45 protein-coding genes, 2 rRNA genes and 1 pseudogene (1 of these 48 running past the window's edge) are annotated in these 51,207 nt (G+C 72.0%); 13 read left to right on the forward strand and 35 right to left on the reverse strand.

The annotated features are described in order from the left end of the window. Positions 1-865, reverse strand: partial view of an MFS transporter gene (locus tag ACFZBT_RS32730; protein WP_391111350.1) — the 5' portion only. Its footprint begins 746 nt before the window's first position; 865 of the gene's 1,611 nt are visible here — the first part of the coding sequence; its start codon is at positions 863-865; the stop codon falls past the left edge of the window. 277 nt (positions 866-1,142) lie between these two features. On the opposite strand from ACFZBT_RS32730, the gene ACFZBT_RS32735 reads away from it, so the two are divergent. Next, positions 1,143-2,354, forward strand: coding sequence for a glycosyltransferase family 39 protein (locus ACFZBT_RS32735; protein ID WP_391111353.1), 1,212 nt, complete (start codon positions 1,143-1,145; stop codon positions 2,352-2,354). A gap of 227 nt (positions 2,355-2,581) precedes the next feature. Continuing rightward, positions 2,582-3,565, forward strand: a complete 984-nt coding sequence (locus ACFZBT_RS32740) for a phosphatase PAP2 family protein (RefSeq protein ID WP_391111356.1) — start codon at positions 2,582-2,584, stop codon at positions 3,563-3,565. Between the two features lie 52 nt (positions 3,566-3,617). On the opposite strand, the gene ACFZBT_RS32745 is transcribed toward ACFZBT_RS32740, so the two are convergent. Further along, positions 3,618-3,833, reverse strand: coding sequence for an I78 family peptidase inhibitor (locus ACFZBT_RS32745; protein ID WP_391111359.1), 216 nt, complete (start codon positions 3,831-3,833; stop codon positions 3,618-3,620). A 406-nt stretch (positions 3,834-4,239) separates the two neighbouring features. Here ACFZBT_RS32745 and ctaD point away from each other — a divergent pair. Beyond that, positions 4,240-5,766: pseudogene (gene ctaD, locus ACFZBT_RS32750) on the forward strand (cytochrome c oxidase subunit I); the annotation flags it as partial. A gap of 43 nt (positions 5,767-5,809) precedes the next feature. Here the strand turns inward: ctaD and ACFZBT_RS32755 are convergent. The 3 genes from ACFZBT_RS32755 to ACFZBT_RS32765 are packed head-to-tail and all read right to left on the reverse strand — an operon-like array spanning position 5,810 to position 8,732. Continuing rightward, complete coding sequence (locus ACFZBT_RS32755) at positions 5,810-6,850, reverse strand: WYL domain-containing protein (RefSeq protein ID WP_391111362.1); 1,041 nt, start codon at positions 6,848-6,850, stop codon at positions 5,810-5,812. A 57-nt stretch (positions 6,851-6,907) separates the two neighbouring features. Beyond that, a complete protein-coding gene (locus ACFZBT_RS32760; protein ID WP_391111365.1) occupies positions 6,908-8,194 on the reverse strand; it encodes an ABC transporter substrate-binding protein in 1,287 nt (428 codons plus the stop codon). Beyond that, positions 8,169-8,732: a hypothetical protein gene (locus ACFZBT_RS32765; protein WP_391111368.1), complete on the reverse strand. Its 564-nt coding sequence runs from the start codon at positions 8,730-8,732 to the stop codon at positions 8,169-8,171. The genes ACFZBT_RS32760 and ACFZBT_RS32765 overlap by 26 nt, the downstream gene beginning before the upstream one ends. A 140-nt stretch (positions 8,733-8,872) precedes the next feature. Between ACFZBT_RS32765 and ACFZBT_RS32770 the strand changes: the two genes are divergently transcribed. From ACFZBT_RS32770 to ACFZBT_RS32780, 3 genes are read left to right on the forward strand one after another with little or no spacing between them, the layout of a single operon-like run. Beyond that, complete coding sequence (locus tag ACFZBT_RS32770; protein ID WP_391111371.1) at positions 8,873-9,349, forward strand: hypothetical protein; 477 nt, start codon at positions 8,873-8,875, stop codon at positions 9,347-9,349. Then, the gene (locus tag ACFZBT_RS32775; protein ID WP_391111374.1) at positions 9,349-12,231 is read left to right on the forward strand and encodes an ATP-binding cassette domain-containing protein; all 2,883 of its coding nucleotides are present in this window, start codon (positions 9,349-9,351) and stop codon (positions 12,229-12,231) included. Before ACFZBT_RS32770 ends, ACFZBT_RS32775 begins: the two co-directional genes overlap by 1 nt. Continuing rightward, the gene (locus tag ACFZBT_RS32780; RefSeq protein ID WP_391111377.1) at positions 12,228-12,869 is read left to right on the forward strand and encodes an ATP-binding cassette domain-containing protein; all 642 of its coding nucleotides are present in this window, start codon (positions 12,228-12,230) and stop codon (positions 12,867-12,869) included. Before ACFZBT_RS32775 ends, ACFZBT_RS32780 begins: the two co-directional genes overlap by 4 nt. 84 nt (positions 12,870-12,953) lie before the next feature. Here ACFZBT_RS32780 and ACFZBT_RS32785 read toward each other — a convergent pair whose 3' ends face one another. Further along, positions 12,954-13,592: a transglycosylase family protein gene (locus ACFZBT_RS32785; RefSeq protein ID WP_391111379.1), complete on the reverse strand. Its 639-nt coding sequence runs from the start codon at positions 13,590-13,592 to the stop codon at positions 12,954-12,956. A 542-nt stretch (positions 13,593-14,134) separates the two neighbouring features. Here ACFZBT_RS32785 and ACFZBT_RS32790 point away from each other — a divergent pair. Both ACFZBT_RS32790 and ACFZBT_RS32795 read left to right on the forward strand, forming a co-directional pair. After that, complete coding sequence (locus ACFZBT_RS32790; protein WP_391111381.1) at positions 14,135-14,917, forward strand: hypothetical protein; 783 nt, start codon at positions 14,135-14,137, stop codon at positions 14,915-14,917. Positions 14,918-15,003: 86 nt separating this feature from the next. Next, the gene (locus ACFZBT_RS32795) at positions 15,004-15,390 is read left to right on the forward strand and encodes a hypothetical protein (protein ID WP_391111384.1); all 387 of its coding nucleotides are present in this window, start codon (positions 15,004-15,006) and stop codon (positions 15,388-15,390) included. A 70-nt stretch (positions 15,391-15,460) separates the two neighbouring features. On the opposite strand, the gene der is transcribed toward ACFZBT_RS32795, so the two are convergent. The 5 genes from der to aroH form a co-directional block, all read right to left on the reverse strand. After that, entirely contained in the window at positions 15,461-16,954 is a 1,494-nt protein-coding gene (gene der / locus ACFZBT_RS32800; RefSeq protein WP_391111386.1) for a ribosome biogenesis GTPase Der, read from the reverse strand. Positions 16,955-17,034: 80 nt separating this feature from the next. Beyond that, positions 17,035-17,682 carry a 1-acyl-sn-glycerol-3-phosphate acyltransferase gene (locus tag ACFZBT_RS32805; protein WP_391111388.1) on the reverse strand — a complete coding sequence of 216 codons (648 nt, stop codon included), beginning with the start codon at positions 17,680-17,682 and terminating at the stop codon, positions 17,035-17,037. After that, positions 17,679-18,341, reverse strand: a complete 663-nt coding sequence (gene cmk, locus ACFZBT_RS32810; protein ID WP_391111391.1) for a (d)CMP kinase — start codon at positions 18,339-18,341, stop codon at positions 17,679-17,681. Before cmk ends, ACFZBT_RS32805 begins: the two co-directional genes overlap by 4 nt. A gap of 134 nt (positions 18,342-18,475) precedes the next feature. Beyond that, positions 18,476-19,561: a prephenate dehydrogenase gene (locus ACFZBT_RS32815; protein WP_391111394.1), complete on the reverse strand. Its 1,086-nt coding sequence runs from the start codon at positions 19,559-19,561 to the stop codon at positions 18,476-18,478. Further along, a complete protein-coding gene (aroH, locus tag ACFZBT_RS32820; RefSeq protein ID WP_215122378.1) occupies positions 19,558-19,920 on the reverse strand; it encodes a chorismate mutase in 363 nt (120 codons plus the stop codon). Before aroH ends, ACFZBT_RS32815 begins: the two co-directional genes overlap by 4 nt. 180 nt (positions 19,921-20,100) lie before the next feature. Here aroH and ACFZBT_RS32825 point away from each other — a divergent pair, with 180 nt between their 5' ends. Further along, positions 20,101-20,544: a Rieske 2Fe-2S domain-containing protein gene (locus ACFZBT_RS32825; protein WP_391111397.1), complete on the forward strand. Its 444-nt coding sequence runs from the start codon at positions 20,101-20,103 to the stop codon at positions 20,542-20,544. A gap of 3 nt (positions 20,545-20,547) precedes the next feature. Here ACFZBT_RS32825 and ACFZBT_RS32830 read toward each other — a convergent pair whose 3' ends face one another. The 10 genes from ACFZBT_RS32830 to ACFZBT_RS32875 all read right to left on the reverse strand — a co-directional run bounded on the left by ACFZBT_RS32830 (position 20,548) and on the right by ACFZBT_RS32875 (position 32,661). Next, the gene (locus ACFZBT_RS32830; RefSeq protein ID WP_391111400.1) at positions 20,548-21,567 is read right to left on the reverse strand and encodes an ADP-ribosylglycohydrolase family protein; all 1,020 of its coding nucleotides are present in this window, start codon (positions 21,565-21,567) and stop codon (positions 20,548-20,550) included. 89 nt (positions 21,568-21,656) lie between these two features. After that, positions 21,657-22,775, reverse strand: coding sequence for a pseudouridine synthase (locus tag ACFZBT_RS32835; protein WP_391111403.1), 1,119 nt, complete (start codon positions 22,773-22,775; stop codon positions 21,657-21,659). Then, positions 22,775-23,461 carry an SMC-Scp complex subunit ScpB gene (scpB, locus tag ACFZBT_RS32840; protein WP_391111406.1) on the reverse strand — a complete coding sequence of 229 codons (687 nt, stop codon included), beginning with the start codon at positions 23,459-23,461 and terminating at the stop codon, positions 22,775-22,777. Before scpB ends, ACFZBT_RS32835 begins: the two co-directional genes overlap by 1 nt. Then, on the reverse strand, positions 23,458-24,585 hold the full coding sequence (locus ACFZBT_RS32845; RefSeq protein ID WP_391111409.1) for a segregation/condensation protein A: 1,128 nt from the start codon (positions 24,583-24,585) through the stop codon (positions 23,458-23,460). Before ACFZBT_RS32845 ends, scpB begins: the two co-directional genes overlap by 4 nt. Positions 24,586-24,603: 18 nt before the next feature. Then, entirely contained in the window at positions 24,604-25,188 is a 585-nt protein-coding gene (locus ACFZBT_RS32850; RefSeq protein WP_391111411.1) for a hypothetical protein, read from the reverse strand. Next, positions 25,173-26,300 (reverse strand): ParA family protein, encoded by a 1,128-nt coding sequence (locus tag ACFZBT_RS32855; RefSeq protein WP_215122371.1) that lies wholly within the window; start codon positions 26,298-26,300, stop codon positions 25,173-25,175. Before ACFZBT_RS32855 ends, ACFZBT_RS32850 begins: the two co-directional genes overlap by 16 nt. A 421-nt stretch (positions 26,301-26,721) precedes the next feature. After that, a complete protein-coding gene (gene ald, locus ACFZBT_RS32860; protein WP_391111414.1) occupies positions 26,722-27,846 on the reverse strand; it encodes an alanine dehydrogenase in 1,125 nt (374 codons plus the stop codon). Between the two features lie 136 nt (positions 27,847-27,982). Then, positions 27,983-30,022, reverse strand: a complete 2,040-nt coding sequence (locus tag ACFZBT_RS32865) for a tetratricopeptide repeat protein (RefSeq protein WP_391111416.1) — start codon at positions 30,020-30,022, stop codon at positions 27,983-27,985. A 269-nt stretch (positions 30,023-30,291) separates the two neighbouring features. Next, positions 30,292-30,918 (reverse strand): NUDIX domain-containing protein, encoded by a 627-nt coding sequence (locus tag ACFZBT_RS32870; RefSeq protein ID WP_391111419.1) that lies wholly within the window; start codon positions 30,916-30,918, stop codon positions 30,292-30,294. A gap of 96 nt (positions 30,919-31,014) precedes the next feature. Further along, on the reverse strand, positions 31,015-32,661 hold the full coding sequence (locus tag ACFZBT_RS32875; RefSeq protein WP_391111422.1) for a CTP synthase: 1,647 nt from the start codon (positions 32,659-32,661) through the stop codon (positions 31,015-31,017). Between the two features lie 473 nt (positions 32,662-33,134). Here ACFZBT_RS32875 and ACFZBT_RS32880 point away from each other — a divergent pair, with 473 nt between their 5' ends. Continuing rightward, positions 33,135-34,937 carry a glycoside hydrolase family 15 protein gene (locus ACFZBT_RS32880; protein WP_391111425.1) on the forward strand — a complete coding sequence of 601 codons (1,803 nt, stop codon included), beginning with the start codon at positions 33,135-33,137 and terminating at the stop codon, positions 34,935-34,937. Between the two features lie 63 nt (positions 34,938-35,000). On the opposite strand, the gene ACFZBT_RS32885 is transcribed toward ACFZBT_RS32880, so the two are convergent. Then, positions 35,001-35,957, reverse strand: a complete 957-nt coding sequence (locus ACFZBT_RS32885) for an LLM class F420-dependent oxidoreductase (RefSeq protein WP_391111428.1) — start codon at positions 35,955-35,957, stop codon at positions 35,001-35,003. Between the two features lie 104 nt (positions 35,958-36,061). Here ACFZBT_RS32885 and ACFZBT_RS32890 point away from each other — a divergent pair, with 104 nt between their 5' ends. Continuing rightward, positions 36,062-37,717 (forward strand): PucR family transcriptional regulator ligand-binding domain-containing protein, encoded by a 1,656-nt coding sequence (locus ACFZBT_RS32890; RefSeq protein ID WP_391111431.1) that lies wholly within the window; start codon positions 36,062-36,064, stop codon positions 37,715-37,717. Positions 37,718-37,719: 2 nt separating this feature from the next. Here ACFZBT_RS32890 and ACFZBT_RS32895 read toward each other — a convergent pair whose 3' ends face one another. From ACFZBT_RS32895 to ACFZBT_RS32915, 5 genes are all read right to left on the reverse strand, one after another. After that, positions 37,720-38,865, reverse strand: a complete 1,146-nt coding sequence (locus tag ACFZBT_RS32895; RefSeq protein ID WP_391111434.1) for a glycosyltransferase — start codon at positions 38,863-38,865, stop codon at positions 37,720-37,722. A 260-nt stretch (positions 38,866-39,125) separates the two neighbouring features. After that, the gene (gene recN / locus ACFZBT_RS32900) at positions 39,126-40,844 is read right to left on the reverse strand and encodes a DNA repair protein RecN (RefSeq protein ID WP_391111464.1); all 1,719 of its coding nucleotides are present in this window, start codon (positions 40,842-40,844) and stop codon (positions 39,126-39,128) included. Positions 40,845-41,017: 173 nt separating this feature from the next. After that, positions 41,018-41,923, reverse strand: a complete 906-nt coding sequence (locus tag ACFZBT_RS32905; protein WP_391111437.1) for an NAD kinase — start codon at positions 41,921-41,923, stop codon at positions 41,018-41,020. Next, complete coding sequence (locus ACFZBT_RS32910; RefSeq protein ID WP_391111439.1) at positions 41,920-42,735, reverse strand: TlyA family rRNA (cytidine-2'-O)-methyltransferase; 816 nt, start codon at positions 42,733-42,735, stop codon at positions 41,920-41,922. Before ACFZBT_RS32910 ends, ACFZBT_RS32905 begins: the two co-directional genes overlap by 4 nt. A 7-nt stretch (positions 42,736-42,742) precedes the next feature. Then, a complete protein-coding gene (locus ACFZBT_RS32915) occupies positions 42,743-43,021 on the reverse strand; it encodes a hypothetical protein (RefSeq protein ID WP_391111442.1) in 279 nt (92 codons plus the stop codon). A 41-nt stretch (positions 43,022-43,062) separates the two neighbouring features. Between ACFZBT_RS32915 and ACFZBT_RS32920 the strand changes: the two genes are divergently transcribed. Beyond that, positions 43,063-43,410, forward strand: a complete 348-nt coding sequence (locus tag ACFZBT_RS32920) for a sterol-binding protein (RefSeq protein WP_328337666.1) — start codon at positions 43,063-43,065, stop codon at positions 43,408-43,410. Here the strand turns inward: ACFZBT_RS32920 and ACFZBT_RS32925 are convergent. The 4 genes from ACFZBT_RS32925 to ACFZBT_RS32940 all read right to left on the reverse strand — a co-directional run bounded on the left by ACFZBT_RS32925 (position 43,394) and on the right by ACFZBT_RS32940 (position 47,474). Continuing rightward, a complete protein-coding gene (locus ACFZBT_RS32925; RefSeq protein ID WP_391111445.1) occupies positions 43,394-44,254 on the reverse strand; it encodes an ATP-binding cassette domain-containing protein in 861 nt (286 codons plus the stop codon). The two genes, ACFZBT_RS32920 and ACFZBT_RS32925, sit on opposite strands and share 17 nt — an antisense overlap. Then, the gene (locus ACFZBT_RS32930) at positions 44,251-45,291 is read right to left on the reverse strand and encodes an iron chelate uptake ABC transporter family permease subunit (protein ID WP_391111448.1); all 1,041 of its coding nucleotides are present in this window, start codon (positions 45,289-45,291) and stop codon (positions 44,251-44,253) included. Before ACFZBT_RS32930 ends, ACFZBT_RS32925 begins: the two co-directional genes overlap by 4 nt. Further along, positions 45,288-46,331: an iron chelate uptake ABC transporter family permease subunit gene (locus ACFZBT_RS32935; protein WP_391111450.1), complete on the reverse strand. Its 1,044-nt coding sequence runs from the start codon at positions 46,329-46,331 to the stop codon at positions 45,288-45,290. Before ACFZBT_RS32935 ends, ACFZBT_RS32930 begins: the two co-directional genes overlap by 4 nt. Before the next feature lie 111 nt (positions 46,332-46,442). Next, positions 46,443-47,474, reverse strand: a complete 1,032-nt coding sequence (locus ACFZBT_RS32940) for an HAD hydrolase-like protein (RefSeq protein WP_391111452.1) — start codon at positions 47,472-47,474, stop codon at positions 46,443-46,445. Positions 47,475-47,547: 73 nt separating this feature from the next. Between ACFZBT_RS32940 and ACFZBT_RS32945 the strand changes: the two genes are divergently transcribed. After that, entirely contained in the window at positions 47,548-48,840 is a 1,293-nt protein-coding gene (locus ACFZBT_RS32945; protein WP_391111455.1) for a DUF1015 family protein, read from the forward strand. A 73-nt stretch (positions 48,841-48,913) separates the two neighbouring features. Here ACFZBT_RS32945 and ACFZBT_RS32950 read toward each other — a convergent pair whose 3' ends face one another. The 4 genes from ACFZBT_RS32950 to ACFZBT_RS32965 all read right to left on the reverse strand — a co-directional run. Beyond that, positions 48,914-49,648 (reverse strand): hypothetical protein, encoded by a 735-nt coding sequence (locus tag ACFZBT_RS32950; protein WP_391111467.1) that lies wholly within the window; start codon positions 49,646-49,648, stop codon positions 48,914-48,916. Then, positions 49,540-50,697 (reverse strand): hypothetical protein, encoded by a 1,158-nt coding sequence (locus ACFZBT_RS32955; RefSeq protein ID WP_391111470.1) that lies wholly within the window; start codon positions 50,695-50,697, stop codon positions 49,540-49,542. The genes ACFZBT_RS32950 and ACFZBT_RS32955 overlap by 109 nt, the downstream gene beginning before the upstream one ends. A gap of 214 nt (positions 50,698-50,911) precedes the next feature. Beyond that, positions 50,912-51,028 (reverse strand): 5S ribosomal RNA (gene rrf, locus ACFZBT_RS32960). A gap of 105 nt (positions 51,029-51,133) precedes the next feature. Then, positions 51,134-51,207 (reverse strand): 23S ribosomal RNA (locus ACFZBT_RS32965); the annotation flags it as partial.

A 51,207-nucleotide genomic window follows, 5' to 3' on the forward strand; every position in this document is an offset into this window, starting at 1 on the left:
GCACGATGCAGCCGACGGACGTACTGAACGCCGGCCGCGCGAACATCTTGAGGTCGACCAGCGGATACGTCCGCCGCCGCTGCCGCCGTACGAAGCCCAGCAGCAGCACCGCACCCAGGACCAGCGGCAGCACGGTGAACATGCTCCACACCGGCTCCCCGCCCCCGAGCCGCTTGACGCCCAGCACCATGCCGAACAGCCCGGCCGCCGCCATCAGGGCGCCGATGACGTCCCAGGGGCCGTTGCCGTCGCCCTTCGACTCGGGCAGCAGCAGCCGCCCCACCGGAAGACTGACCAGCATCAACGGAATGTTGACGAGGAAGACCGAACCCCACCAGAAGTGCTCCAGCAGGAAGCCGCCGAGCAGCGGCCCGACCGCCGCGCCCACCGCGGCCACGGCGCTCCAGATGCCGATCGCGAGCGCCCGCTCGCGCCGGTCCGGGAAGACCTGGCGCAGGATCGACAGGGTCGCGGGCATGATCATCGCGCCGCCCACGCCGAGCAGCGCCCGCGCCACGATCAGTACCTGGGCGTTGTCCGCCAGGGCGGCCATACCGGAGGCCACGCCGAACAGCGCGTACCCGAGGAGCAGGACCCTTCGGCGTCCGACGCGGTCGCCCAGCGTGCCGAAGAGGATCAGCAGCGAGGCGCAGACGAGCGGGTAGACGTCGACGATCCAGAGCAGCTCGATCCCGCCGGGCCTCAGGTCCTCGGTGACGGCGGGGACCGCCACGTGCAGCACGGTGGCGTCGACGGCGACCAGCAGCAGGCTGACGCAGAGGACGACGAGAACCACCCAGCGGTTGGCACCGGCCCCGGCCGCCCGACGGCGCAGCGCAGCAGCGGCCGTGGTCGTCCCGGACATGTACGTACCTCCCAGATGTTCCCTCGCGATCGGCGGGCTCACGGGGTGGGGGACGCCCCCGCGACTCGGCCGGAGAGGAGCGGTGGTGGTCTCCGGCCCGCGCAAACGAAAAGCGAGTGACACGTCAGCGTACGCGAGTCCCCGCCGGAGCCTAGTGGCGGACCTCTCACAGTTCCGGCGGAACGATGTGGCGTACGCCACTCCCCCGCCGCTCCCCTCTGCGTCGACCACGCCCCAGCCGGCCGCCCGGTTCCGCCCCGGGTCGATAATCGGGCGCGTGACCGATCTCGAGACGCGCGTGGCCCCGTCCCGCGCCGGGGCGCTGCGCCGGGCGGCCCCGGCGCTGCTGGGGTACGCGGCCGTGCGCGCCCTGGGCCTCGTCGCCCTGGCCGTGTGGAGCGCGGCCCGCGACAAGAACGCGTACACGCTGCTGACCGCTCGCTGGGACTCGCTCTGGTACACCAGGGTCGCCGAGCTCGGCTACGGCTACGAGGTGCGCCTGGCGAACGGGGACGTGCACTCCAATCTCGCGTTCTTCCCGCTGCTGCCCTGGCTGGAGCGGCTGGTGACGGCGGTGTCCCCGCTGTCGTACGCGGACGGGGGTTTCCTGGTCAGCCTGTTCGCCTCCCTCGCCGCGGCCTGGGGGATCTTCGCGGTGGCCGACCATGTGTACGGCCGCCGGGCCGGGGTGTGCGCGGTGCTGCTGTGGGCCGTCCTCCCGGTCGGGATCGTGCAGTCGATGGCGTACAGCGAGTCCCTGTTCACGGCGCTCGCCGCGTGGGCGCTGTACGCGGTCCTGACCGGCCGCTGGCCGATGGCGGGCGCGCTGGCCCTGCTGGCGGGGCTGACCCGCCCGGTGGGGATGGCGGTGGTGGCGGCGGTGTGGGTGGCGGCTATCGCCTCTTTCGTGCGGGACCGACGCGGGCGCGAGCCGGACGGCGCACGGATCACGCCAAGCACCCCCGCATCCGCCCCTCTCCCCTCGTCCGCCGACGCCTCTCGTGTCCTCGGCATGCTGCTGGCTCCCCTCGGCACCGCCGGCTACGTGTTGTGGGTCGGCCACCACACCGGCAAGGGGCCGCTCGGTTATCTCGACGTGCAGGCGGGGTGGCGCAACGGCTTCGACGGCGGTTACGCCTTCGCCCGGTTCGTCGGCGACAAGTTCACGTCGTTTCCCTCGGCCCTGGCCGGCGTCGGGCTGATCGTCGGGGTCGCGTCAGTCGTCTGGCTGTATGTGATCGGGGTACGTCAGCGCCAGCCGCTCCCGCTGCTGGTCTACACGGGGGTCGTCACCGCGCTCGCGCTGTGCGCGTCGAGCTACTTCGGCTCGAAACCGCGCCTGCTGGTGCCCGCCTTCCCGCTGCTGCTGCCCCTCGCTCTGGCCATGTCCAGAGCGCGTATCCGCAGCTCAGCGGCGGTGTTGGGGTCCGTGGCCATGACCTCGGCGGTGTACGGGGCGTTCTGGCTGAACGGCTCCGGTCCGCCCTGACCCGCTGTGAGCGCCGGGGGAATTCCGCACCATGCCACGGTGAACGAATTCAAAAGCGCAATAAAACCCCCATCCGAAATGATCAAAGGAATTGAAGGCCGCAGCGGCCGACGATTGCAGATTCGGTGGAAATAAACCTCCTCCTGAGAGGAATCCCACATCACATCGTCATCACAAAGCCGTTGATTCGCCCGGGATCAGAGCTCACTCGCTGTAACGTCGATTGGGTGCGTACCGAACCGAAGCTCACCCGTCTGGACCGGGTGTTCGCCCGGCTGGATCGTGAGCCGGAACGACCCGCCCACATCGATGTGCCGAAGATGAGCAGGCACCGCATCGTGCTCGTCGCCGCCACCGCGGCGTTCTACGGCGCGATCGTGTGGGCCGTGGTGATCACGTCCTGGCTGGTCCGACTCGACTGGCAGGTCATGTTCTTCCGGCCGTACCAGCAGTGGTCGGAGATCCACTGGTTCGTCGACTACTACGTGGTGCTCGGCCAGCGCGGCCCGACCGCGGTGATGGTCGCGGCCTGGCTGGGCTGGCGCTCGTGGCGGCAGCACACCCTGCGTCCGCTGCTCGCCCTCGGCGTCTCACTGCTGCTGCTGAACATCACGGTCGGCGCCGCCAAGTACGGCATGGGCCGCCTGGGACCGCACTACGCGACCGTGATCGGCTCCAACGAGATGTGGCGCGGCGGCGATATATTTCCGAGCGGTCACACCGCCAACGCCGTGGTGACCTGGGGAATCCTGGCCTACCTGGCTTCCAGCGGGAGAGCGCAGCGCTGGCTGTCGGCGGTGTCCGCCGTGACCTCGCTCGGCGTCGGACTGGCCACCGTCTACCTCGGTACGCACTGGCTGAGCGATGTGCTCCTGGGCTGGGTCGCCGGCCTGCTGATCATGCTCGCCCTGCCGTGGTTCGAGCCGCTGATCGCCCGGGCCGAGGCCAGGATCTTCGAGCTGCGCGACCGCTGGCGGTCCCGCCGGAGCAGTACGGCTTCCGTCCCGGTCAGCGCACCGCCCGTGGCGGTAACGCCGCTGCCCGCCGACCGGGACGACGTGGCGGCCCGTTCCCCCCGGGCCCCGGCCTATCTGGCCCCTGGGCCGCACACGACCCGCTCGGAGCGCACCCCGGTCACCCCGGCCGGCAGCCGCCGCCCGCCGCACCCGGAGCGGCTCCCGCGCGGGTCGACCTCCTCGGCCCACCCCTGACGGGCACACGAAGGCCCCGGTTCCGGAGCGGAACCGGGGCCTTCGCCCTGTCTCAGCCCTTCCAGGCGCGTGCCACGCGGCCGCCCTTCACCTCGAAGTTCAGCCGTCCCACGCGGTACTCCATCGTGATGATCGCCCCCGGCGGCAACGAGCGCACCGTCTGCCAGCCGCGCTCACGCGCGAGGTGTTCGGCCCGGTCGGCCGCCAGGCCGACATAGGTGTCCGGGCTGTCGTCGGGTTCCGCGGAAGGTGTCGGAATCGGTGCCATGCCGCCACGCTACCCCTGGCGGCTGTCCGGCCCCGGTCACACTTCTGTCACAAGATCACGACAGCTGTTTCCGGCGATGTCCGTCACCCGGACGAGCGGTTCCCCAGGCCTTCCGTAGGCCTTCCGCAGGCATTCGATCGCAATTCCCGCGTGTCACATGAGCTCCTGGAAAAGCCCGACGGAAAGTTCCGGGAGAAGTACCCGCCGGAGCTCCATTCCATTCCGGCGCCACTTCCGGTCCGGCCGGTCCGGCACCGCACAGGAAATGCGTGGATCGGGCACGGAGAGGCCGATACGCCCCTGTCGGAGCGCTTGGTGACCCGAGCATCATGGCGTGGGCTCGCGGGCACCTGCGGCGCGGGCTTCGGCGGGCCCGGTGCGCGATGAGCGAAGGGGCGAGCGAGCGATGGGGACGCAGACCGTACAGGCGACGGCGCGGACCGCGCCGAGGACACGGCACGGGCGGGTGGTGGTCGACTGGCTGACGACGACGGACCACAAGAAGATCGGCCACCTCTACCTGGTCACGTCGTTCCTCTTCTTCCTGGTCGCCGGGGTGATGGCGCTGCTGATGCGCGCCGAACTGGCCCGCCCGGGGCTCCAGATCATCGACAACACCCAGTTCAACCAGGCGTTCACGCTGCACGGCACGATCATGCTGCTGCTGTTCGCGACGCCGACCTTCGCGGGCTTCGCCAACGAGCTGATGCCGCTCCAGATCGGCGCCCCCGACGTCGCCTTCCCCCGGCTGAACATGCTCTCGTACTGGCTGTTCCTCTTCGGCGGGCTGATCGTGCTCGGCTCGCTGCTGGTGCCCTCCGGCCCTGCGGACTTCGGCTGGACCGCCTACGCCCCGCTCAACAGCGCGGAGCGCACACCGGGTCTCGGGGCCGATCTGTGGATCATGGGGCTGGCACTGTCCGGGTTCGGGACGATCCTCGGCGCGGTCAACTTCATCACCACCATCATCGGGATGCGCGCCCCCGGCATGACGATGTTCCGGATGCCGATCTTCGTCTGGAACACGCTGTTCACGTCGATCATGATCCTGATGGCGTTCCCGGTGCTGGCGGCGGCGCTGCTGGTGCTGGAGGCGGACCGGCGGTTCGGCTCGCAGGTCTTCGACCCGGCCAACGGCGGGGCGATCCTGTGGCAGCACCTCTTCTGGTTCTTCGGGCATCCCGAGGTGTACATCATCGCGCTGCCGTTCTTCGGGATCATCACGGAGATCATCCCGGTCTTCTGCCGCAAGCCCATGTTCGGCTATCTGACGCTGGTGGGCGCGACGATGGCGATCACCGGTCTGTCGATGATCGTGTGGGCGCACCACATGTTCGCCACGGGCGCGGTGCTGCTGCCCTTCTTCTCCCTCATGAGCTTCCTGATCGCCGTGCCGACGGGCGTGAAGTTCTTCAACTGGACCGGCACCATGCTCAAGGGCTCGCTGTCCTTCGAGACCCCGATGCTGTGGGCGACGGGCTTCCTGGTGACGTTCCTCTTCGGCGGGCTGACCGGGGTGATCCTGGCGTCGCCGCCGATGGACTTCCAGGTGACGGACTCGTACTTCGTGGTCGCGCACTTCCACTACGTCGTCTTCGGCACCGTCGTCTTCGCGATCTTCGGCGGCTTCTTCTTCTGGTGGCCGAAGTTCACCGGGAAGATGCTCGACGAACGGCTCGGCAAGATCCAGTTCTGGGTGCTCTTCGTCGGCTTCCACACCACGTTCCTGGTGCAGCACTGGCTGGGCGCCGAGGGCATGCCCCGCCGGTACGCGGACTACCTCGCCGCGGACGGGTTCACCGCGCTCAACACCGTCTCGACGATCGGCGCGTTCCTGCTCGGCATGTCGACGCTGCCGTTCCTCTACAACGTGTGGAAGACCGCCAAGTACGGCGAGAAGGTCGAGGTCGACGACCCCTGGGGCTACGGCCGCTCCCTGGAGTGGGCGACGTCCTGCCCGCCGCCCCGGCACAACTTCACGACGCTGCCCCGGATCCGGTCGGAGTCGCCGGCGTTCGATCTGCACCATCCGGAGTACGCGGCGGTGACTGCGCAGCCCGAGCCAAAGCGCCATCAAGCCGGTCGCGAGTCCTCCTGACCGCGTCGATCAGCTCCACCGGCTCCAGCACCTCGAACTCGAAGCCCAGCATCACCACGTGGATCACCATCACGTCGAGGCTCCCGGCACCGCAGCGCAGCAGGCAGGTTTCAGGGCCCTCGGCCTCCAGCACCCCCGCGGAGGGGGAGATGTGGGCGGCGGCCTCCTCCAGGGGTGCCAGGAGCCGCACCACGGCGTGGGCGGCGTACACGCGCGTGGAGACACCCTGGGAGACGTAGGCGGCCAGGTCCTCGGCGGGCGGCGGGCGGGGTACGAAGCGCGGGCCGTGCGGCGGCCGGGGCGTGACGCGGTCCACGCGGAAGGTGCGCCAGTCCTCCCGCTCCAGGTCCCAGGCGACCAGGTACCAGCGTCGCTCGGTGCACACCAGGCGGTGCGGTTCGACGCTGCGGCGGCTGAGGGTGCCGTCGTGGCCGCGGTACTCGAAGCGCAGCCGCTCGGCGTCCCGGCAGAGATGGGCGAGCTCGGTCAGCACGACGGGGTCGACGGCGTCGGGCACGGGGCCGCGCAGCATCGGCACGGTGAAGGCGTTGAGGGCACCCACCCGGCGGCGCAGCCGGTTCGGCAGCACGTGTTCCAGCTTGGCGAGGGCCCTTATCGAGGTCTCGCCGATGCCTTCGATGCCCTGTCCGGCGGCCGTGCGCAGCCCGACCGCCACCGCCACGGCCTCGTCGTCGTCCAGCAGGAGGGGCGGCAGTTCGGCGCCGGCGCCCAGCTGGTAGCCGCCGCCCGTGCCGGGGCTGGCGTTGACCGGGTAGCCGAGCTCGCGCAGCCGGTCGACGTCGCGGCGCACGGTGCGGGCGCTGACGCCGAGCCGCTCGGAAAGGTCGGCGCCGGACCACTCGCGGTGGGCCTGGAGCAGGGACAGCAGACGCAGCAGGCGGGCCGAGGTCTCCAACATGGGAGCGAGTCTGTCAGCCCTTGCGGACAGCTGCTGTCCTCATGCCCCCTGCCGTCCTCAGGGCTCATACGCCAGTTGCGGTACGTCGAAGCAGGTGCGGTCCATGTCGCCCTGGCCGACCCAGCCCTCGCCGTCCTGCCAGCGGGCCACCGACAGGCAGGTCTCGCGGGTCCTCGGGGGTTCGGCGAGCCGCTGGAACTCGACGGGCAGGAGCAGCCCGCCCGCCGTGTAGCCCTGGCTGCGGTTCATGTAGCCGTCGACGCACGCGCGCGTGATGCCGCTCTTCGCGCAGGACTTAGCCGCGTCCGTGAACCAGCGGGCTGCGGCCCACCCCTCCAGCTGCCACTGGGAGTGCGTCTTCAGGCCTTTCGTCGCCTCGCGGAACTCCCGTACGGCCGGATGGCCGGTGTCGTCGAAGTCGCGGCTCGCGCCGGTGGCCCAGAGGGCGTTGCGGCAGCGCGGGGCGTCCTCGTAGTCGTCGGGGACGGTGGACGTCCAGTTCTGCACGTTGGTCACCTTGGCGGTGACATGGGCGCCGACCTCGTCCATGGCCTGGCAGAGCCGGGCGTTGCCGTGCGAGTCGATGGCGTCGAAGACCAGGTCGGCGCCCCGTTCCTTCAGGTCGGCGGCGACGGCGCGGAAGTTGGGCAGGGCGAAGTCGACCTGCTCGGTGACGACCTTGTAGCCCTCGGCGCGCAGGCCCCGCTCGACGAGCCGGGCGTAGGCGGCGGACGCGGACTGGTTGTAGGAGACGACGGCGGCGGTACGGGCGCCGTGCTCGCGTTTGAAGTAGCGGTATACCTCGGTGCCGCCGTACAGCTTGCCGTCCCAGCCGGTGGTGCCGTCGCGGGGCGCGAGGCTGCCGTAGATGCCGTAGAGGTGCGGGTAGGTGTCATAGGCGCCGCCGATGGGCTGGCCGCCGATGTCGGGCACGCGCGCGCGGGAGACGCGGGAGGCGCCCGCGTAGTCCAGGGCGGTGGTGGCGACCAGGGCGACGACGTCGTCCTCCTCGACGAGCTTGTGCACGCACTCGTTGTTGCCGACGCCGCTGCCGCCGTCGTCGCACGTGCGCACCTCGACGCGGCGGCCGTCGATGCCCCCGCGCGCGTTGAGCCGGTCGAACCAGGCCTCGGCGCCGTCGCGCGGGCCCGTGAAGGCGCTGCCGCCGACCGGGCTGGTGGCGCTGGTGATGATGCCGACCCGCAGCGGGGCGGAGTCGCGGGGCGCCGGGGTGCGGTCGTCGTGCTCGAAGTCGCTCTCCGGGAGCCGGCTGCCGCAGGCCGCGCTCAGGGCGAGCAGCAGCACCGCGGCGAGGATCTCAGCAGCCCGGGACCGGCGACCCATTGCCGCTCATCTGCACCAGCGAGCACAGCGTCTTGACGGAGACCTTCCAGGTGCCGTCCTGCTCGACGGCTGTCCCGGAGGCGTCCGGCAGGGCGGTGGCCCCCTTCAGAGTGAGCGTGTACGTCACGTCCGCCCCGGTCGCCGAGGTGAACTCGACCTTGGTGACCTGTGCCTCGACCTGCCCGCCGCGTTCGTCACCGCTGAAGGCCTGCAGCACCGGGCCCATCCGGTCGCCGTTCTCCAGGACGGCCTGCTTGTCCTCGGTCGAGGTCTGCGGGTCGAAGAACGTCTCCCAGTTCTGCTTGATCTCCTTCTCGGCCGCGGCCCGGTCCGCCGGCGCGCTCGCCGGGGCGCTCGTGGTCCGCTCCGCGGTCGGTGTGGGCGGCCTGGTCTCGCTGGCGCCGCCGCTGTCATCACTGCACGCCGCGAGGGCCGGGGCGAGGGCCAGGACCAGGGCGGCCGCGATCGCTGTGCCCCGTCCCGCGGCTCGCGGGCCCTCTGTCGCTCTACCCCGCCTGAGGTCGCTGCCGAGAACCATCTGGCTCACCACCGGGTGTCGGTCCGGGCCATGTGCGCCCGGTGCTTTCAGGGTCAGCTTCCACAGGGCATAGTGCAAGCGATCGCCGGACTTGAACAGGCAGCCAGGCACACAGCCGAACCGACGTGTGGGAGCCAGCGATGCGTACCAGCCGACTGCGGACCGTGCATCCCGTCCTGTGGACCGGCTGGGCCGCGCTGGCCGCGGGCGCGGTGCTGTGCGTCGTGGGCTGGTACGGCGTCTCCGGCGAGCGCTTCGCGGAACGGCAGCTGCCCTATCTCGCCTCCTGCACGGTCCCCGGCGCCGCGCTGATCGTCTCCGGGGCGGTGCTGCTGGCCCATGGCCGGGGCTCGATCGCCGCCGCGCGGGTGGAGGAGCTGTACGGCCTGCTGGTGGCCGCCGAGCCCGGCGAAGCGGACGAGACCGGGCAGGCCTCCGTCGCACCCCTGGCGGTCAGCGGCGAACGGCTGATGGTGCCGGGCGGCACGCTGTGGCACCGCGCGGACTGCCCGCTGGTCGCCGGCAAGGCGGAGGCGGTCCCGGTGGACTCCGAGCTGGTGGCGAGCGGTGAACTGAGCCCCTGCCCGATCTGCGAGCCGGCCGAAGAAACCGACTGATGTCCTCGCTGACGTACGACCTCACCCTCGCCGGCCTCTCGGTCGGCAGCGCGGCGGCGCTGACCGGGATCGGCCTGATCGTGACGTACCGCGCGACAGGCGTGCTGAACTTCGCGCACGGCGCGATCGCGATGGTGTGCGCGTATGTGCTGCGGCAGTGCGTGGTCGAGTGGGGCTGGCCGCTGTGGCTCGGGGCCACGGTGACCCTGCTGGTGCTGGCGCCCGGGCTGGGTGTCGTACTGGAACGGTTCGTCTTCCGGCCGCTGGCGGTACTCGGCGGCGACCCGGCGCAGACGCTGGTGGCGTCCATCGGGGTGTTCGTGCTGCTGGTGGGCGGGGCGGCGCTGCTGTGGGGGCAGGGGGCGCGGGAGGACGCGCCGGAGCTGGTGCCGGACGAGCCGTGGGGGCAGCTGGCCGTGGTGCTGGTGCTGGCCGCCGGGGTCACTGCGGTGGTCCGCTGGACGCGGTTCGGGCGGGAGCTGCGGGCCGTGGTCGACGACCGGCGGCTCGCCGCGCTGGGCGGCATCGACGCGGACCGGGTCGCGGCGGCGGGCTGGGCGTTCGGCTCGTTCACGGCGGGTCTGACGGGCGTGCTGCTGGCGCCGTACGTGCGTCTCGACCCGTACGGGCTGCCGCTGCTCGTGATGGAGGTCGTGGCGGTCGCGGTGGCCGCGCGGATGCGGAGCCTGCCGGTCGCGGTGGTGGTGGCGCTGGGCATCGGGGTGGCGCAGAGTCAGCTGACGCGGCTGCATCCGTCGGGCTCGGGCGAGCCGCTGCTCCAGGCGGTCGGCACGAACCTGTTCGTCGTCGCCCTGCTGGTCGCGGCGCTGGCCCTGCCGGCGGCCGACACGCGTGACGCGCTGCCGCGCACGGCCACCGCGCGCGTGCGGACCCCGCCTGGCGCCTGGATCGTGGCGCTCGTCCTGTTCCTGCTGCCGCTGGGTCTCGCCGGCCGGGACCTGCACACCTCGGTCCAGGTGCCGGCGCTGGCCGTGATCCTGCTGTCCCTGGTGGTGGTCACCGGCCGGGGCGGCCAGATCTCGCTGGGCCAGGCGGCGTACGCGGGTCTGGGCGCGCTGTTCACCGCGCTGCTGGCGGCCGGCCGCTTCCCGGGGCTGCCCCGCCTGCCGGAGCTGGCGGCCCTCGTGGTGGCGGTCGTGCTGGTGGCGCCGCTCGGCCTGCTCACCGGCTGGCCGGCGATCGGCCGCCGGGGCCTGGCGCTGGCGCTGGCGACGTTCGCGGTCGGCGTGGGGGTGAGCCGATTCGTCTTCGCCCAGCCGTACGCCACGTCGGGCCTGTCGCTGAGCCGCCCGGCGGGTTTCGACGGGGACCGTGCCTACTACGTCCTGGAGCTGCTCCTGCTGGCGGTCGCGCTGCTGGCGGCGCACGCCCTGCGCCGGGGGCGGACGGGCCGGGCCCTGGCGGCCATGCGGGACCACGAGCGGGGCGCGCAGGCGGCGGGCGTCCGGGTGCCGTCCCTCAAGCTGCTGGCCTTCGTCGCGGGCGCGGCGCTGGCAGCGCTGGGCGGCGGCATGCTCGGCATGGGCCTGCGCGCCTTCGACGCCGCCGCGTACGACCCGGTGCGCGGCCTGCTGTGGTTCGCGGCGGTTGTGGTGCTGGGCGCCGACAGCACCCTCGGCGCCCTCGCCGCCGCGGCCCTCCTGGTCGGCCTGGACGCGGGCACCCGGGGCGGGGTCGCAGCGGCGCTGATCGGCGTCCTGGCGATCCTCGTGGGCCGCTTCCCCGGCGGCCCGTACGAGGTTCTGCGCACGGCGGCGGAACGTCTGCGGTCGCGCCGCCGCCCGGCCCTGACACCGGCGGGAGTGCGGGCCCGCGAACTGCTGCGTCCGGCAGGACCGCGGGAGGCCCGGAGGCCACCGGTGCCGACGGGGGCGACAGGTGTGGCGCGAGGAGCCGGGCCTGAGGCGGCGACGGACGCGACGCCGGCAGCCGGACCGGAGTCAGCGGAGGGGAAACACGGCGCCGGGGTCGGCGAAAGCGGCACGGCATCGCACGCCGCCGGTCCGGACGCGGACAGCCGACGATCCGCTCTCGAACCCCCGGCCCGGCAGCCGCCCGGGACACCGGGGCGCCCGCCCTCGGGTACGCCGGGCGCTCCCAGGACCAGTCCCGTACGCCGCGGCTCGCCGGGCACACCACACCCCGCCAGGGCGGTGTCCACCGTCTCCCCCCTCCTCACCGCCCGTCACCTGCACGCCCGCTACGGCGGCTTCACCGCACTCGACGGAGTCGACCTGGACCTCTCCCCCGGCCGGATCACCGCGGTCGTGGGCCCCAACGGGGCCGGGAAGAGCACCCTGTTCCACTGTCTGGCCGGGACGCTGCGGCCCGCGCGCGGAACCGTGCGGCTCGGCGGGCGGGACATCACCGCGCTCCCCGCACACGCCCGGACCCGGCTCGGTGTCGCACGGACGTTCCAGCAACTGGCCGTCTTCCCGTCGCTGACCGTGGCCGAGAACGTCCGCGTCGGCGCCGAGCAGGGCCGGGTGGCCGACCCGGGCGCGGTGGAGCGGACGCTCAGGCTGCTCGGGCTGGACGGGCCGGTGCGGGCCCTGCCCGCCGCGGGGCTGCCCACCGGGACCCTGCGCCGCGTGGAGCTGGCCCGGGTCCTCGCGGGCGGCCCCCGCGTGCTGCTGCTCGACGAGCCCACCGCCGGCCTCGACAGCGCCGAAGTGACCGCCCTGGCCCGGGTGCTGAAGGCCCTGGCCGCCGACGGCACGGCGCTGCTCGTCGTGGAGCACGACCTGGACCTGGTCGCGGGCCTCGCCGATGTCGTGCACGTGATGACCGCGGGCCGGATCGTCGCCTCCGGTCCGCCCGGGCGCGTCCTGGACGCCCTGGGAACGGCGGCCGGGCGATGACGACGATCTCCCTGCGCCACGCGCGCGTGCGCTACGGCCCGCTGGAGGCCCTGCACGGCGTCACCCTCGCCGCCCCCGGCCCCGGCCTCACCGTCCTGCTGGGCCGCAACGGCTCCGGCCGCACCACCGCCCTGCGCGCGCTGGCCGGCACGGTGCCCCTGTCGGGCGGGGCCGTGGTGTGGGACGGCGCCGACGTGACCCGCGTACCGGCCTACGAGCGGGCCCGGCGCGGGCTGTGCCTGGTGCCGGAGCGGCAGGCCGTGTTCGGCTCGCTGAGCGTGCGCGAGAACCTCGGGCTCGCCGCCCCGGACCCCGCGCCGGCCCTCGACGCCTATCCGCAGCTGCGTCCGCTGCTGGAGCGGCGCGCCGGCACCCTCTCCGGCGGGGAGCAGCGCATGCTCGCCCTGTCCCGCGCCCTGCTGGCGCGCGCACGCGTGGTGCTCGTCGACGAGCCCGCCCAGGGCATGTCGCCCCCGGTCGCGGCCCGGACGTACGAACTGCTGGGCGCGCTCGGCGCGTGCGTGGTGATCGCCGAGCAGCGGCTGCCACCCGGTCTGCGGGACCGGCCCGCGCTGGTCTACGAACTGCGCCGCGGATCGGTCGTGTTCGCCGGGGAGGCGGGCGAGATCGGGCGATGACCCGGCGCCCGCCCCGCACGGCGGAGGTCCCGCCCGGTCGAGCGACCGGACGGGACCCGTGTCCCGGCGAGGGGGAGCAGCGGCTCAGACGTCGAGGCGCAGGCCGGGCACGATCATGTTCGGGTCTCCGCCGATGACGGCCTTGTTGGCGGCGTAGAGCCGCTGCCAGCTCGTGCCGTGCCGGGCGGCGACGCCGCTCAGGGTGTCGCCCTCGCGGACGGTGTAGTCGCCGCGGGACGTGCTGCGGTTCGGGTGCGGTGCGGACCGCTCCGGCGCCTTCCACTGCTTCTTCGGAGCGGGCTGGGAGGTGACCGGGTCGGCGGCGGAAGCCGCGGGTGCGCTTCCGCTCGCTCCGGCGCGAGCCGAGCAGGTCGGCCAGGCGCCCCAGCCCTGGGCGCGCTGGACCTTGGTGGCGACGGCGATCTGCTGGGACTTGCTCGCCCGGTCGGCGGTGGCCGCGTAGGCCGTGCCGCCGTAGGCACTCCAGGTCGACGGGGCGAACTGGAGTCCGCCGTAGTAGCCGTTGCCGGTGTTGATGTGCCAGTTGCCGCCGCTCTCGCACTGGGCGATGCGGTCCCACACCCCGCTGTCAGCCGCCGCGGCGTTGCCGGTCGCCGCCAGCAGTCCGAGGGGCGCGAGCAGTGCCGCCCCGGCGAGGACCGCCGTCGTACGAACCGGGTTCTTCCGGGCGTTGTCACGGGTGGTATAGGCACATTCGGACATGTAGTTCCCTCTCGAAACACCCGGGGTCCCCCAAGGCGGAACGCCACTCCCCGCGCCATGGGGCGCGTGGGTCGCGCTCGCCCCGCCCGCCGGTGGTGGTGCTGCGCGGTTCCGGAGAACCGTGCGGCCGGCGGACGTACCCGAGCGGTGCTCGCTGCACTCGGCGGAGGAATCTAAGGAGTTGACGGTCTGTCATCAACCAGCGGCCCGTCATGCCAGGCCAGTTCACCGATACCTCGGGTAACGGCAATTTCCGGACACCCACTTCATTCCTGGATTTCATGATTTGTCGACCAACAGGCTTACCGACGTGTGACCCACTTCACCACCTCAACGTCCTTTACAAATCGGGGACTTGACCGTGAGTGCGCGATTCCGTGCCGAACGTGACCCTGCGCGCTGGTTGGTTCGATTCCGTTCGCCCTGGGGCGTGACTCCCGCCACAGATCGCCCGTTGTCTTCTTCATGAGCCGGGGCCTACCCGGACCACGGGCCGGGAGCCACCCGGCTTTGCCACGCACCGCACCCCGAGGGAGCCCCCCGTGCCGCGCATGCTCGACGTCAGCGACGAGGTACGCGCCGAGATCGGCGACGAAGAAGCAGACCGCCTGCTCGCCGGAGAGACCGCCCCGGGCAGTTACGACTGCACGTCCTGCCGCACTCCGGGCGACTCCCAGCAGGAGCGCACCAGCACCGTCCTCTTCATCGGGGACGAGACCGCCGTCCTCGCCTTCGCCCACTCCGGCTGTCTGCCCTCGCAGGTCGTCCAGGTGACCGAGGAGCAGCTGCGGGGCGCCGTGAAGTCCATCGCCGGCGACACCGGCGGCATGGTGTCCGACCAGTCGGCACCCGAGCCGGCCGTGCTCGGCGTGACCAGCGGGCTCGTCCTGATCGCCGGGGAGCTGCACCCGGCCCTGGTGGTGGAGCCGACCGCGCCCATCGCCCGGGCCGGCACCACCGGCTCCGGCGACGACTTCCTGCCGCTGCTCACCGAGCAGGGCTTCATGCCGCTGGCCGACCTGTCCGCCGTACCGCCGGTGCTGCACGGCTGGTCGGTGCTGCTCGCCGTGGGCCAGCTGCACGCGGTGCTCCAGCCCGGCACCAACGGCGGCCAGCCGGTGGCCTGGTGGCAGGCGCACCAGCCGCTCCAGGTGACCGACCCCTGGCGCGCGGCAGCCAACAAGCACCAGCAGGTACTGATGTTCGCCGCGCCCGTCGGCTCGATCGGCCGTCAGCCGCGCGAGGACCTGATGCGGGACGCCCTGGACAAGGCGGCGGCGACCGGAGTGCTGGTCGGCGCGGCCCTGCCGCTGGCCGGCACCTGAGCCGGCGGGTCACCCGCACGCGCCGCACACCGGCGAAAGCCGTACAAGGGCCGCATCTCCTGACCCTCGGGGTCGTTTGGACATACGTGCACGCATACGACGTTCCCCGCCGCCAGTCCTTCTCGCCGATCCCCTCCGCACGGTCGGCTCAGGACTCCCTGGGCGGCCCATCGGCCACGCCGATCTACGACGCGCTCTACGCCGAGTACGTCAAGTCCTTCCGCGCACTGCCCGGCGACCGCAGCGGCGAGGAGAAGCTGGGCTTCACCGCCTTCGGAAGCATCCCGCACAGTACGGGCTCGTACAGCCATTCGTACGGCAGCTCGTACAGCGCGTACAGCGCGGGAGCCCAGAGCGCCCGCCACGCCGCACAGCAGCCGCACTGGCAGCGCGTCGGGACCGTCAGCGCGCACGGGACGGCGATGCACTATGTGCCGGCCGCTCTGCCGCCGGCGCCCCGCAGCGGCGTCTGAGCGAGCACCGGACAGTGGAAGGGGCGGCCCCGGCGGGGCCGCCCCTTCCACTGTTTCGCGCTACGTGGCGCTACTTCTTCTTCGCGCCGCGCTTCTCGCGCACCCGCACCGAGATATGGATCGGCGTGCCCTCGAAGCCGAACTCCTCGCGCAGCCGGCGCTCGATGAAGCGCCGGTAGCCCGCCTCGATGAAGCCGGAGGCGAACAGCACGAACCGCGGCGGCTTGGTGCCCGCCTGCGTGCCGAACAGGATGCGCGGCTGCTTGCCGCCCCGGACCGGGTGCGGGTGGGCGGCGACGAGCTCACCGAGGAAGGCGTTCAGCCGGCCCGTCGGGACCCGGGTCTCCCAGCCCGCCAGGGCCGTCTCGATCGCCGGGACCAGCTTCTCCATGTGCCGCCCGGTGCGGGCCGAGACATTGACCCGCGGGGCCCACGCCACCTGGCCGAGCTCGGTCTCGATCTCCCGCTCCAGGTAGTAGCGGCGCTCCTCGTCGAGGGTGTCCCACTTGTTGAAGGCCAGGACGATCGCACGGCCCGCCTCCACGGCCATGGTGACGATCCGCTGGTCCTGCACCGAGATCGACTCGGCGGCGTCGATGAGGATGACGGCGACCTCCGCCTTCTCGACGGCGGCGGCGGTGCGCAGCGAGGCGTAGTAGTCGGCGCCCTGCTGGAGGTGGACGCGCTTGCGGATGCCCGCCGTGTCGACGAACTTCCAGGTGACTCCGCCGAGTTCGATCAGCTCGTCGACCGGGTCACGGGTGGTGCCCGCCAGCTCGTTGACGACGACGCGCTCCTCGTTCGCCACCTTGTTGAGGAGCGAGGACTTGCCGACGTTGGGACGGCCGATGAGCGCGATCCGGCGGGGGCCGCCGACGGTCGTGCCGAAGCTCTGCTCGGGGGCCTCCGGCAGGGCCTCCAGGACGGCGTCCAGCATGTCGCCGGTGCCACGGCCGTGCAGCGAGGAGACCGGGTGCGGCTCGCCGATGCCGAGGGACCACAGAGCGGTCGCGTCGGCCTCGCCGCTCGGGCCGTCGACCTTGTTGGCGCACAGCACCACGGGCTTGTTGGCCTTGCGGAGCAGCCGGACGACGGCCTCGTCGGTGTCGGTGACGCCGACCTTGGCGTCCACGACGAACACGACCGCGTCGGCGGCCTCGATGGCGTACTCGGCCTGGGCGGCCACGGAGGCGTCGATGCCGAGGACGTCCTGCTCCCAGCCGCCGGTGTCGACGACCTTGAAGCGGCGGCCCGCCCACTCGGCCTCGTAGGTCACACGGTCGCGGGTGACGCCCGGCTTGTCCTCGACGACGGCCTCGCGGCGTCCGATGATGCGGTTCACGAGAGTCGACTTGCCGACGTTGGGCCGGCCGACCACGGCGAGCACGGGCAGCGGGCCGTGCCCGGCCTCCTCGATCGCGCCCTCGACGTCCTCGGGGTCGAAGCCCTCCTCCGCGGCGAGCTCCATGAACTCCGCGAACTCGGCGTCGCCGAGCGCCCCGTGGTCGTGCTCGTGCGCGCCCTCGGAGGCGGCCGAGCCGTCGGGCTGGATGTGGTCGTTCATGAAGTCCGTACCTCGTCGTTCATCTTGGTGGTCGGTGGAGTACCCGCTGTCTGCCGGGCTGATCCACTACTCAGTGTCGCCTAGCGCCTGGTGAGGCGCCTGGCGTTTTCCAGGTGGGCGGCGAGCTGCTTCTGGATGCGGCCGGTGGCCTCGTCCAGCGCCCCCCGCGTACGGCGCCCGCTGCCGTCGCCCGCGTCGAAGGGCTCGCCGAAGACGACGTCGACGCGCGAGCGCAGCGGAGGCAGCCCCTTTATCAACCGTCCGCGCTTCTCGGTGCTTCCCAGCACGGCGACCGGCACGATCGGGGCACCGCTGCGCACCGCGAAGTACGCGAGCCCGGCGCGCAGCGAGGCGAAGTCGCCCTCGCCCCGGGTGCCCTCGGGGAAGATGCCGAGCACGCCACCGTTCTGCAGGATGCCGAGCGCCTGGGTGATCGCCGTGCGGTCGGTGGTGTCGCGGTCGACCTTCACCTGCCCGATGCCGAGCAGGAAGGGGTCCAGCGGCCCGACGAACGCCTCCTTCTTGATCAGGAAGTGCGTCGGCCGGGGCGCCACGCCCATGACCATCGGGCCGTCGATGTTGTGGGAGTGGTTGACCGCGAGGATCACCGGGCCGTTCACGGGCACCCGCCAGGCGCCGAGCACGCGCGGCTTCCACAGCCCGTACATCAGGCCGACGCCGATGCGCCGCCCGACCTCGGCACCCCGTACCGAAGGCAGCTCGGTCACTTTCCTGCCCGCTTCTCCTCGACGAGGGTGACGACACACTCGATGACCTGGGCCAGCGTGAGCTCGGTGGTGTCCACCTCGACCGCGTCGCCCGCCTTGGCGAGCGGCGAGGTCTTGCGGCTGGAGTCGGCCGCGTCCCGCTTGATCAGGGCCTCGCGGGTGGAGTGGACGTCGGAGCCCTTCAGCTCGCCGCTGCGGCGGGCGGCACGCGCCTCCGGGGAAGCGGTGAGGAAGATCTTCAGGTCGGCGTCGGGCAGCACCGTCGTGCCGATGTCACGGCCCTCGACCACGATGCCGGCCTCCGCGGAGGCCGCGATCGTGCGCTGCAGCTCGGTGATCCGGGCACGCACCTCGGACACCGCGCTGACCGCGCTGACCTTGGAGGTGACCTCCTGGGTGCGGATCGGACCCGCCACATCGACGCCGTCGACGGTGATGGTCGGGCCCAGCGGGTCGGTGCCGGAGACGATCTCCGGCTTGCCGGCCGCGGCGGCGATCTCGGCGGGGTCGTCGATGTCGATGCCGTTGCTCACCATCCACCAGGTGATCGCCCGGTACTGGGCGCCGGTGTCCAGGTAGCTCAGCCCGAGCTGCGCCGCCACGGCCTTCGAGGTGCTCGACTTGCCCGTGCCGGAGGGGCCGTCGATGGCGACAATCACGGGCGTGGGGCTTTCCACAGTGGAGACCTTCCTGGACCGGGCTGGCGGGGTGAGGGCGCGAGAGCCCCGCACAAGGTTACTGGGTGCGGGTCACTCGTCCGGCCGCACGTCGGCCGGCCCTGTTCCAGGATGCCCTACTGCCGAATCGCCCAGCCCCGCTCGCGCAGGGCGGCGCTCAGCACGGGCGCCGCCTTCGGTTCGACCATCAGCTGCACCAGGCCGGCCTGCTGCCCGGTCGCGTGCTCGATGCGCACGTCCTCGATGTTGACGCCGGCCATGCCCGCGTCCGCGAAGATCCGGGCCAGCTGTCCGGGCTGGTCGTCGATGAGCACCGCCACGACCTCGTAGACCCGCGGGGCCGACCCGTGCTTGCCGGGGACGCGGATCTGCCCCGCGTTGCCGCGCCGCAGGACGTCCTCGATGCCGGTGCTGCCCTCACGGCGTTTGTGGTCGTCGGTGGACTGCAGGGCGCGCAGGGCCCGCACGGTCTCCTCCAGGTCGCCTGCGACGTCCGTGAGCAGGTCGGCGACCGGCCCGGGGTTCGCGGAGAGGATGTCGATCCACATCCGGGGGTCGGAGGCGGCGATCCGCGTCACGTCCCGGATGCCCTGCCCGCACAGCCGTACGGCGGCTTCCTCGGCGTTCTCCAGGCGCGCGGCGACCAGGCTGGAGACCAGGTGGGGCATGTGGGAGACGAGGGCGACGGCGCGGTCGTGGGCGTCGGCGTCCATCACCACCGGCACGGCACGGCAGTGCGAGACCAGTTCCAGGGCGAGGTTCAGCACCTCGGTGTCGGTGTCCCGGGTCGGGGTCAGCACCCACGGGCGGCCCTCGAAGAGGTCCCCGGTCGCGGCGAGCGGGCCGGACTTCTCGCGGCCCGACATGGGGTGTGTGCCGATGTAGGCGGCCAGGTCGAGGCCGCGGGCCTCCAGCTCGCGGCGCGGCCCGCCCTTGACGCTGGCGACGTCCAGGTAGCCGCGGGCCGCTCCGCGGAGCATGGCGTCGGCGAGCACGTCCGCCACATGGGCGGGCGGGGCGGCGACGATCGCGAGGTCGACGGGCCCGTCCGGTGCCTCGTCCGTGCCCGCGCCGAGCGCGGCCGCGGTGCGGGCCTGCTCCGGGTTCGGGTCGGCGAGGTGCACGGTGACGCCCCGCTGGGACAGGGCCAGACCGGCGGAGGTGCCGATGAGGCCGGTGCCGATGACGAGTGCGGTTCTCACTGGGCGATGTCCTTGCGCAGGGCGGCCGCGGCGCCGAGGTAGACATGGGCGATGCCGGCCCGGGGCCGGTCGGACTCGATGTGCGCGAGGACCCGCACGACGCGCGGCATGGCGCCCTCGATGTCGAGCTCCTGGGCGCAGATCAGCGGTACGTCGACGATGCCGAGCTTGCGGGCGGCGGCGGCCGGGAAGTCGCTGTGCAGATCGGGCGTGGCCGTGAACCAGATGCTGATCAGGTCGTCGGCCTCGAGTTCGTTGCGCTCCAGGATGGCCGTGAGCAGGGCTCCGACCTGCTCGTCCATGTGCCCGGCCTCGTCCCGCTCGAGTTGGACGGCCCCCCGGACCGCTCGTACCGCCACGGCGCTGCTCCTTGCTGACGTGCGTGTCGCTCTACGTCCGTCCAGCCTAGTCAGCCCGCGCGAACCGGATGCGCGGCGCCCGCCCGATGAGACACCCTAATTACTACTCCTTGGGCATTTTCAGTGCCAAGATTCAGAAATGTCCCTTTTCCGCATTTTTGGCACGTTCGGAGTGACGACATGACCTACGACACCACTCGCCGGACGGTTCTCCTCGCGACCGGCGCGACAGGCGCGGCGGCACTGGTCGTGGCCTGCGGCGGGGGCGGCGGCGACGGCGACGGCTCCACGTCGACGGTCTCCCCCACCGGCAGGGAGGCCACGGACGCCCCCGCCGGCCGGGAACTCGCCTCCACCGACGAGATCCCGGTCGGCGGCGGCAAGATCTTCAAGAACGAGGAGGTCGTGGTGACCCAGCCGGAGCAGGGTCAGTTCAAGGCGTTCTCGGCCATCTGCACCCACCAGCGCTGCCTGGTGACGACGGTCGCCGACGGCACGATCAACTGCCCCTGCCACGGCAGCAAGTTCCGCATCGCCGACGGCGCGGTCGCCCACGGCCCGGCGACCCGCGCCCTGCCCGCCGAGCAGATCACGGTGGAGGGGAACTCGGTCCGCCTTACCTGACCGTCACGCGTCCCACAGCGCCCCGAGCGTGAGCAGGTCGCTCCGGTACTCGATGCGGTCGGCCCACTCGGCCGGCCACGCCTCAGCGCCCAGATGCGCGCCGGCGAAGGCGCCCGCCAGGCAGGCGATCGAGTCCGAGTCCCCGGCGGTGCAGGCGGCGCGGCGCAGGGCGGTGACCGGCTCGTCGGGGAAGAGCAGGAAGCACAGCAGCCCGGTCGCCAGGGCCTCCTCGGCGATCCAGCCCTCGCCGGTGGCCAGGCACGGGTCGTCCTCGGGCGAGACGGTGCGCACGGCGTGCCCGAGCCGGTCGAGGATGGCCAGGCACTCGTCCCAGCCGAGCGCGATGAACCGCTCGGGCGTCGGAGCCTTGGCCCGGCTCCACAGGTCGCCGAGCCAGCGCTCGTGGTAGTGGCCGCGGTTCTCCAGGGCGTACGAGCGGAGCAGGCCGAGCAGCTCGGCCGGCTCGGTGCCCTGCGCGAGCAGTCGTACGGCGTGCGCGGTGAGGTCGGACGCGGCGAGCGCGGTGGGGTGACCGTGGGTGAGGGCGGACTGCAACTGGGCGGCGCCCGCGCGCTGTTCGTCGCTCAGGCCCTGGATCACACCCAGCGGCGCGACGCGCATGTTGGCGCCGCAGCCCTTGGACTGGATCTGGCTGGCGTCCTGCCAGGGGCGGTCCGTGAGTTCCAGCAGGCGGCAGGCCCGCAGACAGGTGTTGCCGGGGGCGCGGTTGTTCTCGGGCGAGCGGTTCCAGGCGATGAACTCCTGCCGCACGGCCTCGGCCATCCCCTCGGGCTCCAGCACGCCCCGGTCCATCGCCGTACGTACGCCCTTCCCGAGCGCCAGTGTCATCTGCGTGTCGTCGGTGACGAGCGCGGGCGTCGGCAGCTCCATCTGCCGCCACGGACCGAATCTGGCGATGATCCTGTCCACCAGGCTGAACTCGGTCGGATAGCCCAGCGCGTCGCCGAGGGCGAGGCCGGTGAGCGTTCCGGTGGCGGCTTGCTTGTGGACGAGGGGGGTCATGCGGGGTTGTTCCTTCCGGCCGGTCACGTACAGTTCCCCGCGCCCATCGGGCGCGGGGAACACAAAACACTGGGAGATCGGCGCTGTGCCTAGAGATCGACTTCCTGCATCAGCATCCCCACCTCCGTGTTGGACAACCGGCGCAGCCAGCCCGACTTCTGGTCGCCCAGGGTGATCGGGCCGAAGGCGACCCGCACCAGCTTGTCGACCGGGAAACCGGCCTCCGCGAGCATCCGGCGCACGATGTGCTTGCGGCCCTCGTGGAGGGTGACCTCGACGAGGTAGTTCTTGCCGGTCTGCTGGACGACCCGGAAGTGGTCCGCGCGCGCGTAGCCGTCCTCCAGCTGGATGCCGTCCTTGAGCTGCTTGCCCAGGTCGCGCGGGATGGGGCCGACGATGTGCGCGAGGTAGGTCTTCTTCACGCCGTACTTCGGGTGGGTCAGCCGGTGGGCCAGCTCGCCGTGGTTGGTGAGCAGGATGACGCCCTCGGTCTCGGTGTCGAGCCGGCCGACGTGGAAGAGCCGGGTCTCGCGGTTGGTGACGTAGTCACCGAGGCACTGCCGGCCCTCCGGGTCCTCCATCGTCGACACGACACCGGCGGGCTTGTTCAGCGAGAAGAACTGGTAGCTCTGCGTGGCGACGGTCAGCCCGTCGACCTTGATCTCGTCCTTCTCCGGGTCGACGCGCCGCCCCTGCTCCAGGACGATCTCGCCGTTGATCTCGACCCGGGCCTCCTCGATCAGCTCCTCGCAGGCGCGCCGGGAGCCGAAGCCCGCGCGGGCGAGCACCTTCTGGAGCCGCTCGCCCTCCTGCTCGGCGCCCGGGAAGGTCTTGGGCAGCTTGACGTCCTTCTTCCCGGCGTACCGGTCGCGGTTGCGCTCCTCGATCTGCGCCTCGAACTCACGAGGGCGCGCAGGAGCCGTACGCCCACGCTGCTGGGGCTGCTTGGGACCGCCCTTGGCGCCGCCGCGGGCCGCGCCGCCGCGCCCGGACTTGGGCCCGTCCTTCGTCGCCCCGGGGCCCACGTCGTAGCGGCGCTCCTCCGGGCGCGGCTTCTTCGGACGGCCACTGTCCTGCTTGTCGTCGCGGTTGTTGCCGGCGCCGCGGAAGTTGCCGCGACCACCACCACTCCCGCCGCGGCCGCCGCTGTTGCCACCACGGCTCCCGCCGTTGTTTCCGCTGCTGTTCCTGCCGCTGTTGCTTCGCATCAAAGTTCCGTCTGGTCGTCTTCGTCGTCGGTACCCGGGTTCACCGGGCGGCCCGGCACGTCGTCATCAGGCGCGTCCGGGTCGAACGACGGTACGCCCTCCTGGGTCTCGGCCTCGATCGCCTCCGCCTCCGGGAGGAAGGGCGCGAGCTCCGGGAGCTCGTCCAGACCGCGCAGGCCCATCCGCTCCAGGAAGTAGTTCGTCGTCGTGTACAGGATCGCACCTGTTTCGGGTTCCGTGCCCGCCTCCTCGACGAGACCCCGTTGCAGGAGGGTGCGCATGACGCCGTCGCAGTTGACTCCGCGCACGGCCGAGACCCGGCTGCGGCTGACCGGCTGCCGGTACGCGACGACGGCCAGGGTCTCCAGGGCGGCCTGGGTGAGGCGGGCCTGCTGGCCGTCCAGCACGAAGCGCTCGACGGCGGGCGCGTACTCGGCGCGGGTGTAGAAACGCCAGCCGTTCGCGACGAACCGCAGTTCGAAGCCGCGCCCCTGGACGGTGTACTCGTCGGCCAGCTCGCGCAGCGCGTCCGTGATCTGGCGGCGCGGCCGGTCGAGGATCTTCGCGAGATGTTCCTCGGTCGCGGGCTCGTCCACGACCATCAGAACGGCCTCCAGAGCGGGCTTGAGGTCGAGGCCGGCGACGGTACGCGGTCCGGCCGGGAGCTCGCTGATGTCTTCGCTCACGCCTGTTTCTCCTCCTTCGGCGGCTCGGGCGGCCGGTCGAACTCGTCGGTGACGGTCGGTGTCTCGTCCCCGTCCCCGCCGGTCCACCGCACGAGCAGCTCGCCCAGCGCGGTCTCCTGCTCCAGCTCCACGGCCTTCTCGCGGTACAGCTCCAGGAGTGCGAGGAAGCGGGCCACGACGGTGAGGGTGTCGTCGGTGTCCTCGACGAGCGCCCGGAAGCCGACCTCGCCGAGTTCCCTGAGCCGGGCCACGACGATCTGGGCCTGCTCCTGCACGCTGACCAGCGGGGCGTGGATGTGGTCGACGTAGACCTGCGGCCTGGGTTTGGGCTGCATCGCCTTCACGGCGAGCTTGGCGAACCCTTCCGCCCCGATGCTGATGACGACCTCGGGCAGCAACTCGGCATGCTGCGGTTCGAGCCCGACGGTCCGCGGATAGCGCCGGGCCTCGTCGTCGAGCCGCCCGCTGAAGATGTCCGCGATCCGCTTGTACGCGCGGTACTGGAGCAGCCGGGCGAAGAGCAGGTCCCGGGCTTCGAGCAGCGCCAGGTCGCCCTCGTCCTCCACCTCGGCGGCGGGCAGCAGCCGGGCCGCCTTCAGATCGAGCAGCGTGGCCGCGACGACGAGGAACTCGGTCGTCTCGTCCAGGTCCCAGTCCGGCCCCAGCGCCCGGATGTACGCCATGAACTCATCGGTCACCTTCGACAGCGCGACCTCGGTGACGTCCAGCTTGTGCCGGGAGATCAGCTGCAGCAGCAGATCGAAGGGGCCCTCGAAGTTGGCGAGCCGGACCTTGAAGACCCCGTCACCGGCGTCTCCCGGGCTCCCGGGCCCCGCGTCCGGCTCGATGGTCGCCACCGGCTCAACGGACCGCGTCGACTCGACGGTCGCCACCGGCGCATCGGGTTTCGGCGATTCGCCGGGCGGCACCGGCTCGGCCGCCGGCTCCGGGGCCTCCGCCTCTGTGGGCTCGGCCGGTGCCATGGGCTCAGGCGGCGCTGCCTCGGCCCACGCCGCCTCCGAAGGCGGTTCCGGCTCCACGCGCGGAGCGCCCGGGCCTCGCCCCAACGCGCGCCGACGGCCGGTCGGGCCGTCGGCGGGTGGCGGGGAAGCGTTCGAGGTCATAGCCCCCGCAGGCTACCGTTACCGCCCGCGCAGACGTCGTACGAGGATGCTGGCGTCCCCGCGGGTCTCCAGGTCGGCGAGGACCACGGCGACCGCCTCGCGGACGATGCGGCCCCGGTCGACCGCCAGGCCGTGCTCGCCGCGGAGCACGAGACGGGCGTGCTCCAGGTCCATGAGTTCCTCGGCGGACACGTACACGGTGATCTTCTCGTCGTGCCGCTCACGGCCGCTGGGGCGGCGTGCGGCCGGCCGTCCGCGCTTGCGGGACGCCGCGCCCGCGGACGCGTCGGCAGAACCTTCCTGCACCGCCTGGCGCCGCCCGGAGCCGGAGCGCTCCGCGGCCGCGGAGCGGCTGCGGGACTCCCCGGCATCGGCCGGCTCCGCGTCCGTCGCCACGTGCTCGGCGCCCTCGCCGTCGCCGCCCTGCGCGGGCACCGACTGCGGCGCGTCCTCCGCGCCTGCCGCGGCGTCGCCCTCACCCGCGGGAGCGGGCACCCGGGCGTCGCCGTTGACCTGGCGTCTGGGCGAGGACGACTGCAGCCCCATCCCCCCTGTCGTACGGAAGAGTTCGTCGGCCCCCGGCAGACTCACTCGGCGTGACACCGGGCGAGCACCTCCCTGGCGAGCTGGCGATAGGCGGCGGCGCCGACGGAGTTGGAGGCGTACGTGGTGATCGGCTCGCCGGCGACCGTGGTCTCCGGGAAGCGGACCGTGCGCCCGATGACCGTGTGGTAGACGTGGTCGTCGAACGCCTCGACGACACGCGCGAGCACCTCACGGCTGTGCACGGTGCGCGAGTCGTACATCGTGGCGAGGATCCCGTCGAGCTCCAGCTCCGGGTTGAGCCGTTCCTGGACCTTCTCGATGGTCTCCGTCAGCAGGGCCACACCACGCAGCGCGAAGAACTCGCACTCCAGAGGCACTATCACCTTGTGCGCGGCCGTCAGGGCGTTCACCGTGAGCAGGCCGAGCGAGGGCTGGCAGTCGATGACGATGAAGTCGTAGTCGGGCAGCAGCGGCTTCAGGGCGCGCTGCAGTGTCGACTCGCGGGCGACCTCGGAGACCAGCTGGACCTCGGCCGCCGACAGGTCGATGTTGCTGGGCAGCAGGTCCATGTTGGGGACCGCCGTCTTCAGCAGCACCTCGTCGGCCGCCATGCCCCGCTCCATGAGCAGGTTGTAGACGGTGAGGTCGAGTTCCATCGGGTTGACGCCGAGACCGACCGACAGCGCGCCCTGCGGGTCGAAGTCCACGAGCAGGACCCGGCGTCCGTACTCCGCGAGCGCGGCACCCAGGTTGATGGTCGACGTCGTCTTGCCGACGCCGCCCTTCTGGTTGCACATCGCGATGATCTTCGCGGGTCCGTGGTCGCCCAGCGGGCCCGGGATCGGGAAGTACGGCAGCGGACGCCCGGTCGGACCGATGCGCTCCCGGCGCTGTCTGGCCGCGTCGGGTGCGAGAGTGGCCGCGTACTCGGGGTCGGGCTCGTACTCCGCGTCGGGGTCGTAGAAGTGCCCCTCGGGCAGTTCGTCGTAGTCGGCGAGTTGGTTGTGGGGCGCGCCACTTCCGCCGCCGGCCATGGCGTTCACGTGATGGCCATCCATCTTCTGGTGTGCTGTGTGAGTCGCCTGCTGACTCTGGTGGGCTGCGAAGGTGCGCACAGCGACGGAGCCGACAGCCGCGAATCCCGCGGGCTCCTGGTCCCGTGCAGGCATTCCTGGTTGGCCACCCCCGGGAGTAAATGTCGACTCATTCACAAGTCGTCTTACCTCCTTGGTGACCAGGAAACTTCTAGACAGGTCAGCGTGGCACCATGCCGACGGTTGGCGACTCTATGGCGTGTCGGGCGTCCGCAGCAACACAATCCGCCGGACCCGGCCCGATGTGTCGGCAATGAAACATCCCGCTGTCAAGGGCGTACGGCCGTCGCACGGCAGGTTTCACCGGTGTGCGAATCGGTTGAAGGGTTACGTTCGAGGCGAGTTGCTCGAGAAGCGCGAAGTGACCATACACACATCCGGCCGGACCTTGTCGGGCAAGGTCCGGCCGGGTGCGCGGCGTTGACGGCCTGTGTTGACGTATCGCCTTTACGGGTTGATGACTTAGCCGACTTACCGGCCGCCGGGGCCGTCGGGCTCAGACGAGCAGCGAGGCCAGCTCCACGTGCTCCACGCCGTGGGCCTCGGCGACCTCGCGGTAAACGACCTTGCCGTCATGCGTGTTGAGACCCCGGGCCAGCGCCGGGTCGCGGCGCAGCGCCTGCGCCCAGCCGTGGTTGGCGAGCTCCACGATGTACGGCAGCGTGGCGTTGGTCAGCGCGTAGGTGGAGGTGTTGGGCACCGCGCCGGGCATGTTGGCGACGCAGTAGAAGACCGAGTTGTGGACCGGGAAGGTCGGCTCGGCGTGGGTGGTCGGGCGGGAGTCCTCGAAGCAGCCGCCCTGGTCGATCGCGATGTCGACAAGGACACTTCCGGGCTTCATCCGCGAGACGAGCTCGTTGGTGACCAGCTTCGGGGCCTTGGCGCCGGGGATCAGCACCGCGCCGATGACGAGGTCGGCCTCCAGGCAGGCCTTCTCCAGCTCGAAGGTGTTGGAGACGACGGTCTGGATCTTCGTGCCGAAGATCTTGTCCGCCTCGCGGAGCTTGTTGACGTCCTTGTCGAGCAGGGTCACGTGGAAGCCCATGCCGATGGCGATCTGGGCGGCCTGCCAGCCCGAGACACCGCCGCCGATGACGACGGCCCGGCCGGCCAGGACGCCGGGGACACCGCCGGGCAGCACACCCCGGCCGCCGTTGGCGCGCATCAGGTGGTAAGCGCCGACCTGCGGGGCCAGCCGGCCCGCGACCTCGGACATCGGGGCGAGCAGCGGGAGCGCGCGGCTGGGCAGTTCGACCGTCTCGTACGCGATCGCCGTGGTGCCGGACTGCAGGAGGGCGTCCGTGCACTCCTTGGAGGCGGCGAGGTGCAGGTAGGTGAAGAGCGTCTGGTCCTTGCGGAGGCGGTGGTACTCCTCGGCGATGGGCTCCTTGACCTTCAGCAGCAGGTCGGCGGCGGCCCACACCTCGTCGGCGGTGTCCAGGATCCGGGCGCCGGCGGTGACGTACTCGGCGTCCAGGATCGAGGAGCCGGCGCCGGCGCCGCGCTCGATGACGACCTGGTGGCCATGACGCACCAGCTCGTGCACGCCGGCCGGGGTGATGGCCACCCGGAACTCGTTGTTCTTGACCTCGCGGGGGATGCCGACCTTCACGTCGATCACGGTCCTTGGCTCAGAGGGTATGGGGGCATTACTAGGCATACCCGGCCGCGCTCGGGCACACCGGGAGAGACCGCAGGAGAACGTGCGGCAGAGCCAGTCTAATGAAGGTGTTCCCGCTGTCTAGCCTTTCATTACATCAATCTTCAGCTGATGCGGTACGGATTTCGCAGGCGCCAGGGTCGTCTTCCTGGTTTATGTCTCCGAGGAGCCGCTCGGCGGCGCCCCGGTGCAGCCCGGCCGAAGCGGGGTCGCCGAGGTGTTCGAGCGTGTCGGCGACCCGCAGGTGCAGCGCGGCCTGCAGCCGCGTGTCCTCGGCCCGCCGCGCCCATTCCACGGCCTCCCGGCAGGTGCGCAGCGACTCGTCGGGGCGGCCGGCGTACTCCTGGACCCGCGCCAGCTCGCTCAGGGCCCGTGCCTGGGCGGCCACGTCGCCGAGCTTGCGGTGCCCGGAGATCGCCGCGCGCCAGTTCCGCAGGGCCTCGCCGTAGCGTCCCGCGAAGGTGTGGGCGGCTGCGATCCGCCCGTACAGCCGGGCGGCGTCGGCGCGCTCGCCCCGGGCCAGCCGCTCGGCCAGGGCCCGGCCGAACCAGTCGGCGGCCCGGTCGTAGTCGCCGAGCTCCAGGTGCGCGCCGCCTACGGATTCCATCGCGCGCCCGGCCGCGTACGGGTCGTCGACCTCGCGTCCGGCGTCCAGCGCGGCCCGGTAGCGCACCAGCGCGTCGGCCGTGCGACCGGACCTGGCGTCGAGATCGCCGAGGTTGAGCAGGGCGGCGGCCCGCTCGCGGGGCAGCTCGCGGCGCTCGGCCACAGCGAGAACCAGGTTGTGGATCTCATAGAGGTCGGGCGCGGCCGCCTGCGTACCGACGTGCGCCACCATCGCCCGCACCAGCTGGGACATCAGCCGCCGGGCCAGGGTGTCCAGCTCCCCGTCGCCGACCGCCAGCCGGGCCGAGGCCAGCAGGGCGGGCCGGGTCAGGCGCAGCCAGTCGGCGGCCGCCCTGGGGGTGGGAAAGCGCAGGGCGCGCGGCAGGTCGAGGAGTTTCTGGCGTGCCTGGGGACTGTCGGTCTCGGTGATGGCGCGGCAGACCTGGAGCAGCCGTACCGTCCGCTCCAGCATCCGGGCACGGGCCACCTGGAGGTCGGCCGGCCGCTCGTGGTGCCCGGCGAGGACGCGGAGCATCGGGTGCAGACAGCCGGGGACCTCGTACTGGCGCAGCGGCGAGTCCACCGCGTGCAGGAAGCCGAGGGAGACGAGGTCGTCCAGGGTGGTGCGGGCGCTGTCGACCGAGCAGCCGACGAGCGCGGAGGCGGTCTGCGGGTCGACCAGTCCGGCCGGGGCGAGGGCGAGCAGGCGCAGCATCCGCGCGGCGGTGGCGGGCAGGGCGTCGTGGGCGAGGCGGAAGACCCGGCTCAGGGCGGTTCCCTCGGCGGGTTCGGTGCGCAGTTGCTTGGCGAGGTCCAGGACGGCCGCCTTGGGGCGGGCCGCGAGCCAGCCGCCCGCCAGCATCAGCGCGGCGGGCTGCCCCTGGCACTCCTCGGCCAGGCCCTCGGCGGCCCGGGGGTCGACGGTGATGCGGACCGAGCCGGTGTGCCGGGACAGCAGCTCCACCCCGGACTTGGCGTCCAGGCCGCCCAGCGTGCAGGGGCGGACGTCCGGGATGCCGGTCAGCGGGCCTTCGGAGACGGCGACGACCAGGCAGTCCGGGCTGTCGGGCAGCAGGGCGTCGACCTGCTCGGCGTCGGCCGCGTCGTCCAGCAGGAGCAGGGCGCGGCGGTCGGCCAGGGCGCCGCGCAGGGAGTCGGTGAGGTCGTCGCCGCAGGCCCCGGCCGGGGCCTGTCGATCCAGGGCGGCGAGCAGATCGCGGGCCGCGCGTTCGACGGGTACGGGGGTGCCGTCCGGGTCGGTCAGGCGGGCACGCAATACCCCGTCCGGGTAACGGTCCGCGACCTGGTGCGCGAGTTCCTCGGCGAGTGCGGTGCGTCCGGAGCCGGGCCGGCCGGCGATGAGCAGCACACGCGCGCGTGGGGGTTTGCGGCCGGCGAGGGTGTCCAGGCCCGCGCGCTCGATGTCGGCGCGCAGCTCCTTCAACTCCCGCGTGCGGCCCAGGAACTGACTCTCGCCGGCAGCGTGTCCGGTCAGCCGCACGTCGCCTGTCTCCACGACCTGATCCGTCACGGGCCACACTCCCGTCCCACGCACGCAAGCCCGCCGGGAATCCGGTTCGGGCGTGCCTCAGAGCCTAGTTCACGCTCTGCAACGTCCCGGGTGGAGCACGGCGAGCGGGACGACCACTTCCCCCGATCGGATCAGCAGATCTTAGGACCGACAGCAGGACGTCGCGCCCGACAGGGGCGCGGGGAACTGCGCGACCAGCCACAACGGCGCCGCACCCGACAGACGACCGCCGCGGCACCCACCTGCCGACACCACCCCCAGCGGAGCGACTACGCCTCGAACGGCCGCGCCGGCCACGGCGCCTGAGCCGGGCGCAGCGCGTCCAGGCCGTCCCCCGAACGCGCGGCGACCAGGGACAGCACGCCCACCACGAGGCAGTTGTTGTGAAGTTCGCCGTTCAGCACGCCCCGCACGAGGTCCTCGACCGGGACCCGGTCCAGTTCCATGTCGGCCTCTTCCTCCTCGACCGCGAAACGCTCGCCCTCGGCCTCGGACAGATCGCGGGCGAGGAAGATCCGTACGGCCTCGTCGCAGCCGCCGGGGGTGGTGTAGACGTCGGTCAGCACCCGCCAGTCCTCGGCCTTGACGTGCGCCTCCTCGTACAGCTCGCGCTGCGCCGCGTGCAGCGGGTTCTCGCCGGGGACGTCGAGCAGACCGGCCGGGATCTCCCACAGCTTGTGGCGCACGGGGTGACGGTACTGGCGCAGGACCAGGACGCGGTCGGCCTCGTCGAGGGCGAGGACGGCCACGGAGCCGGGGTGCACCTGGTAGTCACGGCCGACCACGGTGCCGTCGGGCATGACCACGTCGTCGGTGCGGACGGAGGTCTTGTTGCCGACGAAGGGGGTGTCCGTCGCCCGGACCTCCCACTCCTCCGGGGTGTCCTTGATCGTCATGCCTGTCCTTCCACGTACCCGTCCCGACCTGCTGAAAAGAAACCGGGGTGCACACCCTTTGAAGGGATGCACCCCGGCCACCGTACAACTGGTGTGTTACTTCGAAGTCTTCCGCTCGACCGAGGCCTTGACGAGCCCGGCGAACAGCGGGTGCGGGCGCGTCGGGCGCGAGCGCAGCTCCGGGTGCGCCTGGGTGGCGACCAGGTACGGGTGGACGTCGCGCGGGTACTCGACGTACTCGACGAGCTTGCCGTCCGGGGAGGTGCCGGAGAACTGGATACCCGCCTTCTTCTCCAGCTCGGCCCGGTAGGAGTTGTTCACCTCGTACCGGTGACGGTGCCGCTCCTCGACGTACTCCTTGCCGTCGTACACCTCGCGCACGATGGAGCCCTCGGCCAGCTTCGCCGGGTACATGCCCAGCCGCATCGTGCCGCCCATGTCGCCCTCACCGGCGACGATGTCGAGCTGCTCGGCCATGGTGGAGATGACGGGGTGGCCGGTGGCCGGGTCGAACTCGGTGGAGTTGGCGTCCTGGATGTCGACCAGGTTGCGCGCGGCCTCGATCACGATGCACTGCAGACCGAGGCAGAGGCCGAGCAGCGGGATCTTGTTCTCGCGGGCGTACTTGATCGCTCCGACCTTGCCGAGCACGCCGCGATCGCCGAAGCCCCCGGGGATGCAGACGCCGTCGACGTCGCCGAGCTGCTGGGCCGCGCCCGCCGGGGTCTTGCAGTCGTCGGAGGTGACCCACTTGATCTTCACGCGGGCCCGGTTGGCGAAGCCGCCGGCCCGCAGCGCCTCGGTGACCGAAAGATAGGCGTCGGGCAGGTCGATGTACTTGCCGACCAGGGCGAGGGTGATCTCGTGGTCGGGGTTGTGGACGCGGTCGAGCAGGTCGTCCCAGGTGGTCCAGTCGACGTCGCGGAACGGCAGGTCCAGCTTGCGGACGACATAGGCGTCCAGGCCCTCGCCGTGCACGGTCTTCGGGATGTCGTAGATCGAGCGGGCGTCGGGGCAGGCGACGACGGCGGCCTCGTCGACGTCGCACATCAGCGAGATCTTCCGCTTGATCGCGGTGGGCACCTCGCGGTCGCAGCGCAGCACGATCGCGTCCGGCTGGATACCGATGTTGCGCAGAGCCGCAACCGAGTGCTGGGTGGGCTTCGTCTTCAACTCACCCGAGGGGCCGATGTAGGGCAGGAGCGAGATATGGACGACGAAGACGTTGTCACGGCCGACCTCGTGACGGACCTGGCGGACGGTCTCCAGGAACGGCAGCGACTCGATGTCGCCGACCGTGCCGCCGACCTCGGTGATCACGACGTCGACCTCGTCCGTCGCCATGCGGCGGATGCGGTGCTTGATCTCGTTGGTGATGTGCGGGATGACCTGCACGGTGTCACCCAGGTACTCGCCGCGCCGCTCCTTGGCGATCACGGTGTTGTACACCTGACCGGTGGTGACGTTGGCGGAGCCGTCCAGGTCACGGTCGAGGAAGCGCTCGTAGTGGCCGATGTCCAGGTCGGTCTCGGCGCCGTCGTTCGTGACGAACACCTCACCGTGCTGGAAGGGGTTCATCGTCCCCGGGTCCACGTTCAGGTAAGGGTCGAGCTTCTGCATCACGACGCGCAGACCGCGGGCCTTGAGCAGCATGCCGAGGCTGGAGGCCGTCAGGCCCTTGCCGAGCGAGGAGGCGACACCCCCGGTGACGAAGATGTGCTTGGTCGTCGTGGAATTGGGCATGGCCAAGAGGGGGCTCCCGTGGTCGCGATCTGGAGGTGCGGTTCGGGGGTCAGACGCCCACCGGTCCACGGGCTACCAGCGTATCAGCGCCGCGAGGCGATGGCTTCCGGCCACGCTCCGCACACGCGCCGACACGGAGGCGATCATCGTTACCGGTCTCTCACCCGCTGCTCACTCGTTCGGCGTACCTGCCTTGCCCGGAGCGGCACACAGATCATCTGCGTGCGTCGTATCCTGCTCGGACACTCGCTGCCGAGCCCGCCGGCCCAACGGCACCACCCCCCGCCCGTAAGCACCGGAACAACGTGAGCTCGTCAGTTCGTTGAGCAACAATTGGCGCTTTGCGTCGCAGCTGAGTGAACTGTTTTGCTTCAGGACTCAACGACGCATTGCAGGACTGCTGAAAACCCCCCTTGACCGCACTAGCGACAGCCCCCTCGTGGGGTGACGTGGCCGTTCGACTGGAGTTGCACGTGGCCGGGCGCATCGAAGATTACGCACTCATCGGAGACATGCAGACCGCTGCCCTGGTCTGCCGGGACGGGACGGTCGACTGGCTGTGCCTGCCCCGCTTCGACTCGCACGCCATCTTCGCCGGCCTGCTGGGCACCGAGGAGCACGGCTTCTGGCGGCTCGGCCCCGCGTACGCCTCCGACCAGCAGCCGCCCACCGCCGCCCGGCGCAGCTACCGCGGTGACTCGCTGGTCCTGGAATCCGAGTGGGACACCCAGCGGGGCACGGTCCGGGTGACCGATTTCATGCCGCCGCGTGACGGCGCCCCGCAGCTGATCCGGATCGTCGAGGGCGTCTCGGGCCGTGTGCCGATGCGCTCGGCGCTGAGGATGCGGTTCTCCTACGGCCGGGTGGTGCCGTGGGTGCACAAGCACGACGGGCGCACGGTGGCCGTGGCGGGCCCCGACTCCGTGTGGTTCGACACATCCGCCGAGACCTACGGCAAGTCTCTGACGACGTACTCGGACTTCACGGTCGCCCCGGGGGACCGGATCGCGTTCACGATCTCCTGGCAGCCCTCGCACAAGGAGCCGCCGCCGCTGCCCGAGCCGGAGCAGTCGCTGGAGGCGACGGAGGACTTCTGGCGCGAGTGGGTCGACCACTGCACCTACCACGGCCCCTACCGCGAGGCCGTGATCCGCTCGCTGATCACGCTGAAGGCCCTGACGTACGCCCCGACCGGCGGCATCGTCGCCGCGCCCACCACCTCCCTGCCGGAGGACATCGGCGGCGTCCGCAACTGGGACTACCGCTACACCTGGCTGCGCGACGCGGCGATCACGCTGTCCTCGCTGCTGCGCACCGGCTACCGCGAGGAGGCCCGCGCCTGGCGCGAGTGGCTGCTCAGGGCGGTCGCGGGCGACCCGGAGAACCTGCAGATCATGTACGGCATCGCCGGCGAGCGCGAGCTGGGCGAGGCGGAGCTGGACTGGCTGCCGGGCTACGAGAACTCCGCCCCGGTCCGCGTCGGCAACGGCGCGGCCCACCAGCTCCAGCTGGACGTGTACGGCGAGGTCACCGAGGCGCTGCACCTGGCCCATATGACGGGTCTCGCGCGCAACGACTACGCCTCGCTGCTCCAGCTGAAGCTGATCCGCTACCTGGAGGACCACTGGCAGGAGCCGGACGAGGGCATCTGGGAGGTGCGCGGCCCGCGCCGCCACTTCGTGCACTCCAAGGTGATGGCCTGGGTCGCCGTCGACCGCACGATCAAGCTGATCGAGTCCGGCGACGCCGACGGCCCGCTGGAGCGGTGGAAGGAACTGCGCGACGACATCCACCGGGACGTGTGCGAGAAGGGGTACGACAAGGAACGCAACACCTTCACGCAGTCGTACGGCTCGAAGGAGCTGGACGCCTCGCTGCTGCTGATCCCGCAGATGGGCTTCCTGCCGCCGGACGACAAGCGGGTCATCGGCACGATCGAGGCGATCCAGCGTGAGCTGTCCACGTCGGACGGTTTCATCCTGCGCTACCCGACCACCAGCGGCGACGAGAACGTCGACGGTCTGCCCGGCGACGAGGGCGCGTTCCTGGCCTGCTCGTTCTGGATGGCCGACGACCTGGCGATGATCGGCCGCGTGGACGAGGCCCGCAAGCTGTTCGAGAAGCTGCTGTCCCTGCGCAACGATCTCGGTCTGCTGGCCGAGGAGTGGGACCCGCGCCTGCAGCGCCAGGTGGGCAACTTTCCGCAGGCCTTCAGCCACGTGCCGCTGATCGACACGGCGCTGCGTCTGACGGCCTCGGGCGCGTACGGCGGCTGACCGGGCCGGGACGCGGACAGCGGATGGGCGCGCCGCCTCGTGTGCCGAGGGTGGCGCGCCGCGTCATGCCGGCCTGAGGGCCGTGAGGGTGCGCTCCCCAGCCGGGTCGCCCGCCGTGGCCGGGACCAGGGCTATCTCGTCCAGGCCTGCCTCGGCGTAGGCGTCGATACGAGCGCGGACGGTGCCGGGGTCGCCGACGAGGGCGACCGTGTCCGCGGCCTCGGGCGGCAGGGCCCGCAGCAGGGTCTCCCGGTCGGCGCCCTTGGCGGCCAGTTCGACGACCTCGGCAAGTCCCGCCTCGACGAACATGTCGCTGTAGCCCGGCACGGCGAGATAGCCGACGACGCTGCGCAGGACCTGCGTGAGCGACTCCGGCTCCGGGTCCACGGCGGCGGGCAGCCAGGCGGCCAGCCGGGGCGGCGTACGGCCCGCCCGCTCGGCGGCCGCGAGCATGCGCGCCCGCAGGACGCGGACCTGTTCCGGCGAGACGATGTCGAGCAGCATCCGGTCGGCGTGCGCGACGGCGGTGCCGATCGCGCGCTCGCCGAACGCGGCGACGGTGACCTCGCCCCCGGACGGCGGCAGCCGGCGCGGGAAGCCGCTGCCGGGCACGATCGGCTCGCCCGGCACGCTGTCCCACAGCCCGCGCACGGCCGCCGCCGACTCCTCCAGGGCGGCGGCGGGCCGGGTCCGCGGCCGGCCGTGCACGCCCTCGACGACCCGCTTGCTGGACGTGCCGAGGGCCACACCGACGGGCCGGCCGGTGACGGCCGCGGCGGACGCGGCGCCCCGGACGATGGTGAGCGGGTCGCGCACCGACACCGGCACGGGACCGGCCGTCAGCACGGCCTGCTCGGTGGCGGCGCCGATCGCCGTCGCCAGGACGAACGAGTCCCACGTGGGACCCTCGCCCGCCCACACCTCCCGGTACCCGAGCCGGTCGGCGAGCATCGCGACCCGCAACGGCTCCTCGACCGGACTGTCGTCCTCCCGCCCCACTGCCACCACGCTGATGTCCATGACAGCGCCCGTACCCGGGCGATCACGCCGTAATCCGGGGCGTGATCGACTCCGTGCCCCGCCGGAGATGTCCGTCAGGCATCCACGCGGGTAGCGTCCGGCACATGGACAGCGGGACGGACAGCGGTCACGACACGCAGGGCGCCGGGATCACCGTGCAGCGGGCGCTGGAGCTGCCGGGGCTGCGCAGCGGGCTGCCCGAGGTGCTGGCGGGCGCCGACCGGCTCGGGCGGTCGGTGCGCTGGGTGCACGCCGGTGAGGTGCCGCACATCGCCTCGCTGCTCAAGGGCGGCGAACTGCTGCTGACCACGGGCTACGGCCTCGGCACCCGCCCGGCCGAACAGCGGGCGTTCGTACGCACACTGGCCGAGCGCGGTATCGCGGCCCTGGTGGTGGAGCTCGGCCCGCGCTTCGCACGACTGCCCGCCGCCCTCGTCGACACGGCCCGGTCGGCCGGGCTGCCGCTGGTCCAGCTGCATCGCGAGGTGCCGTTCGTCACGGTCACGGAGGAGGTCCACACCGAGATCGTCAACGGTCACTACGCCCTGCTCCAGCGCGCCGAGGAGGTGCACCGGCGGTGTACCGAGGCCCTCCTGGGCGGCGGGGGTGTGCCCCAAGTGCTGGGCATTCTGGCGGACTTCGGCGGCAATCCCGTGTTCCTGGAGACGGCGGACGGACAGTTGCTGTACGCCGCCGGGGCCGGCCCCGAGGGCGCGGACCCGCTTCAGGTGTGGGAGGGGCTGCGCGGCCAGCACAAGGACGAGCCACCGCTCGCGGGCTCGGTGCTGGTGGACGTACCGGGCGGCGGGCCCGGCAGCGGTGGCGTCCGCGCGCGTCTCGTCCTGCTACCGGTGCGGACTTCCCTCGCGCCCGTGCACCGGATGGCGGCCGAGCGGGCCGCGGGCATCCTGGCCGTGGTGCTGATGCAGGCACGGCAGGAGGAGGAGCTGGCGGCACGCGGGCGCGGCGACTTCCTCACCGACCTCGCCGAGGGCCGGGTCACACCGGAAGATGCCCCGGCGCAGGCACGTGTACTGGGTTTCCGGCCGGGCGAGGGCCCGCTGCTGCCGATGGTCATGCGGCTCGGCGACGCCTTGTCCCCGGGGGGCGGCTGGGCCGTGCTGGCCCGGGCGGTCGCCGAGGAGCTGGCGTCGGTGGGCGTTCCGGTACTGCTCGGCGTGCGGCCGGTGGAGGGCCGGGTGCCGGTGCTGCTCGGGCTGCGTGCGGAGTCGGAGCGGCCGGCGGTCGCGGACCGGGTCGCGGCGGCGCTGCGGGCCGGGGTGGAGCGGGCCGGGATGCTGCGGCCGGGCGGGCAGCCGCCGGTGGTGGTCGTGGGGGTGGCCGGCGGTTGGACGGCGGCGGCGTCGGGTCTGCGCCACGCGGCGGAGACGGCGACCGCGGCCCAGGGCCTGCCGGACCGGCCCTGGTACGACGCACGCCGGCTGGACATCGACCTGCTGCTGTGGCGGCTGCGCGACCATCCCGACCTGGCCGCGTTCGTCGACCGGGCGCTCGGCCCGCTGCTGGAGCACGACCGCCGCTCCCGGCCGCCGCTGCTGCCCACCCTGGCGACGTACCTCGCCCACGCGGGACGCAAGGCGGAGACCGCCCGGGAGCTCCATCTGAACCGGCAGACGCTGTACAACCGTCTGGCACGCATCGGGGAGTTGCTGGGCACCGACCTCGACGACCCGCAGACGGTACTGGCACTGAGCCTGGCGCTGCGGGCCCGCAGGCACGTCTCCCAGAACCTCAGGTGACCTCATGTGAGGGGGCGAGGCTGGGTCAACTCGTCGTAGACGCTGAGCACTTGGGCGACTGTCTCGTCCTCGCTCGGCCAGGTGGCCGCCTGCCGGGCGCCCTTCTCCCGCAGTGACTCCCGGCGCTCCGGGTCGCCGAGCAGGCGTACGACGGAGCCGGCGAGCGCCTCGGCGTTCCCGTGCGGGACGATTTCGGCCGCGTCGCCGACGAGTTCGGGAATGCCGCCGACGTCGGTCGCGACGAGCGGCACACGCGCGTGGAGGGCCTCCTGGGCGAGGACGGAGCGTGACTCCTGCCAACGGCTCGGGAGCAGGGCGAGGTCGGCGGCGGCGAGCAGGTCGGTGATGTCGTCGCGTCGTCCGATGAGCCGGACGGGCAGGCCCTCGCCCTCGATCCGCTCCTGGAGTTCGCCGCGCAGCGGCCCTTCCCCGGCGATCACGACCAGCGGGACGGGGTCGAGCCGGCGCCAGGCGCGCGCGGCGTCCAGCAGCACGTCGTACCCGCGATGCCGCTCCAGGGAGCCGACGGCCATCAGCAACGGCCGCCCGATGGCGCCGAGTTCGGCCCTCACCTTGGGGCGCAGACCGTCGGGGTCGTCGGGCTCCACGGGCCTGCGGGGGCCGGGCAGCGCGACGGCCGCGAGCCGGGCGTCCCGGGCGCCCGTCCGCCTCGCCCGGTCGACGAGCGCCGAGGTCGTCCCCAGCACGACGCTGGCCGCCTTCACGACCCGCCGCTCCAGCACCCGCAGCAGATGGGCACGCGCACCGTCGGCGTGCGCCCGGTCGTGCCACGTCACGACCAGCGGAGTACCCACGCGCCGCCCACTGAGGGCGAGCACGGTACGGAACGAGGCGTGCAGCCCGTGCGCGTGCACCAGATCGGCGTTGGCGCAGGCCGCCCGCAGTGCCGCCACCGACACCGGGTCGCTGCTGCGCGGAACGTGCACGTGATCAGCCCCGACGCCGCTGAAGTCATAGGCGCGATCCGCCTCATAGGGGGCGCACACCGTGACTTTCACGCCCCTCGCGACGAGCCCCGCGGCCAGCGATCTCACATGCGCGCTGCTGGCGGCATTGCCTCCGCCCAGCACCTGCACGGTGCGCAGCGGCGACTGGCCAGGCGGTGAGTGGCTGCTCACGGGGGTCACGTGGGGCCGGGCTCCTGGTTCGGGTCGGGCGGTCACGACGAACGTACAGAACGAACGAGCGCGGGGAACGCACCGCGCGGATCCTGCGCGTACTCCGCCAAGGATGCCAGGACACACGGGGGTTCCGGGAACGCCGGAACCCCATGGGCGCGACAGTGGGGCTCGGCACCGGGAGGAATGCGCCGGGCCGGGTCACCCACACGAGTGAAGATGGGGCACGCGCGCCCGACCATGCGACCGAACGCCAGTGCGCCCTCCCGCTACATGTCCGCCCGAGCCGTCGCCAGCAACTCCTCCGCATGCGCCCGGGCCGTCTCGGAGTCCTCCTGGCCGGCGAGCATGCGGGACAGTTCCCGGACCCGGTCCTCCCCCTCCAGCACCTTCACACCGGAACGGGTGACCGAGCCGTCGTTGGTCTTCTCCACCAGCAACTGCCGGTCGGCGAAGGCCGCCACCTGCGGAAGGTGGGTCACGACCACGACCTGCGCGGTCTTCGCCAGACGCGCCAGCCGCCGGCCGATCTCGACCGCCGCCTTGCCGCCGACACCGGCGTCGACCTCGTCGAAGAGATACGTCGGCACGGGATCCGTTCCCGCGAACACGACCTCCACGGCCAGCATCACGCGCGACAGCTCACCACCGGACGCCCCCTTGGCGATCGGCCGCGGCGGCGCGCCCGGGTGCGGGGCCAGCAGCAGCTCGACCTCGTCGGCCCCCGCGGGCCCGTAGGCGACCGCGCGTCCGCCGACCTCGACGCCCTCCGGGTCCTCGGTCTGCCGGATGTCGAAGGACACGCGCGCGTGCGGCATGGCGAGCGAGGCCAGCTCGGCGGTCACGGCGGCGGCGAACCGCTCGGCGGCCTCCGTCCGCGCGTCCGTCAGCGCCTGTGCGAGCCCGCCCAGTTCGGACCGCAGCGCGTCCCGCTCGGCAGTCAGCTCCCCGATCCGCTCGTCGTCGCCGTCGAGTTCGGTCAGCCGGGCGGCACTCTTCTCGGCCCAGGCCAGCACGGTGGCGATGTCCTCGCCGTATTTCCGGGTCAGCCCGGTGAGCGCGGCCCGCCGCTCCTCGACGGCCGACAGCCGCAGCGGATCGGCCTCCAGATCGTCGGCGTACCCGGCGAGGTCCCCCGCCGCGTCGCGCAGCAGGATCCCGATCTCCCCGATGCGGTCGGCGAGCGCCGCCAGCGCGGGGTCGTACGACCGTACGGCGTCAAGGGCCCGCTGGCCGCCCGCGACGAGCGTCCCGGCGTCGACGCCCTCGGGGTCCTCCGGATTGCCCGCCAGCGCCGCGTGGGCGGCCGCCGCGGCGGCGGCCAGCGCCTCGGCGTGCCCCAGCCGCTCGGCCTCCTCGGCCAGTTCCACGTCCTCACCGGCCCGGGGCTCGACGGCGGCGACCTCGTCGAGCCCGTAGCGCAGCATGTCGGCCTCCTGGGCCCGCTCACGCGCGCGCGTGGTGATCTCGTCCAGCTCGACGGAGGCGGCCCGCAGCCGCTTGTACGCCTCGCCGTACTTGGCCAGCGGCACGGCGACGGCGTCGCCCGCGTACCGGTCGAGCGCCTGCCGCTGCCGGGACTGCTTGAGCAGCCCCTGCTGGTCGGTCTGCCCGTGCACGGCCACCAGCTCGTCGGCGAGCTCGGCGAGCACCCCCACGGGCACGCTGCGCCCGCCGAGGTGCGCCCGCGAGCGCCCCTCGGCGGAAACGGTACGGCTGATCAGCAGGGCACCGTCGTCGAGCTCGGCCCCGGCCTCCTCGGCGCGTACGGCGGCCGTGGCGTCGTCGGGGACGGTGATCCGCCCCTCCACGACCGCCTTCCCGGCCCCGATCCGCACGAGCGCCGGGTCGGCGCGCCCGCCCAGCAGCAACCCCAGGCTGGTGACCACCATGGTCTTGCCCGCACCCGTCTCACCGGTGACAGCAGTGAACCCGGGCGACAGCTCGACCACGGCGTCGTCGATCACGCCGAGCGACCGTATCCGCATCTCCTCCAACACGGACACGACCTTACGAGGTCCGAGCCAGGGATTGCGACTGGCCCGCCCCTGTCACCCACGAGAGTGGCAACGCCCGGTTTTTTGGGGGCGCGGGGAACTGCGCTACCAGCCACAACGAACCCGCACCCGCCGACGAAGCCGGTGCCACCCCCCACAAACCGCTAGTGAGGAGCCCCCCGCCACCCGGAAACAGGCAGCGCGAACTTGGCCACCAACCGGTCGGTAAAGGACGCATGGTGCAGCCGGGCCAGCCGAACCGGCACAGCCCCCCGCCGAACCTCCACCCTGGCCCCCGCGGGCAACTCGACGGTCCGCCGCCCGTCACACCACAGCACCCCCGGCGGAATGTGTGGCAGAACCTCCACAGCCAACACAGAATCCGGCGATGTCACCAGCGGCTTCGCGAACAGCGCGTGCGCGCTGATCGGCACCATCAGCAACGCCTCGACCTCAGGCCACACCACCGGCCCGCCGGCCGAGAAGGCGTAGGCGGTCGACCCCGTGGGCGTCGCGCACACGATCCCGTCACAGCCGAACCCCGTGACGGGCCGCCCGTCGATCTCGAGGACGATCTCCAGCATCCGCTCGGCGGACACCTTCTGCACCGCCGCCTCGTTCAGCGCCCAGTCCGTGTGCACGATGTCGCCGTTGCGGTGCACCACGACGTCGACGGTCATCCGCTCCTCGACCTCGTACGCCTTGGTCACCACCCGGTCGACGACCTTGTCCAGGTCGTCGCGCTCGGCCTCCGCGAGGAACCCGACGCGTCCGAGGTTGACGCCGAGCATCGGCACGCCCGAGGCCCGCGCGAACTCGGCGCCGCGCAGCAGCGTGCCGTCGCCGCCCAGCACTATGAGCAGCTCGCACCCGTCGAGGCACTGCGGGGTGGCTTCCTTGACCAGCTCCACCTCGTCCGGCAGCGGCAGGTCACGCGCCTCGGCGGCCAGGACGCGCACGCCGAGGCCGGAGCGCAGCAGCCCCCTCACCACGAGTTCGGCGCTGCGCACGGCGGCGGGGCGCCCCGTGTGGGCGAGCAGGAAAACAGTACGAGCTCGGTTCTCGGTCAACGCGGCCCCTCCGCCACTGCACGGTCGACATCGGCCGGGTCCAGTTCCGGTGCCCCGGCCCGCAGCCACAGAAAGTATTCGACATTCCCCGACGGCCCGGGCAGCGGACTGGCCGTCACGCCCTTCACCCCGAGCCCCAGTCCCCAGGCCTTCTCGGCCACCCCCCGCACCGCTTCGGCCCGCAGCTGGACGCTGCGTACGACTCCCCCGCTGCCGAGGCGTTCCTTGCCCACCTCGAACTGCGGCTTGACCATCATCACCAGATCGGCGTCCGGTTTCACGCACCGCACCAGGGCGGGCAGGACCAGCCCGAGCGGGATGAAGGACAGATCCCCCACGACAAGATCCACAGGCTCCCCATCGATCACTTCAAGCGTCAACTCGCGTACGTTCGTACGGTCCTTGACGGTGACGCGTTCATCGTTCTGGAGGGCCCATGCGAGTTGTCCGTATCCGACGTCCACGGCGACGACGTGGGAGGCGCCCGACCTCAGCAGAACGTCGGTGAAACCGCCGGTGGACGCGCCCGCGTCGAGCGCCCTGCGCCCCACGACGGCCAGGCCCTGCGGCACGAACGCCGCCAGCGCGCCGGCGAGCTTGTGGCCGCCCCGGGACACGTAGTCGGGGTCGCCGTCGTCCTGGGCCACCACGATCGCGGCCGCCGTCTCCACCTGTGTGGCGGACTTGGTCGCGACGGTCTTGCCGACGGAGACGCGCCCTGCGGCGATCAGCTGGCCGGCATGCTCACGCGAGCGCGCGAGCTTCCGGCGGACCAGCTCCGCGTCGAGACGGCGGCGTGCGACTCCTGCCACGTTCGGTTCAGCTCCTAGGTCCGTGCTGCGGCGGGGGCGCCGGAGGTCCCGGGCGGGCGTCGAGCGCGGTGAGCGCGTCACGCAGCCCCCGGTGTACATCCTCGTACACCTCGATGTGCCCGTCCGTGGCGAGGTGGTCCGCGTCACCGAGCCGGTCCAGGCAGGCGTCCACGCCGGCGACGCCCGTGGGGGTGCGGGGCACGTTCAGGGGCGCGGGGGCGGCTGGGTCGTACTCGGGCTCGGTGTCTTCCCGCACCGCCGCCGCTTCGGGCACTGCGTCGTCCATGCCCCGACGCTACCGCGAACCGCTGCGGTACCGTCGTCGCGATGGCCACGATCGAGGAGTGCCGCAGCGCACTCGACAAGCTCTCGGACAACATGCAGCGCGCCGAAGGGGACGTCCGCGACGCCGCGGCCCTGGACCGTTCGGTGAGCTGCCACATCACGGACCTCGACGTCACCTTCGTCGGCCGGATGCGCGGCGGGCGGATCGAGGTGCACGACACCGTGCAGGGGCCGCCGCCCGCCAAGGCCGAGATCAGACTCGTCATGGCCGGCGACGACCTGGTGGCGCTGGTCGACGGCGAGCTGAGCTTCGCCAAGGCCTGGGGTTCGGGCCGGGTGAAGCTGCACGCGGGCGTGCGGGACCTGCTCCAGCTCAGGAAGCTTCTTTAGCGGCCACCTTCTCGGCCCCGGCCGCCGCCCCGGCGCGTGCCCGCCGCGCCGCCGGCACCACCAGCGGCGTGCCCGTCTCCGGGTCGTCGACGACCTGGCAGCGCAGCCCGAAGACCTCCTCGACCAGCTCGGCCGTGACGATGTCCTTCGGCGCGCCCTCGGCGATGACGCTCCCCTCGCGCAGGGCGATGAGGTGCGTGGCGTAGCGGGCGGCGTGGTTCAGGTCGTGCAGTACGGCGACGAGCGTGCGCCCCTGCTCCTCGTGCAGCTCCGCGCACAGGTCCAGTACGTCGATCTGGTGCTGGATGTCCAGGTACGTGGTCGGCTCGTCGAGCAGCATCAGTGGGGTCTGCTGGGCGAGCGCCATGGCGATCCACACCCGCTGGCGCTGACCGCCCGAGAGTTCGTCGACGTAGCGCTCGGCGAGTTCGGCGACGCCCGTCTGCCGCATGGACTCCTGGACGACGCGCTCGTCGTCGGCCGACCACTGGCGCAGGATGCCCTGGTGCGGGTAGCGGCCCCGGCCCACCAGGTCGCCGACGGTGATGCCGTCGGGCGCGATGGACGACTGGGGCAGCAGACCGAGGGTCCGGGCGACCTTCTTCGCGGGCATCGACTGGATGACCTGACCGTCGAGCAGCACCCGGCCCTCACTGGGCTTGAGCATCCGCGACAGTGCCCGCAGGAGCGTCGACTTGCCGCACGCGTTGGGGCCGACGATCACGGTGAAGGAGTTGTCGGGTATCTCCACCGACAGCTGCTCGGCGATCACCCGCTGGTCGTAGGCGAGAGTGACGTTCTCGGCGGACAGACGATTCACAGTGCTCCTTCGGTTCTTGCTCATATACGGCCCGCCCTGCGCTCGGTGACCAGCAGCCACAGCAGGTAGACACCGCCGAGCACGCCGGTGACCACGCCCACGGGCAGCTGTTCGGCTCCGAACGCCCGCTGCGAGAGCCAGTCGGCGGTGACCAGCAGGGCCGCGCCCATGCACAGGGAGGGCAGCAGGTTCGGGCCGGGCGAACGGGTCAGGCGCCGGGCCAGCTGCGGCGCGGTGAGCGCGACGAAGCTGACGGGACCGGCGGCGGCGGTCGCGGACGCGGTCAGCAGCACGGCCGCCAGCATGAGCAGCAGACGCACCCGCTCCACCCGGACCCCGAGGGCGTACGACACGTCGTCGCCCATCTCCATCATCCGTAGCGCACGCGCGTTGCAGAGGGCGAGCGGCACGAGCACGGCGCACAGCCCGAGCAGCGGCCACACCTGGTCCCAGTCACGGCCGTCGAGCGATCCGGTCATCCATACGACCGCGCGGGCCGCGTCCACGATGTCGGACTTGGTGAGCAGATAGCCGTTGACCGCGGTGACGATCGCGGAGACACCGATGCCGACCAGCACCAGCCGGTAGCCGTGCACGCCCCGTTTCCAGGCGAGCACATAGATCGCGAGCCCGGTCACCAGGCCGCCCACGAGCGCGCCCAGGGCGACCTGGTTCGCGTCCCCGGAGAACAGCACGATCATCGTGAGCGCGCCGGCCGTCGCCCCCTGCCCGAGGCCGAGTACGTCCGGACTGCCCAGCGGATTGCGGGAGATGGACTGGAACAGCGCGCCACCGAGTCCGAGCGAGGCCCCGACCAGCAGTCCGACCAGGACCCGCGGCAGCCGCAGCTCGTTGACGATGAACTCCTGGCCCTCGTTGCCCTGCCCGAACAGCGTCCGCAGCACATCGGCGGCCGGGATCGGGAAGTCGCCGGTGCCGATGAGCACGACACTCGCCGTGAGCGCCGTTGCCAGCAGCAGGAGCACGACGACGAAGGCCCGCACGTCCAGGCGTATCGAGAGTCCGCCGGGGGACCTCACGGCACGGTTGGTGGTCTTCACAGCTGCGCCGTCCTCCGCCGTCGTACGAGATAGATGAACACCGGTCCGCCGAGGATGGCGGTCACGATGCCCACCTGGAGTTCCGCCGGCCGGGCCACGATCCGGCCGATGACATCGGCACCGAGCAGCAGCACGGGCGACAGGATCGCCGCGTACGGCAGGATCCAGCGCAGGTCGGGCCCGGTGAAGGAGCGCACGACGTGCGGCACCATCAGCCCGACGAACACGATCGGCCCGCAGGCGGCGGTCGCGGCCCCGCACAGCACGGTCGCGGCCAGCATGGACAGCGCCCGGGTCCGGTTCAGGTTGGCGCCGAGCGCCTTGGCGGTGTCGTCGCCCATGGCCATGGCGTTGAGCGGCCGGGCCAGGGCCAGCGCCAGGACCGTCCCGGCCAGCAGGAACGGCAGGACCTGGCTGATGGTCGAGTCGGTCGCCGAGGACAGGGAACCGACCGTCCAGAAGCGCATCTTGCCGAGCGCCGCGTCGTCCATGATCATCACGGCTTGGAGGTAGCCGTAGAGCGCGGCGCTGATCGCCGTACCGGCGAGCGCGAGCCGTACCGGCGTCGCGCCCCGGCTGCCGCCGAGGAACCAGACCAGCGCCCCGACCGCGGCCGCGCCGAAGAACGCGAACCAGACGTAGCCGCTGAGCGAGGTGATCCCGAGAAACGTGATCGCCGTGACGACCGCTGCGGACGCACCGGCGTTGATGCCGAGCAGCCCCGGATCGGCTAGCGGGTTGCGGGTGAGCGCCTGCAGGACCGCGCCGGCCAGACCGAGGGCGGCACCGGCGAGCAGCCCCAGCACGGTCCGTGACATCCGCTCGGCGACGACGACATCGCCGTACGTCCCCGAGTCCTCGAACAGACCGTGCCAGACCTGTCCGAGGGACAGCTCTTTCGCTCCGATCGCGATACTCGCCAGCGCGACGAGCACCAGGATCGCGACGGCCAGGACCAGCCCAAAGGCTCGTACCACCCGTCGAGTCGGGGGCGCGGGGGCGGTCTCCGCGCGCTGTTCGGGGGGACTCTCGACCAACACGCAGGTTAGGTTAGCCTACCCTGCCATTCGATCACGATTTCGGATCTTGGCCGCGGTCCTCGGGCACGCACAGCCGGAGCGTGCCCACAGACCATGGGTCCCAACCGGTGCTCAGAGGCCCAGCTTTGCCAGCGCCTTCCCCCCGTCCAGCTCACACACACCCGCACCGGCGGCCGTCCACGCCGCCGCACACAGCGCGCGCAGCCCGTCCAGCGCCTCGCCGTCCCCGTCGAGCTCCAGCACCTCCGCGCCGGCCGTCGCCGTCCAGCCTCCGCACCGGAAGCCGCCGTCCTCCAGCGCCTCGATGTCCGGCTGGCCGCTGAGCATCCCCCGCAGATCGGCGTCCACATACGTCGGCCGGTGCTGCGGCGGCGCGGCCAGCAGCTGCGCGCCGTCGGTGACGCCGGTCAGGACGAGCAGCGAGTCGACGTCCCCGTTGAACGCGCCCTTGATGTCCGTGTCCAGCCGGTCCCCCACCACGAGCGGCCGCCGCGCCCCGGTCCGCAGGATGGTCTCCCGGTGCATCGGCGGCAGCGGCTTGCCCGCGACCTGCGGCTCGGCGCCGGTCGCGATCCGGACGACCTCCACCGCGGCCCCGTTGCCCGGCGCGATCCCACGCCCGCTCGGAATGGTCAGGTCGGTGTTGGAGGCGAACCACGGCACGCCGCGCGCGACCGCGTAACTGGCCTCCGCGAACCGCCCCCAGGGCAGCTCGGGCCCGCCGAACCCCTGCACCACCGCCGCCGGATCGTCGTCCGCCGACTCCACGGGCACGAGCCCGCGCTCGCGCAGCGCCACCCGCAGTCCCTCCCCGCCGATCACCAGCACCCGGGCGCCCTGCGGCACCTGCTCACTGATCAGCCGCGCGACCGCCTGCGCCGAGGTGATGACGTCGTCCGCGCCCGTGGGTATCCCCAACTCGGTCAGATGCGCGGCCACGGTGTCCGGAGTGCGCAACGCGTTGTTCGTGACGTACGCGAGCCGCATCCCCCCTGCCCGCGCCTCGGCCAGCGACTCGACGGCGTACGCGATCGCGCTCCCACCCGCGTACACGACCCCGTCCAGATCGAGCAGCGCCGTGTCGTACGCCTCGCTCAGGGCCTGCCCACTGCCCTCGGGCCTCGTCCTGACGCTCCGGCTCATCCCGCATCGCTCCTCGTTCGACGGCGTTTCCCCCGATCATCCCCCATGCCACTGACACCCGTACGATGCCGGGATGAACACAGCAGGTCACTCGGAGGCAACGGAGCACCGAGGCCTGGAACTCACCCCGTTCCGAGGCCTTCGTTACGACCCGGACCGGGTCGGCAGCCTTGCCGCCGTCACATCTCCGCCGTACGACGTCGTGGTACGCCCCGACGGCCTGCACCACCTCGAGTCCTCCGACCCGCACAACATCGTCCGTCTGATCCTGCCCCAGGCCGACACGCCCGGTGCCCGCAACGAACAGGCCGCCGAGACCCTGCACCGCTGGCTCTCCGAGGGCGTCCTGGCCACCGATCCGGAACCCGGCCTGTACGTCTACGAGCAGCGGGACGGCGACGGCATGCTGCAACGCGGCATCATCGGCGCCCTGCGCGTGTCGGACCCCGGCGAGCAGGTGGTGCTGCCCCACGAGGACGTCATGCCGCACATCGTCGCCGACCGCGCGGCCCTGATGCGGGCCACCTCGGCGAACCTCGAGCCCCTCCTGCTGACCTACCGCGGCGACGGCCCGACGACGACCACGGCGGACCTGATCGAGCGCACCGCCGGTCTGCCTCCCCTCCTCGCCACCACCACGGAGGACGGTTTCAGCCACCGCCTGTGGTCCGTGACCGACCCCGCCGACCTGGCCGCGATCCAGACCGACCTGGCCCGTCACCAGGCCCTCATCGCCGACGGCCACCACCGCTGGGCGACCTACCGCCGGCTCCGCGCGGAGCACCCCTCCCCAGGCCCGTGGGACCACGGCCTGGTCCTCCTCGTCGACACGGCCCGCTACCCCCTCCGGGTCCGCGCCATCCACCGTCTCCTCCACGAACTGCCGGTCGACCGGGCCGTGGCGGCCCTGCACGGTCTGTTCCGGGTACGCCGCCTGACGGCCCCCCTGCCCGAGGCCCTCGAGGTCCTGGCGGACGCTGCCCGCGAGGGCAACGCCTTCCTGCTGGCCGGCGACGGTTCCTTCCATCTCGTCGACCGCCCCGACCCGGATCTCCTGGCCCGTACGATCCCTACCGACCGTCCCGCGGCCTGGCGCACCCTCGACGCGACGGTCCTGCACGCCACGCTCCTCGACCACGTCTGGCACATCCCCGAGGACTCCCCCGCGCACATCGCCTACATCCACGACACGGCCGCCACGGTCGCCAAGGCAGAGCGCGACGGCGGTACGGCCGTCCTGATGCACCCGGTCCGCGAGGAGGTCGTCCGCGACCTGGCCCGCCAGGGCGTGACGATGCCGCGCAAGTCGACGTCGTTCGGCCCGAAGCCGGCCTCGGGCCTGGTGCTGCGCACGCTGGACCTCTGAGAACCTCTGAACACAAGTCTGAACACGAGAAGGGGGCGGATCCCCAACGGGATCCGCCCCCTTCCACCGGACGTCAGTCCTTGTCCTCCTCGGCGGAGTCTCCGGCGTCGCTCTCGGCATCCTCGTCATCGTTCATGACGTCGACGAACTCCACACCGTCCAGCTCGGCGAGCCGGTCCGACGCGTCCGTGCTGCCGTCGCGATCGGCCTCCACGGCCTTCGCGAACCACTCCCGCGCCTCGCTCTCCCGCCCGGCGGCGAGCAGCGCGTCGGCGTACGCGTATCGGAGCCGCGCGGTCCACGGCTGCACGGAGCTGGCGGCCAGCTCGGGACTCTGCAGCGTCACGATGGCCGCGTCCAACTGCTCCATGTCACGCCGCGCACCAGCGGCGACGAGCCGCATCTCGACCTGTCCGGCCTTGTCGAGCTTGTGCACCTCGGGAGCCCCGGCCATGTCCAGCGCCTTCTCCGGCCGCCCGAGCCCGCGCTCGCAGTCGGCCATGACGGGCCACAGGTCGATGTTCCCGGTCATCCGCTTGGCGGCCCGGAACTCGGCCAGCGCCTCGCCGTACTTCTGGTTGGCGTACGCGGCGAACCCGGCGGCCTCCCGCACGGCGGCGACACGCGAGGCCAGCCGCAGCGCGACCCTCGAGTAGCCGTACGCGCCCTCAGGGTCCTCGTCGAGGAGCCGCGCGACCATCACCAGGTTCCTGGCGACATCGTCCGCGAGCGTCTTCGGCAGGCTCTGCAGCTCCTGCCGTACGTCCTTGTCGATCTCGTCGCCCGTGACGTCCTCGGGGATCGGCAGCCGCTTGATCGGCTCCCTGTCCCGCTCCCGATCCTCGCGGAAGCGGCCGGCACCGCGGCGGTCGTCGCCACGGCGGTCGTCGCGGCCACGGAAGCCACCACGGTCACCACCCTCGCGCCGGAAGCCCCGATCGCGATCGTCCCGCCGCGGCCCACGCCCGCCACGGTCGTCACGCCCACGGAAGCCGCCCCGGTCGCTGCGATCACCACGGTCACCCCGGTCGTCACGCCGGAACTCGCCACGCTCGCCGCGAGGAGCGCCGTCGCGGCCACGGCTGTCGTCCCGACGGAAGCCACCACGTCCGCCACGACCGGCGTCGTCCCGCCGGAAACCGCCCCGCTCCCCACGGTCGTCCCCACGGCGCTCATCACGCCGGTCATCACGACGGTCATCGCGCCTGTCGTCCCGACGGAATCCACCGCGGTCGTCACGCCGGAAACCACGGTCGCGATCGTCACCACGGAAACCGCGGTCCCGGTCGTCACGACGGAAGTCACGGTCCCGGTTGTCGCGACGCTCGCCACGGTCGTCACGCCGCGGGAACCCGCCGCGCTCGCCATCGCGGCGGTCGTCACGCCGATCGTCACGCCGGTCATCACGCCTGTCGTCCCGACGGAAGCCACCGCGCGGCCCGCGGTCGTCTCCGCGACGGACATCATCACGGCGGTCGTCGCGCCGACCATAGCCGCCACCACGGTTGTCGTCACGGCCGCGGCTGTCGTCACGCCGGTCGTCGCGCCGGAAGCCACCGTGGTCCCGGTCGCCGCGGCGCTCTCCGCGGTCGTCGCGCCGGAAGGAGGGGCGGTCACCGCGGTCGTCACGCCGGAACCCGCCTCGGTCACGGTCGTCCCTGCGCGGTCCCCGGTCACGGTCGTCGCGTCGGCCGAAGCCGCCACCACGGCTGTCGTCACGGCCGCGGCTGTCGTCACGCCGGTCATCACGCCGGAAGCCACCGCGATCGCCACGGTCCGTACGATCGCCTCGGCCGCCGTCACGACGCCCGTAGCCACCACGGTCGTTGTCGCGGCGGAAGCCCCCACGGTCTCCACGGTCCCCGCGCTGACCACCGCGGTCGCTCCGGTCCCCCTCCCGTCGCTGCTGGTCGCGCTCCGGTCGGTCGTCGGGAGAGTTGGTGGACATGGTGACTCCTGTCTTCGGTACCGCAAGTCATTCTCGCGCAGCCGGCTACCCGGTGCGCACCGCAAAATAAAAAGGACCCCTGGTCCCAGCTGAACGCTGGGACCAGGGGTCCTTCCAAAGATTGTTCGGCGGCGTCCTACTCTCCCACAGGGTCCCCCCTGCAGTACCATCGGCGCTGTAAGGCTTAGCTTCCGGGTTCGAAATGTGACCGGGCGTTTCCCCTACGCTATTACCACCGAAACCCTAATGGTTTCGAGCGAACAAGCACACTCTTTAATTGTTCGTTCTGCTCAAAGCCGACAACTGTTCGTTGTCTCAGAACTTACACAGTGGACGCGAGCAACTGAGGACAAGCCCTCGGCCTATTAGTACCGGTCAACTCCACACGTTACCGTGCTTCCATATCCGGCCTATCAACC

The organism is Streptomyces sp. NPDC008137 (genome assembly GCF_042957035.1).
Classification (GTDB): Bacteria; Actinomycetota; Actinomycetes; order Streptomycetales; family Streptomycetaceae; genus Streptomyces.

Bases quoted from the DNA above. Each gene is read 5' to 3' on its own strand.
- ACFZBT_RS32745 (WP_391111359.1), bottom strand. From the start codon at position 3,833: ATGGCACCGATTCCGACACCTTCCGCGGAACCCGACGACAGCCCGGAC.
- ACFZBT_RS32755 (WP_391111362.1), bottom strand. From the start codon at position 6,850: ATGTTGGAGACCTCGGCCCGCCTGCTGCGTCTGCTGTCCCTGCTCCAG.
- ACFZBT_RS32760 (WP_391111365.1), bottom strand. From the start codon at position 8,194: ATGGGTCGCCGGTCCCGGGCTGCTGAGATCCTCGCCGCGGTGCTGCTG.
- ACFZBT_RS32765 (WP_391111368.1), bottom strand. From the start codon at position 8,732: ATGGTTCTCGGCAGCGACCTCAGGCGGGGTAGAGCGACAGAGGGCCCG.
- ACFZBT_RS32770 (WP_391111371.1), top strand. From the start codon at position 8,873: ATGCGTACCAGCCGACTGCGGACCGTGCATCCCGTCCTGTGGACCGGC.
- ACFZBT_RS32775 (WP_391111374.1), top strand. From the start codon at position 9,349: ATGTCCTCGCTGACGTACGACCTCACCCTCGCCGGCCTCTCGGTCGGC.
- ACFZBT_RS32780 (WP_391111377.1), top strand. From the start codon at position 12,228: ATGACGACGATCTCCCTGCGCCACGCGCGCGTGCGCTACGGCCCGCTG.
- ACFZBT_RS32785 (WP_391111379.1), bottom strand. From the start codon at position 13,592: ATGTCCGAATGTGCCTATACCACCCGTGACAACGCCCGGAAGAACCCG.
- der (WP_391111386.1), bottom strand. From the start codon at position 16,954: ATGAACGACCACATCCAGCCCGACGGCTCGGCCGCCTCCGAGGGCGCG.
- ACFZBT_RS32825 (WP_391111397.1), top strand. From the start codon at position 20,101: ATGACCTACGACACCACTCGCCGGACGGTTCTCCTCGCGACCGGCGCG.
- ACFZBT_RS32830 (WP_391111400.1), bottom strand. From the start codon at position 21,567: ATGACCCCCCTCGTCCACAAGCAAGCCGCCACCGGAACGCTCACCGGC.
- ACFZBT_RS32835 (WP_391111403.1), bottom strand. From the start codon at position 22,775: ATGCGAAGCAACAGCGGCAGGAACAGCAGCGGAAACAACGGCGGGAGC.
- ACFZBT_RS32845 (WP_391111409.1), bottom strand. From the start codon at position 24,585: ATGACCTCGAACGCTTCCCCGCCACCCGCCGACGGCCCGACCGGCCGT.
- ACFZBT_RS32855 (WP_215122371.1), bottom strand. From the start codon at position 26,300: ATGCCTGCACGGGACCAGGAGCCCGCGGGATTCGCGGCTGTCGGCTCC.
- ACFZBT_RS32870 (WP_391111419.1), bottom strand. From the start codon at position 30,918: ATGACGATCAAGGACACCCCGGAGGAGTGGGAGGTCCGGGCGACGGAC.
- ACFZBT_RS32875 (WP_391111422.1), bottom strand. From the start codon at position 32,661: ATGCCCAATTCCACGACGACCAAGCACATCTTCGTCACCGGGGGTGTC.
- ACFZBT_RS32885 (WP_391111428.1), bottom strand. From the start codon at position 35,957: ATGGACATCAGCGTGGTGGCAGTGGGGCGGGAGGACGACAGTCCGGTC.
- ACFZBT_RS32890 (WP_391111431.1), top strand. From the start codon at position 36,062: ATGGACAGCGGGACGGACAGCGGTCACGACACGCAGGGCGCCGGGATC.
- recN (WP_391111464.1), bottom strand. From the start codon at position 40,844: ATGCGGATACGGTCGCTCGGCGTGATCGACGACGCCGTGGTCGAGCTG.
- ACFZBT_RS32915 (WP_391111442.1), bottom strand. From the start codon at position 43,021: ATGGACGACGCAGTGCCCGAAGCGGCGGCGGTGCGGGAAGACACCGAG.
- ACFZBT_RS32920 (WP_328337666.1), top strand. From the start codon at position 43,063: ATGGCCACGATCGAGGAGTGCCGCAGCGCACTCGACAAGCTCTCGGAC.
- ACFZBT_RS32925 (WP_391111445.1), bottom strand. From the start codon at position 44,254: ATGAGCAAGAACCGAAGGAGCACTGTGAATCGTCTGTCCGCCGAGAAC.
- ACFZBT_RS32940 (WP_391111452.1), bottom strand. From the start codon at position 47,474: ATGAGCCGGAGCGTCAGGACGAGGCCCGAGGGCAGTGGGCAGGCCCTG.
- ACFZBT_RS32945 (WP_391111455.1), top strand. From the start codon at position 47,548: ATGAACACAGCAGGTCACTCGGAGGCAACGGAGCACCGAGGCCTGGAA.